Consider the following 57671-nt stretch of genomic DNA (forward strand, 5'->3'; position numbering starts at 1 on the left):
GCCGGCTTTCAGCAGCACTACTTTTCGGCCATTTACCCGCTCCTCGGCCATCTCCAAGGGCAGGTGCTTGTCAAAGGCCTTGAGTTTACGGCTGAGCGCCTCAGCCTGCTGGTGGTTGGCTGCCGTCTGGATGGTATAGGCTCCTGGCTTCGCTTCTGCTGTCGCAGCTGCCAGGTCACTCTTGTCGAGCACCTCTACCTTTACTTTAGCCACTCCTTCCGAATGCATTCCCAGTTTGCGGGCCGCTGCTTCCGACACATCAATGATGCGTTTGCCCACAAATGGGCCGCGGTCGTTGATGCGCAGGATGACAGACTTGTCGTTGGCTGGGTTGGTCACTTTGACCATGGTGCCGAAAGGAAGGGTTTTGTGCGCGGCGGTCATCTCGTTTTTGTTGTAGCGCTCGCCGCTGCTGGTTTTTCTGCCGTGGTATTTGCTGCCGTACCAGGAGGCGGCTCCCACTTGGGTTTTGTCGTTGCTTTGTGCGAAAGTTGGTTGACTAACTCCGATAAATAGAAAAATGATTACTGTTAAGAGAATGCACTTTCTATCGTTCTTCATATAGTTTTTGGTTGGTGAATCCGCAAAGATACGGAAATATTTTCAAATGAGGCCTTATACGCCATATCACGGCCTTGGTTATAGGGGGATACGCGCTGCCTCAAATAATCGCTATAAGGGCTGTAAAGTCAAAAAGCTTGATTTTAGCTTATATGAGCATATTTTCATATATTATTATAGCGATTAATTAATTTGCTATGCCCGAAAAAATATTTTGTTTTCAGTCATAGCTGGAGTTTAAACGGGAACTTTTGGTGGTATATTTTGTTTGAGCGCAAAATTCTACCCAAGCGTATACTTTATAAAAGCATAGTGCCATGGACTTTGGAAAACTCCCCGATATCAGCCGCGTCGACTTTGCCTTGCCAACCGACCACCCTGATACCTTGCCGCTGTTAAACAGGTATAGCAAGCGCTACAAAAAACCCAGGGTATACATCGGCCTGCCTGTGTGGGTGAACAAGGCCTGGGTGGGCGAGTACTATCCGGCAGGCATAAAGGAGAAAGAGTCGCTGCTCTGGTATGGCAAGCAGTTCAATACCATCGAGCTCAACAGCACGCACTACCACATCCCCGGTCCCGACACCATCGAGCGCTGGCGAAATTCCGTGCCGCAGGGCTTTACCTTCTGCCCCAAGTTTCCGCAGCTCATCAGCCACGAAGGGCCGCTTGTGAGTTCGCTCGACCTTACGGCTACCTTCTGCGAGGCCATCGCCGGGTTAGAGGATAAACTGGGCTGCTCTTTCCTGCAACTGCCACCCTATTTCGGACCGAATCAGCTTAAAGATTTGGAGAAATTTGTGCAGTACATACCTGAGAGTGTACCCTTGGCCATCGAACTCCGCCACCCCGACTGGTTCGTGGACAACGTCGCTTCACTGGAGCTGTTTGAAGTGCTGGAGAAGTTTCGGGTGAGCACGGTGCTAACGGACGTTTCAGGCCGGCGCGACGTGCTGCACATGCGCCTGACGACCCCGACGGCTATGGTGCGCTTTGTGGGCAACGGCTTGCACCCCACCGACTATACCCGCATCGACGACTGGGTATCAAGAATTAAGGTATGGCTCGAGGCCGGACTGCAGGAGCTTTATTTCTTCGTGCACGAGCCCGACAACACCACGTCGCCCGAGCTGGCCACCTACCTGATTAACCAACTCAACAAGGTATGCGGACTAGACGTAAAGCCGCCGAAAAAGTTTGTGCAGGTGGTACAGGGGGAGTTGTTCTAATATCTGACTTTATACAAGCTCGTCTTTCGCTGGTGCGGGTTTGAAACCTTAACTTGCCTAAAAATCTTTTTTGGGATTCGACTTTTTAGGATAACCAGTGCCGGCAGTAGTAGTGGATTATCCCCTTGAGGGGATTATAGGGGTGTCTACTTCGGTTGATTTACCAGCATCGGAGCGCACATGCCGCCCGCTGCGTAGCTTTACACCCCTGTGGTCCCCTCAAGGGGACAGTTCCTTAGCACTAAGGTCCATTCTAGAAGAGGCATGGGACAGGATAGGGTTTCAAGCTCGTACCTATGATCTCGAGTTAGCTACTGGACTGGACCGCAGGGGCAGGTATAGCATGTATAAACAGGTAAGTTGCTATACCTGCGCTCCTGGCATTTTATACCTTTTATACCTGACTCAAGGTATAGCTGAAACAAAAAAAGCGGCGTGTCCAGATGGGCACGCCGCTTTGCTTTGGGTTATTGGGTAAAGGGTATTAGATTTTGAAGTTGTCGTCGCTGATGCCTTTGTTAACTTCCACGCTTTGCACCTCCGCTTTGATCACCTGCGGACCAACCACAGTCTCGATCACGTGTGGGTATTTCACGCCGTCTACTTCTTTGTAGTTCTTGTAGCTCTTGGTTTGCGTGATAGCGCCCTGTGGCGTCTGCATGTTCTTCACATCTTTTAGAAGCAGGCCTGTTGCCTTGTCAAAGTAATGCAGTGTCTTCTGGCCATTTGTGGCTGTAGCTTCTACAATGTAAGCTTCAGCGCCATCTACTTTCTCCTGACCGGTCACGGCAGTCTTAATGCCAAATTTCTCGAAACGAGTCATAGAGAACATGTCAGACTCCGCTTTAGAAGAAGCAAGCTCCTCGGCGGTCATGTCTTTGTTCAGGCCTTGCATCGGAGCTTCCATCTTGCCTTTATCGCCGTTGATGATCACGCGCTGCATCGGGCTGTTGTTCATCAGGATCTGAATCAGCATTTTGTCAGCACCTTTTTGCTGCTGCTTGAAAGTAAGCGCCATACCCTGTATGCTCGCGTTCATGGTCACCGTCACATCTTTCACTTTCTCGATGTTCGCTTTGCCGCCAATGGCCTTAATGTATTTCGCGATAAGCTGATCAGCCGTCACATCTGTCGGAACCGCTTTGGCGGCCGCCATATCTACTTTCTCGCCTGTCGCGTCGAAGTAAGTAATGTTGCTGTCATCTTTATCGAACGCCACCAGCTTGTCAGCGATGTCCTTAGCATTGCCAACGGCCAGAATGTAAAGCTGGTCAGGATGTACGTACTTCTGCGCCACACGCTGCACATCAGCCGCGGTGATAGACTCAACCTTCTTCAGATAGTTGGCATAGTAGTCGGCAGGCAGGTTGTAGCGGGCAGTCGAGATGGCGTACATGGCCACAGTACCCGGATTCTCCAGGCCGCGGGCGAAGTTGCCTGTGATGTAGGCTTTGGCATAGGCCAGTTCTTTGTCCGTTACCTGCTTGGTTCTGATGTCGTTGAATTCTTTCATAAACTCTGCTGTGGCACTATCCGTTACGGCGTTGCGTACGCTGGCAGAAGCATTGAAACGACCCAGGATCTTGTCAGACGAAAGCGTAGAGTAAGCGCCGTAGGTATAGCCGTTCTTCTCACGCAGGTTCATAAACAGACGGGCTGTGCTGCCGCCACCCAGAATGGTGTTCATCACCTGGGTTGCCACATAATCTTCCGCACCTGGCTTCATTTGTACAGGGTTTGTGAACGAAAGCACACTTTGCACGGCGCTTGGGCGGTCTACAATTACTACCTGGGTTTTGCCATCGTGCTTCGGCAAGTCGTAGTTGTGGCTAGGTACATTGCCTTTTTTCCACTTGCCAAACGACTTGTTCAGCAGTTTTTTCATTTCTTTTGGCGTCACATCACCTACCACAGCCAGGTAACCGATGTTCGGACGGTAGTACGTGTTATAGTAGTTCTGCACATCAGCCAGCGTGATGTTTTCAATTGATTTCTCAGTAGTCAGCTCGCCATTCGGGTGGTTCTTGCCGAAAAGCAGTGTGTTGCGAATCTTGCCGGCAATAGCGTCCGGGTTATCCTTTTCAGAAGCCAGGTTGGCCAGCATCTGCTTTTTCACCTTGTCGAGTTCTTCTTGTGTGAAGTTCGGGTTCAACAGAGCGTCAGCTGTCAGGTCAAGCAGGGTAGGTAGGTTCTTCTTAAGCGAAGAAGCGCTGAAACCGGTGGAGTTGAACGAAAGGTTCGCGCCGATAAAGTCAACCTGCTCGTCGAACTGGTCTTTGCTGCGGGTTTTGGTGCCTGTGCGCATCATCTGGCCCGCCATGTTCACATAGCCCGCCTTGTCACTTTCCAGAATCGGGTCGCGGTCCAGCACCAGCGACATATTCACGACTGGCAGTTTGTGGTTTTCCACCACGTATACCTTCAAGCCGTTTTTCAGGGTGAAGTGCTCGTACTTGCCCAGCTCGATTTTAGGGGCCGGACCAGCCGGAGGAGGCGTTTGTTTTGTCTGTGCTGTGGCCACCGTGGTGAGCGCCAGCATCAGCAGGAGTATGTTGTATATTCTCTTCATGATAATCTAAATTAATTGCTTTGTTGAGCTGACTTTGGCAGGTAGTGCAACACCACGCGGTTGTTCTTGGTGAGGTACTTATTGGCCACGCGCTGAATGTCTTCTTTCGTCACCTTCATGTAGCGGTCAATCTCGTTGTTGATCAGGTTAGCGTCGCCGTAGTACACGTGGTAGTTGGCCAGGTTCTCGGCACGGCCGGCCACGGTGCTGTTTTGCTGCACAAACTGGCTCTCCATCTGGTTGCGCAGTTTCTGGAACTCGCGCTCACTGATCAGCTCTTTTTTCACAAGCTCGATCTCAGCATCCACAGCGGCTTCCAGGTCCTTCACGTCCACGCCCATATTGGCAATGGCATAGGTCAGGAACAAGCCAGGGTCTTCGGTTGGGAAAGGGATAGAAAGGGCTGCAACTGCTTTCTGCTGCTTGTCCACGATAGCCTTCGGCATACGGGCACTCTTGCCGCCGGAAAGCAGGGTGGTCAGCATAGACAGGGCATAATGGTCTTCAGTGCCCTGTGCCGGGATGTGGTAGGCCTGGATTACGGCCGGCAGCTGGATGTTGTCATACACAACCTTGCGGCGCTCTTCGGTCTGAGCCGGCTCCACCACGTTTGGTCTTGGAACCTCCTTGGTGCCTTTAGGGATCTTAGCGAAATACTGCTCAATCAGCTTCTTTGTCTCGTCGATCTTGATGTCGCCGGCAATCGAAAGCGTGGCGTTGTTTGGCACGTAGAAGGTCTTATAAAAATCGCGGAACTCCTCGATTTTGGCGTTGTTCAGGTCCTCGAATGTGCCGATCGGCGTGATTTTGTAAGGGTGTTCGGTATAGGCAAGGCCGAAAGTGTTCTCCAGGATAGTACCGTACGGCTGGTTGTCCACGCGCATGCGCTTCTCTTCCTGCACCACTTTACGTTGCGTCTCCACGCCCACTTCATCTACTTTAGCGCCTACCATACGCTCAGCTTCCATCCAAAGGCCAAGGGCCAGTTGGTTAGAAGGCAACAGCTCGTAATAGTAAGTGCGGTCAAACGATGTATTAGCATTGAGGGAGCCACCGGCAGCCTGCACCATGTTCATATACTGGCCACGCTCAATGTTCTCGGTACCTTCAAACATCAAGTGTTCGAAGAAGTGTGCAAAGCCTGTACGGCCTTTCACTTCGTTTTTAGAGCCCACATGGTACAGCACCGACACCGCCACGTTCGGCGTGGAGTTGTCCTGGTGCAGAATCACGTGCAGCCCGTTAGGGAGCGTATACTCCGTGAATTCGATCTTATTGCTCTTGGTCTGGGCGTAGGCCGTGAAGCCCGACGCTACCCACACAAGGCAAAGGAGAAGCTTTCGTTTCATAAAGAATAAAGGTTTAGGAATAGTCATGCGTTATCACACAACTTGTGTTATAAAGTCTATAAAATTAGTATAAATCCTGAAAGAGTTTTGCACAAATAGCTGAATACCTATGTTTGCTCTACTAACGGGGTGGTGAGGCGGATGAACATTGGAGTTTGAGGAATGATTTTAGACACCTAATCTTATTAAGCCGCATTTAATAGCAAACTGCAGGTCTTAACCCTAATACATCCTCGGCAATTCAATCCCCTTGATCTTCCGGTACAGGCCGAGTGCGGCCTGGTCGGTGAGGCTGGTCACGTAGTCGGTGATGTGGATGATGCGCTCGTAGTCGGAGGAGCCCTCGGGTAGCTGCAGGTAGTGCGGTGGAATGAGGTCGGCTATTTTGCGGTGGTGTTTAGAGTCCCGACGGAAAGCGGCCTTCATGCAGGCATCCAGCAGGCCGCCAAGCACTTCGAAGCCGGCTGCTTCTATTTCCAGCACGGGTTTGTTGCGGTAGATCAACTCAATGGACAGGCTTTTGATCTCGTCGAGCACGGGCTTGCAGCTGAGCTCGTTGATGAGCGGTTTGTCGTACGTGCCGACCAGTATGGCTTCTTCGTGCTGCAGGAATATCTGGGTGGTCTCCTGAATGAGTTTACCGATGATGCGGGCACGCAGATAGCCAATCTCCTCACGCCAATCATAAAAAGTAAGGCTGGACACACGGTCTGGGGCGTCGTTCAGAATCTGGCGCAACAGGGCTATGCCTTGCTGGTGCGGCACCAGGCCAAGCTTCAGGCCATCTTCAAAGTCGATGATGCGGTAGCAGATGTCGTCGGCAGCCTCTACCAAAAAAGCGAGTGGGTGACGTTGGAAAAAGACCTGATCGCCGGATCCTTTATTCAATAAGCCCAGTTCCTGCGCGATGGTATTGAACCAGGCCTTCTCTGTCTGGAAAAAACCGTACTTCTTCTCGCTGGTGCTTTTAGTGCCCTTTATTTCCGGCTGCGACTCCTTTGGGTATTTGGTGAACGTAGCCAGTGTGGTGTAAGTCAGGCTCAGGCCACCTGGCAGGTTGCAGTGCGCCGGATAGGTATAGGTGAGTACCCGGAAGCCAGCTGCATTGCCTTCGAAGCGCTGCAGATCAGATTTTTGTGCCTCTGTCAGGGTGGTCAGGAAAGGCTGGGCCTCCTCGCTCAGAAAGTAAGCCGAGATGGCGTCTTCGCCGGAGTGCCCAAACGGCGGGTTGCCGATGTCGTGCGCCAGGCAGGCAGCCGCTACAATATCGCCAAAGTCAGCTTCCTGTATATTTTTGTCGCCAGTCAGTTCCGGGTAACGCTCCAGTATGCTTTTGCCCACGATGCGGCCCAGGGAGCGACCCACCACTGAAGCTTCGAGGCTGTGCGTGAGGCGGGTGTGCACGAAGTCGCTCTCGGGCATCGGCATCACCTGCGTCTTGTTCTGCAGGCGGCGGAAGGCCGAGGAGAACACGATGCGGTCGTAGTCACGCTGAAACTCGCCGCGGACTGATTCGTCTGAGCTATACTTATGGTCGGTTGTTTCGAAGCGTTTCTTAGAAATTAAGCGTTCCCAGGAGGTAGAAAGGTTCATGTCGTAATAGGGTATAAATTAACTGAACAGGACGCTGACACCAACGGTGGCCACAAACAGAATGGCCAGCGAGGCCAGGTAAGTCAGGAAAATGGGGAGCAGTTTAACTGCCGTACGCAGGTACGATTCCTTGTATACATAGCGCAACGCGAAAAACAAATAGGCCATGCTAATTAGAAATACCCATCCATTGGTGTCAAAGCTGCTGAAAACCACCTCAACAAGTATGGCAAACATGATCAGCAGGAACACAAAGGTATGGAAATGAACAGAGAACATCAGGTGCTCCACGTAATTACGCCGCTGGGACCAATAAAACAGGTATAGGATGAACCCGAAAAAGGGCATCAGCACAAACATCATGAACGAGATGTTCTTCAGTAGCTTCTGCCGGGCCTGTTCTTCGTTGTTGAGAAAGTTTCTGAACTTGTTATCTACCTCCTTATTGATAATGACAGATGCGGTGTCGTTGCGAGCGAGACCGACCTGTGACCTGGCCAACGAGTCAGCCTGCATTACCCGGGCGGCGGCGTCCGGGTTAGTCGCCTCCAACTGTGCTTTTGCTCCATCAACATCACTGACTACAAGACTCTCCGAGGCAAACAAAGCGATCGTGGTAAAGAAAAAGATGCTTACAAACACGTAAAGCCTGAATGGAGGAACGTAAGAAGCCCGCTGGCCCAGGTTGAATTTTTCGGTCAGGTAACCAGGGCGGGTGATCAGGTACTTGAACGTGCGCCAGAATTTAGTGTCATAGTGCAAGGTGCTTTCAAACGCCTCCTCTACCAGGTGCTTTACCGGTACGTTCAGGTCATGGTTTTCCTGTCCGCAGTTGGGGCAGTAGTTGTTCACCTCCTCAAAGGTATAGCCGCAGTTAGGGCATTGTACAAACTTTCGTCTTCTCTTCGCCATAGGCTTGCTCGGGCAGTACGCTTAACTTGTCAAATATAGTATACTCACTATAATAAAACTACCATTGGCTTCTTGGCAAAAATCCATGGTTACCGCAATAATTCATTGTTGCAACAAAGTAAACGTGATTTATGATGTTACCTTTTACGTTTTTAAAGTCAGGGCAATGGTGTATGTTAGCTTCTGAGCTGTGTTTTTAAGTAAAAATCAATCAGGCTGGGTGTTTTGTGCTAGTTACCTTTTGTGGTAAAGTCTCCTTTTCGTGCAGCTAATGTTTTACAACATTTGTACAGTTACTCGAGCCTATTCCGAGCGATGGAAAACAGACTGTCCCTTTCCAAGCAATGAAAACTACACGCGAGCTACTGACAAAACCCTGCGTCGGGTATACGCTTACGCTCCTGGAGCATATGCCCTGACATCTGAAAACAAACCTTAATCCTGAAAAGCAACCAGAAACATTCATTTGTTCCTGGTTGCTTTTTTTATTTTTATTCAAGGTTAAACTATAAAAAAATCAAGGCGTAGAGATTAGTGGAGTTCTCCCATCCGGACAAGGATGTTCGCACATTATGTTTAACCAAAACCAAAAGGAGGTACCACTATGAAACCAATGAAGAAAGAACGCACAGGAGGTGAGAGTCTCGCCCCCAGATCGTTCTTCACAGATTTTTTCAGCGACGTAGATCGCTTTTTTGAGAACGACCTGCTACGCATGCCGGCACAGATCGGGCGGCAGATCATGCGGAACATGCCCGCTACCAATATCCGAGAAAACGACAGAGAGTATACCATAGAATTGGCGGCCCCAGGTATGGCGAAAGATGATTTTGCAGTAGACATAGACGAGGGCATGCTGACGATCAGCAGTCAGAAAGAGCAGGACAGCACGACTGAAGAAGATAACTATACCCGCCGTGAGTATAACTACAGCTCGTTCAGCCGCTCGTTCAAGCTGCCAGATGCCGTGAAGGCAGAAGAAATAAAGGCGCGCTACGAAGAGGGCGTGCTGAAAATAACTGTACCAAAGCAGGAGCAGGCAAATGCCGGCAACCGCAAGCGCGTCAGCATCGAGTAAGGTGCCAGGCGAAACAGAAAAGGGAGGCCGTCGGCCTCCCTTTTCTGTTTATTGCACTTTGACCACTTTCGTGACGCCGCTGTTTGAGCCTTCGCTCCAGCGCAGCACATAAGTGCCCGATGCCAGGTCAGCGACATTGATCACGACAACGTCCGTTCCGTCAGTCACTGTGGCTGTCACGTCGCGCACAAGCCTGCCCTGCAGATCGTACAGCTGCATGCTCAGGTCGGAGGAGCTGCGCACCAGGTACTCGATGCGTATGGTTTCGCCAGGGGTGCCATCGGCATTGCTGGTGAGGCCGATCGGGTTCGGGTATACCTTGAAAACACGCAGATCGCTTGGATTAAGCACCTGCACCCGTGCCGAGAAAGCTTCCGTGTTGTCTGTGTAAACTACGCGCAGACGGTAATAGCTGCGGCGAGGCAACGGATCACTGTCTGTAAAGGTATAGTCGCGGGCCTGGCCGGAGGCGGGAACTTCGCCTACGTCTTCCCACTGCTGTCCATCCTGGCTGCGCTGTACCACAAAGCGCGCTATGCCTTGCTCCGTGCTGGTTGTCCAGATCACATTCACGGCGCCGGCACTCGAAAAGGAAGCGTCAAAGGTAAAGATCTCGGAAGCCAGGTTACAGTCGCCGTCCAGCTTCGGTGTCATAGGAGAGCGGCCGCCACAGGCCAGCGGGCCCAGGCTACGGCTCAGCACTAGGTTGGCCCCGGCTATATCAGGCGGCGTCAGGTCACGGATCTGCTTTTGGCGGCCAATATTGTAGTGCATCAGGGTGTTCGGCAAAATAACGTGGCCAAGCTGGTGCGCATGCCCTAACTCGTGCAGGATCACGGTTTCAAAGTCGAACTGATTGGCGGTTGGGCCTCCCGGGCCATACTGCCAGGTGATGTTGCTGTTGATCTCCATGTCGAACTCGGTGAGCCAGAAGACCGTGTCGCGGCGGGTGCCGTTGATGGATACGCAGCCTCTGTACTTGCTGATGGTGCGGGCCAGCACACTCTGGCCTGTCACAGAGGAAGGCGCGAAGCGGATAACGCTGCGGCCGTCGTCGGCTGCGCTCTCCGTTGTGGTAGTCGCTCCCACCACCCAGTTTACGTTCGTGGTGCACACCCAATTGTTTACGGCGCGTCTGAAGCCCTCCTGAGCGGCGGCTCTGCTTTGCAGGCTGGGAGCGAACTGAATGGTATAGCCGCCTTTCTGGTTGGCATCGATCAGGGCAGGCTGAAAAGGCGTGTTGCCACCCTCGGCCACTACGTTCGAGTAGGCGAACTCAATGATGAGGGTTCCGTCGCTCATACCTGAAGTCCCGTCATTGGCGGTTACTTTCACGCGGCCTGTTCCGGCTGTGCCACCCGTCTCGGTATAGGAAGGTACCATTACTTTGATCTGGGTATTGCTCCAGGACACATAGTCAGAGGCGTAGGGGCGCACCAGGGTCGTGCCGCCATCGTCGGCGTTGGGGAACTCCACAAATCCTTTTCCGCGGGTGCTGCCGAAGCCGGTACCGGTAATGGTCAGTACCGCTCCGGTGCCGGCGCTGGTGCGCGTCGGGCTAATGCCGGTGACGGTCGGCGCCTGCGTAGCTTGCGTGCTCTCCTGCTTCAGCTGGGCCTTTATACCTGACTCCAGCCTGTCGTTGGCTACCACTGTTTTGTATTGCTGCCCCATGCGCGCCGTCACGGTCTGGTATACCTCCTGCACCGATTTGTATTGGTTAAACGGATCGGCCGCGATGCCCCGCTCCACATCGTAGCGTACGAAACCCTGCCGGCTGGCGTATGGCCTGGTGATGACGGAAGCCGCACTGGCTACTATACCTGCAGGCGCGCCCTTGGTCAGGAAAAACAGGCCCTGCTGCCCTTTTCTCAACTGCAAAGCAGACGAGACCGTGTGCATTGCCAGTCCTACCGTGCCACCATCCGTGATCACCTCTACCTGGCGCTCCTTCAACTCCCCCTTGAAAACCTTGAAAAGCCGGACAGTGTGCGCGGTATAGATAAGCTCCTTTCGGGCATCCCAGAACGAACGCTGGGCCACCACTTCGCCTTCTACAATTATATCGGCTGCTTTGATGCGCTCCTCAAGCGAAACAGGTACCATGTGCAAGTCTTCGGAGGCACGTGCTGCAAAGGAAATCACCGAAAGAAGGAGTGCCAACAACATGGCAGCGCTTCGCGACCCCAGGCGGTCAGGTGTTAGGAGTATGGTGGTCATAGACTGGTGCGGATTGTCAGTTTAACTGTCGGTAAAATTAGAATGTCGCATTGCAAAGCGGCCATAACGTACTATTACGGAAAAGGATGCGCCGTGGTATGCCCGGTTTACTGCCAAATATAATAAAATTGTGTGTCGGGTGAAGTAAGTCAGGTATAGCTTTTGTCTGGGAGCAGCAGTTTTGAGTACTAATGCGCCAGCGCGGACTTTATCAGGATGAACTCGTTGATGTTGTCGGAGTTGATGACGCCTGCCAGCCGCCCGTTTTCGAGCACCGGGAAAAGGGGCGCCTTGGTCTTCTGCAGTTCGGTATAGGCCTCGGCGAGCTTGTCCTGCACGTTAAAAGCCTTTACTTCCTGCGTCATGATGTCCGACACGGGGCTTTCGGTCTTCTCTTCTTTCACCGCCTGAATCAGTTGCATGCGCGTGAGCGTGCCCATGACCTCTCCGTCCAGCTCTACTACAAAGTCGTGTTCAGAGCCTTTGAGGAGTTTGGCGAGGGCATCACGTACCGTTTCGGAAGGGGCCAGGGTCACGAAATTGGTCATCATGCCTTCGCGCACCTGGTGGCCGCGCAAAAACTCGATGTGCTGCACCACGATGTTCTCGGACCAGGCGCCAAAAAACACGAAGATACCGATCAGGATTAGGAAAGGGTTGTAGAAAAAGCCGATGAACATGAAGAAGATGGCCAGCATCTGGCCCAGGTTGGCCGCTATCTGAGTTGCCCGCACTCTGCCCAGTTTGAAGGCCAGGAGCGCCCGGAGCACGCGGCCGCCATCCATCGGGAAGGCAGGTATAGCGTTGAAGACGACGAGCATCATGTTGACGAAAAACAACAGGTATAGGAAGTTAGCCGGCGTAATGCGACTGAAAAAAGACTCGTCCGGCAGCTCGCGCAGCGGCGGGAGGATCAGCCAGAGCACGAAGGCGATCACCACGTTTACGGCGGGGCCGGCAATGGCAATCAACAGCTCCTGCTTCGGGTTTTCAGGTATGCGCTCCAGGCTGGCCACACCGCCGATCGGCAAAAGCGTGATCATTTTGGTGCCCACGCCATAGCGTTTCGCCATAAGCGCATGGCCCAGTTCGTGCAGCACCACGCACAAAAAGATGGTCAGCACAAAGGCGACCGAGAGCAGGGTGGTAGCCAGGTCGGAGCCGCGCTGCATTTCCGAAAACACGATCCAGCCGATCAGGATCAGGAATGTCCAGTGCATCAGAATCTTGATACCCGCTATTCTGCCAAGGTTAAGGGACCATTTCATAGGGCGTCTCTACAAGTCGTGTTATACCTGTAACGTGCTTATAAAGTATAGGTTAGCAGCCTGGGGAGCTTTGTTTCAGCGCTATGCCTTAGCCCAAAAGCTGGGGCACCACCTTGTCACCGAACACCTCGATAAAGCGCTCCTGCTCCAGGTTGACGTTGTGCAGAATCAGCTGGCTGAAGCCCAGGTCGAGGTCCTGCTGCAGCCACTCCACGTGCTGGTTTGGGTCGGAGGAGATGCGCACATGCTCGCGCAGGTCTTCTTCGCGCACAAACATAGCCGCCTGCTCCAGCTGCTTGGCGGTACGCAGGTCGGAGAGCACCGCGCTCGGGAAGATGTTGGAACGCCACTGTTCATGGGCTCCCTGCAGCGCCCTTTTATCATCCTTGTCGTAAGACAGCTGCACTTTCAGGTACATGGGTTTTCCCTCGCCGCCCTTACGGAAAGCATCCACCATTTTCTTAAGCTCCTTGGGCGGCTTCGAAACCGTGATCATGCCGTCGGCCCAGCCGCCCACCCATTCGGCGGTTTCCTCAGTGATGGCCGCCCCGATGATCTTGGGGGCTACCTTGGCGCGGGTCCAGAGTTTGGCCTCTTCCACCGTCACCAAGCCGTGGTGGGTGACGGTTTCGCCGTTCCAGAGCGCCCGGATGATGTCGACGCACTCCTTCAGGCGATCGTTACGGTCCTGTTTCACGGGCCAGTGCTCACCCGTGATCTGTTCGTTGATGTACTGCCCACTGCCCATGGCGACCCAAAATCTTTCCGGAAACATCTCGGCCAGCGTGGCCGCAGCCTGCGCGATGATGGCCGGATGGTAGCGCTGCCCGGGCGCGTTGACGATACCGAAGGGCAGTTTGGTGGCCTGCATAGCCGCTCCGAGCCAGGACCACGCAAAACCGCTCTCGCCCTGGTCGAGGCTCCAGGGCGCGAAGTGATCTGACGACATGGAGGCGTTGAAGCCTGCCTGCTCGGCCTGTTGCACAAACCGGAGGAGTTCGCTTGGCTTAAACTGTTCGTGCGAGGCGTGGTAGCCGATGCGGAGTGTGCTGTCTTGTTGCTTCATAGGTATAGCCGCTTGGGTTTTGGGTAGTAAGGCATACGGCTACACTTTGCGCTTTGGTTTCGAAAGGAGCAACAGGCACAAAAAAAGAGCAGACCTTCGGGTAGGCCAGCTCCTTTTCTGGTTAAGCAGCTCGTTTACTTTACCTTCGCCAGAAAGTCCTTGACATGTTGGTGGAAGAGCGCCGTTTGCTCCTGATAAGGGCAGTGGCCGGTGTCCATGGGGCGGTAGGTGGCATTCCTGAACTTGAACAGTTTGTAGTGCTCTGGGCCTACTGACAGGTCGTTGTTGCCCGAAATAACAAGTACCGGCATTTTGAGTGAGGCACTTTTTACGGTGAAGTCCTGCACATATTCAGGGAAGTCCCATACCTTGCTGCCGAAATCCCAGTTGATGGTGGTGTCCATCACGGCGTTCATCTGGTCGAACATCTCCTTTTTGGGGTACATCATTTTGTACATCACTCCCTGTTGGTTAAGTTGCGAGGCCACGCCGTTGAGCGCTTCGCCAATGGAGCCGCCCGTTTTGCGGAATTCTGACTCCGGCTTGCCCAGCAGGCGTGCACCATTTTTGACATAACTCTCCAGCGCATCGTTCAGGTATAGCGTGGAGTTGACGAAGATGGCTGCGCTGACACGCTTCGGGTGCTGGTAGGCATACTCAGTGGCGATGGTGCCGCCAAAAGAGTGCGGCATGAGCATCCATTTGTCGTAGCCCAGGTGCTGGCGCAGTTCCTCAAAGTCCTGCACCACGCGGGCCAGCGAGTAATCCTTGGTTTCGGAACTGGAAGAGCGACCGCAGCCGCGCTGGTCTACGTAGATCATGGTCATGTCCTGCTCCACCACGTCGCCGCCCAGGGCGTAGAAATACTTGGTCCAGGAGCCGGGCCCACCGTGGATGAAGAGGCAGGGCTTGCCTTCTCCGGCCATGCGCACATACAGTTGCACGCCGTCGGAGGTGGTGAAGTAAAAGGATTTGTTGACGGCCTGCGAGAGTTGCGGAAGCGCAAAAAGTATGAGCAGCAGACAGGCAAAGCGTAACTTTTTCATAGAAAAGGTATAGGATTGTCAAAAATTTCACAAAAGACGCATAAAAACATGAAAAGACGCGTACTGGCCTGAAATTATTAGTAAACCGGAATAAAAAGGCGGTTACAAGTTTGTTTCGGAAGGTATAGCAACGATATGGCAGATATAAGAGAACGTGATTTTGAGCGGGAGTTGAGTTTTCAGGCTTCGCGGAGCGGCGGGGCAGGTGGGCAGAACGTGAACAAAGTGGCCAGCAAGGTCGAGCTGCGTTTCCATGTGGCAGATTCGCAACTGCTGACAGACGAAGAGAAAGCGCTGGTGCAGGAAAAGCTGGGAAACCGCATCAACAGCGAAGGTTTCCTGCAGGTGGTTTGCCAGGCGGAGCGCAGCCAGCTGCAAAACAAGGAGCAGTGCATCGAGCGCTTTTACGAGTTGCTCCGGCAGGCGCTTACCCGCCAGAAAAAACGCAAAGCCACCAAACCCACCCGCGCCTCGGTGCGCAAACGCCTCGAAGGCAAGCGCCGCCAATCCGACAAAAAAGCCAGCCGCGGCGGTTTCAAAAGCGATTACTAAGGTATAGGAGGGGCAGTTGGGCTCCGCGTTTTGATTCGCAGACCGTTTAAAGTTTCAAAAACGACTACTGGGTATAGAGTCGACTGCTCATTTCACAGGCTAGTCTTTCAGTAAATCTTTTGAGGCAGCTCTTCAGGTATAGCGCCTTTCTTTTAGCACAGGTATACCAAGCCGCTCTCACCATACGTTCCGATAAGACTGTCCGCTATACCTTGCTGCATCATCTCTCAAAAAAGATAGCGCTAAGGCTGGGCAGCTTGGTTCTTTTCTGCAGAATAGGTAAGATATTTGCAGCGGCAGGAGGCAGACTCCGAAGACAACACATGAAGAAGATTTTTATTACGATGCTATTGGTGGCGGGGGCGGCTACGGCCAGCCAGGCGCAGAAATACAGAACAGCGGCAGGTATACGCCTGGGTGGCGACCAGTTTGGGGCTACCCTGCAACAGCGGGTCGCGGAGAAAAGCACCCTCGAAGGTATAGCCCTGGTCGGCTCGCGGGAGTACAGTGGCACGGTTCTCTACCAGCGGCACTGGCCCATGCTGGGCAAGCGCTTCAACTACTACCTGGGCGGCGGCGGGCACATCGGCAACCTCAAAGACCAGGGCGTGTTTACGGGTTTGGATGCGATTGTGGGGGTGGAGTATAAAGTTAACGGACTGCCTTTTCTGCTCTCCGCTGACGTGAAGCCAGCCCTGCACTTCAACCACGAGGACTGGGTGAACCTGGCCACAGGCATCTCGATACGCTACGTAATTGTGCCGGAGAAGAAAGAGAAGAAGAGCATCTGGCCTTTTGGCAAGCAAGAAGTTGAGGAAGAAAAATCGGGCTGGCCGTTTGGCAAAAAGAAAGAACCGGAGCCACCGAAGAAGAAGGTATGGCCATTCGGCAAAAAGGAGGAGCCCGTTCCGGAGCCAGAGCCTGAGAAGCGCATCGACCTCAACAAGATATTCAAGAAAAAAGAAAACTAGCAACAATCGCCCGGCCCCATGCAGGCCGGGCGATTGTTGTTATAAGGGCAGTGTCTTTGTGGTCGCTCAGCTTAGCAGTGAGCGTGATATTGGTGGGTAGATAGAACCTGGAGAAGTGTTGGGCCGGGGTATAGGTCATGTTACAGCTAGCATTTGGCCCTTGGTAAGGCGGCTTGCTACAGCATGGCCACAGGCTGGGATGCAGGGTTTTGGGTGCTGTACAGCAAGGTAACGCGCTCCTGCTGCAGGTGCTCCGCCAACAACACACGCTCGTCAATGGTTTTTTTCAAGGCAAAGCCAAACGAGGCTACCAACGCTAATAAAAGAATGATGATTTTCATGGTTTTATTTGGTACTAATGGCGGGGTTAAAGAATCGGTAAAATCAGGTATGCTACTTCATCAGGGAGTCACGCGAGATGGTAATGACTACTTCAGGGAGAAGGTTGGGGTAGCGCTCCAGCTCTCTCATTTCCTGGCGGTGCTTGATCTCTTTTACATCGCTAGCGGTTTTCTTGCCTGCAGTGCCAAGAGCTGCTGTTAGTCCGAACAATAGAATCAGGATTTTCATAGTGATTTAGTTTTAGGATGATGTGTAAAAGGGTTGTACGTGCTCAGGGTGTCAGGCCTTTGGTGCTACGATCAGCACTTCTGGCAACAGGTTAGGGTAGCTGCGGAGTTCTCTTTGCTCCAGGTGCAGTTTGTGCTTGGCGGCGGCTACTTTAATGTCGTCTGCTGTCTTTTTGCAGGTGGCTCCGAAGCCAAGTACCAGGGCGATTAATAAGATGATGATTTTCATAATTGTAAGGATTTAAAAGTTTTTGAGTTTTAGGTTCTAAGTACTTAATAGATAGTAGAGTAGGGTAAAAGGTTGCTTGGTGCTTCTAAAATTTTTTTTATTTATGATGAGCATATTACATTTTATGTGCCACTAGTGTAAGTTGCTGTAAATCACCAAGCTACGAATTTAAACCGCTGTTCCGTCTACTAAAGTCGTCCAATAGCGTACAGGTGTTTGTTCGAAAATGAACATAGCAAAAGCGGATTTACGCGCTGTTTTAAATCTTTTCGGATACTTAATTGTAAAGTATACAGCCGCTTACTGTATGGTGAGCGCAACTTTCTACCTAATCTGTAATACCCATGTACAAAGGAACCTTAATAGCGCTCGGAGGAGGGTATGATGATGATCTGATCAAACTGATCAGGTCTGAGATATGCCCGGTGCATGCCAATATAGAAGTGATCGCCACGGCGGCTACCGAGCCGCAGGAATCCGGCTTGGCTTACAAGGAGGCTTTTGAAGAACTGGGCTGCAACAAAGTGCAGTTCATGCTGATCGATGAAAACCATGCGGCGGACCAGGCTGAGTACATTAGCCGCATTCAGCAGGCCGATGTGATTTTCTTTACGGGAGGCGATCAGGTTCGCCTTACTGAGTTTCTGAACGGCACGCAGCTTCTGGAGATCATGCGCCGCCGCTACCACGAGGAACCCATCATCATTGCGGGCACCAGCGCAGGCGCCGCCATCATGTCAGACCGTATGATCTACGACGGCTACGGCCACTACTCGCTTATCAAAGGGGAGATGAAAACCACCATCGGCTTTGGGTTTGTCAGCCATCTGTACATCGACACGCACTTTGTGGAGCGCGGCCGCTTCGGGCGACTGGCCCACGCCGTGGCGCACGACCCGGCCTATGTCGGTGTTGGCCTGAGCGAGGAAACCGGCATCATCATCAAAGAGGGAAATAAAATAGAGGTGTTCGGGACAGGAGTCGTGACGATCATCGATGCCAGCAAGATCCGGTTCACCAACACCAGGCAGGTATCCGAGAACCAGCCCATTGCCGTGGAGCACCTCATCATGCACATGCTCGTGGAGGGCTACCGTTACTGCCTGGAGGAGCACCTGTTCCAGCCAGTGGAGCAGCATCTGCCCAGCCCCGCTCAGGAGGCCAGCGATGCTACTGCCAGCTTGGTCTAAGGATTCTCCCTGTCTTCCTGCTGCAACTCCATGTTGATGGCCACCCCGGCCTTGGCGCCTTCTGCCGCCGCCACAATCACGAGCTGCATGTCGCGGGCCGCGTCACCGGCCACATAGAGGCCCGGGATGTTGGCCTGCTGCAGGCGCCGCGTCTTGATCACCCCTTTGCCGGTAAACTCACAGCCCAGCTGCCTGCCGATATCCGACTGCTGCTTGGTTTCTCCTGAGAAGAAAAGGGCCTCCTGTGGTCTTAATTCCCCGTTTCGCAAAATGATATGCTGCAGCATGCCATCCTCTCCCTGCACACGGGCGATGGCATCGGTGCATACCTTCACCCCGTTCAGATCTAGCAGCTCCATGTCCTTGTTGTTAAGCTTCCGGGTGCCGTCCGTATAGAGGGTCACGTCGTCGCTCCAGTTTTTCATGGCCAGGGCCTGTCCTATACCTGAACGATCCTTGCCGTACACGGCAATGGCTTTGTCGCGACTCTCCCAGCCGTCGCAGTAAGGGCAGTGGTGCACGCTTTTGCCATAGAGCTCTTCTATACCTTCCACCTCCGGCAGCGTGTCCTTCAGGCCTGTCGCCAGAAGCAGCTTGCGGGAGTGGTATACGTGCCCTTCGCTGGATTCTACCACATAGGTGCCTTTGCTGTATGTGGCGTCGGTCACTGGGTGGTCTATTACCTGTATGCTGTATTTTTTAAGTTCCTCACGTCCTTTCCGGATAAAATCGCCAGGGTTTACGCCGTCGCTCGACAGGAAGCCGTTCATGCTCCTGGACCAGCGGTTGCGGGGTTCGCCACTGTCAAATAAAAGTACCTTGCGTCGGGACCTGCCCAGTATCATGGCGGCGTTAAGCCCCGCAGGGCCGCCTCCGATGATGATCACGTCATATATTTCCTTCATGGGTTTATTCTGTTGAGAGTATGTAAACGTAGATTGCCTGCGGGAGGTGGGGCGGCTGAGGGAAAAATGCCATGATAGCCCATTAAAGGCACAGTATAGGGTATGGGCGGGCGTTTTTCGACTAAAGTCAGATATTATTTGAAAAAAGGAGCGGCAAGCGCTTTTTAAGTATGAATGTTTTATATATTTGTTTAACCTTATTAACACCCTTCATTTAAACAAGTCGCATTTTATGAAAAGCAAAATCTTAGCCTTATTAGGTAGCGCCCTGATTTCGGGTACAGCTATGGCCGGAGGATACCAGGTGAACCTGGCTGGCCAGCGCCAGATCGGTATGGGCCATACGGGTACGGGTCTAGTGACAGGCACGTCCAGCATTTTCTTCAACCCGGGTGCCATGAGCCATTTAGGCTACAGTGGCGTGACGATAGGCGGTAGTGCGCTTGTCTCCAAAATTGCCCATTCTGCTCCTGAGTCCGGAGGTGTTACGGCTCGTACGGATAACCCACTGGGCACTCCTTTCCAGGTATATGGTGTGTACAACATAAACGAGAAATTCTCTGCCGGCCTAGGGGTGTACACTCCGTTTGGTAGCACCGTGGACTGGGGCAACGAGTGGAGCGGCCGCTATGGACTGAACCAGCTGAAACTGCAGGCTATTTACGTGCAGCCTACCGTTAGCTACGCCATTACCGACAAGCTGGGTATAGGTATAGGTCTTTCTTATGTAGTCGGAAGTGTAAACCTGCAGCGCTCAGTGCCTGTACAGAACCAGGACGGCACTGAAGGCGGTCTGGAACTGGACGGCAGCGCTGAATCGGCGTTTGGCTTTAACGCAGGTATCTTCTTCCAGGCAACAGAAAAACTCTCTATCGGTGTGAACTACCGTTCTAAAGTAGACCTGAAAGTAGAAGGCGGTGACGTGATGTTCAGCAACATCCCTGCAGCTGCCCGCGGCAACTTCCCGGATGGCACGACTTTCAACGCGGAACTGCCAATGCCTTCCACCCTTTCGGTAGGTATAGGCTTTAAGCCAAACGAGCGCCTGACGCTGGCTGCTGACGTGAGCCATGTAGGTTGGGATGCTTACGAGAAACTGCGTTTCGACTTCAGCCAGAACGTAGCCGGTAGCCCTTTCTCTGAGGCCAGCCGTAATTACGAGAATGCTTTCATCTACCGCATTGGTGGTGAGTACATGGCAACAGACGCCCTCGCCCTCCGTGCCGGCGCTTACCTTGACAAAACGCCTGTGCAGGACGGCTACCTGACGCCAGAGACGCCGGATTCAGACTCACGCGGTCTTTCTGCAGGTATAGGCTACTCCGTTTCTGAGAACTTCAGCATCGACGCTTCTTTCCTGTACATTAACAAAAAAGAGAGAACGGATGCAGCTAACCTGTCAAACGGTGTTCCGGGTACTTTTAAATCTGTCGCCTATATCCCTGGTATCGGCCTGAACTTCAAATTCTAATTTTCTTTAGCAAAGTATATGAAAAAGTTTTTCTATAAATCGAGTGTACTGGCCCTGATGGCCGGTATGTTCCTGACAAGCTGCGATCCGGAGATTGATGCCCCTGCGGCTAGCTCGGGCGAGGCAGATTTTAGTACTTATGTGGCGCTAGGAAACTCCCTGACAGCAGGTTTTGCCGACGGGGCGCTTTACCGTGAAGGACAGCAGGCGTCTTATCCAGCTATCCTTGCCAAGCAATTCGAGCAAGTAGGAGGTAATTCTGATTTCAGACAGCCTTTAATGCCGGAAGGTGTGAGTGCTGGAAGTCCTAGATCAAATCCATCAAACCCTAGCATTGTGGAGGTGCCACAAAAAAGGGTGTTGCGTATACAGCCTGATTGCAGAGGAGACGTTGGTTTGGCGCCAGTTGAAGCGGGAAATGCGGCTGCGCTTACTCCGGCTTTTTTAGGTCAGTTAGCACCAACCGTTCAGGGGCCCTATAACAACTTAGGTGTACCAGGTGCAAAGTCATTCCACTTATTAGCGCCTGGATACGGCAATCCAGCAGGGTTAATGACGCAGCCAGCAACAGCTAACCCATTCTTCGCCCGCTTTGCATCATCTCCTAACACAAGCGTGGTAGCTGATGCGATGGCTCAGAATCCAACCTTTTTCACTTTGTGGATTGGCAATAATGACGTGCTTGGGTATGCACTTGCTGGCGGTACTCCATCACCAACTAGCTCTGACTATCCAACAAACAAGGATATGTTTACGGCTTACATAGCCGGTATAGTAAATCAGCTTACCAGCAAAGGTGCCAAAGGTGCTTTAGGGAATATTCCTGATGTGACAAAAATTCCTTTCTTTACAACTATTCCTTATAACGCGCTTGTTTTATCAGCAGAGCAGGCAGCGCAACTTACTGCTGGATATGCAGCAAAAGGTCTTGGCCATCTTACTTTCCAAGCTGGTGCAAATGCCTTGGTAGTACTCGAGGATGGCATTCCACGTAAGGCAACACCTAATGAGTTGATTCTGCTGCCTGCGTCAGACTTTATTAAATGTCAAGGTGGTGGCTCTAGCACTCCGCTTCCTGATCAGTTGGTGCTGTCTGAGGCTGAGCTGGCAATTATCAAAGACCATACGAACAGCTACAATGCGTCAATCAAAGCAGTTGCAGATGCTAAAGGCCTAGCACACGGCGACTTCAACGCATATCTATCTAGACTGTCTACTGGCTTCGCTCAGAATGGTGTAGCTTATAACTCAGCTTTCGTGACAGGTAATATTTTCAGCCTCGATGGTATTCACTTCACTCCTAGAGGAGCCGCGCTCGTAGCCAATGAGTTCATTAATGTGATTAATACAAAATACGGTGCTAGAATTCCTAAAGTAGACGAGACACAGTATAAGACTGTAGCACTACCTTAATTTCCTGAGGTTTCCGTGCACTCAAACCAAGAAAGGCGCCCTCCGCATCGGAAGGCGCCTTTCTGTTTTTATAAGGTATAGCAACAGGTATAAGCCAGCTATACCTTAGTGCGCTTCCAGCCAGTTTTTGCCTACGCCTAAGCCAACTTCCATCGGCACGCTCAGCGGCAGGGCGTTGGTCATGAGCTCCACGATCTTTGGCGTCACAATGTCTATTTCTTCTTTCGGAGCGTCGAAGAGAAGTTCGTCATGTACCTGGAGGATCATGCGGGTGTTCAGGTTCTCATGGCGCAGGTACTCGTGTATGTTGATCATCGCGATCTTGATGATGTCGGCGGCAGTGCCCTGGATCGGGGCGTTGACGGCATTTCGCTCGGCAAAGCCGCGCACGGTAGCGTTGCGCGAGTTGATGTCGCGGAGGTAGCGGCGGCGGCCCAGCAGGGTCTCCACATACTCCTGCTCGCGCGCTTTCTCAATGGCGCTGTCCATGTACTCCTTCACGGCCGGGAACTCCTGGAAGTAAGCCTCGATGATGTCGGCGGCTTCGCGGCGCGGTATACCTAGTCGCTCGGAAAGGCCGAAAGCAGAAATGCCGTAAATGATACCGAAGTTGATCGTCTTGGCTTTGCGGCGCATCTCGCTATCCACCTGGTCGAGCGGTACGTGGAACACCTTGCTGGCTGTGGAGGCGTGAATATCGAGTCCGTTTCGGAAGGCTTCTTTCATGGTCGGGTCTCCGCTGAAGTCGGCCATGATGCGCAGTTCGATCTGGGAGTAGTCCGCCGAGATGATCAGGTGCTTGCTGTCGCGTGGCACAAAGGCCTTGCGGATCTCACGACCCCGCTCCGTGCGGATCGGAATGTTCTGCAGATTCGGGTTGGTAGAGCTCAGGCGGCCCGTAGCCGTCACGGCCTGGTTAAAGGAGGTATGCACGCGGTTGTCGAGCGCGCAAACCAGCTGCGGCAGCGCATCCACGTAGGTCGACTTGAGTTTGGAAAGTTCGCGGTGGTCCAGGATCAGGCGCACAATTTCGTGCTCGCCAGATAGCTTAGAGAGAATCTCCTCCCCGGTGGCGTACTGGCCGGTCTTGGTTTTTTTGATCTTGGCTTTGCCGTGCAGCCCCATTCTGTCGAAGAGCACTTCGCCAAGCTGCTTCGGCGAACCGATGTTGAACTCCGTGTCGGCCAGTTCGAAAATGCGGGTCTCTATCCCTTTGATTTCCTGTTCGAGCAGAAGCGAAATGTCGGCCAGCGCATTGGCGTCGATCGAGATGCCTTCTTTCTCTATACCTGCCAGCACCTGCACCAGCGGGTTTTCCACTTCGTTGAACAGCTTCATCAAACCCTGTTCCTGCAGCAGCGGCTCAAAGTAGTGCTTCAGGCGCAGCGTCACGTCGGCGTCTTCACAGGCATAGTCCTTTACCTCTTCCGGCTTCAGGTCGGCCATCGTGATCTGGTTCTTGCCTTTCGGGCCGATCAGGTCGGTGATAGGGATAGGACTGTAGTTGAGGTAGGTCTCGGCCAGCACATCCATGTTGTGGCGCATCTCGGGCTCCAGCAGATAGTGCGCCAGCATGGTGTCAAACAGCGGGCCGCTCACCTCGATGCCGTAGTTCTTCAGCACCAGGATATCGTACTTGATGTTCTGGCCGATCTTGGCAATGTTCGGGTTCTCGAGCACATCCTTAAACTCGGCGGTGATGCGAAGGGCCTCTTCTTCATTGTCGGGTGGCACGGGCACATAATAGGCCTCGCCCGGCAGGTAGCTGAACGACATGCCCACCAGCTTGGCGGTGATCGGGTCGATGCTGCTCGTCTCGGTATCGAAGGAGATCTCCTGCTGCTTCTGTAGGTAGCGGATCAGGCTTTGGCGCAGGGCCGGCGTGTCGATGAGGTGGTAGTCCTGCACCGTATTGTTGAAACGCGCAAACGGCACATGCTCCGTAGCTATACCTGCTTCATCTTCAACTTCGGCAATGGCGGTAGCGGCAGCTGTATCGAAAAGGGAGGTCTGCTGCTGGTTACTTGGCTTGGCGCGTCTGGCAGTGGTTTTTGCTACCGGTGCATCGGCCATCGCAATGCCCAGCACACGCTGCATCAGCTGGCGGAATTCCAGCTCGGCAAACAGTTCAGCCAGTTGTTCTTCGTTGGGTCCGTCGTAGTGCAAAGCCTCGGCACTGAAGGGCACCGGCACGTCGCAATGTATGGTGGCCAGCTCTTTGGACATGATGCCCTGGTCAGCAAAGTTCACGATGTTTTCTTTCTGCTTGCCTTTCAGTTGGTCGGCATTGGCGATCAGGTTCTCGACAGAGCCGAAGCGCTGAATCAGGGCCTTGGCGGTTTTCTCGCCGATGCCCGGTATACCGGGTATGTTATCCACGGCATCGCCCTGCAGGCCGAGTATGTCGATCACCTGCTCTACGCGCTCGATCTCAAACTTCTCCAGCACCCGCGCTACGTCCCATACCTCCACGGCATTGCCCAGGAAGGCAGGCTTGTACAGGAACACGTGCTCGGTCACCAGCTGGCAGTAGTCCTTGTCGGGCGTCATCATGTACACGTCAAAGTTATCCTTCTCGGCGCGGCAGGCCAGTGTGCCGATGATGTCATCAGCCTCGTAGCCGTCCATGATGAGCACCGGTATGTTAAAGGCCTCTACAATCTTCTTGCAGTAAGGTATAGCCAGCGAAATATCCTCGGGCATGGCCTGTCGGTTGGCCTTGTAGGCGGCAAAATTGTCGTGGCGGAAGGTCTTGGCCGCTGAGTCGAAGGCGACGCCGATGTGCGTGGGCCGCTCTTTCTGAAGCACCTCCACCAAGGTATTGGTAAAGCCGAGCACAGCGCCGGTGTTCATGCCTTTGGAGTTGATGCGCGGGTTTTTGCTGAAGGCAAAATGTGCCCGGTAGATCAGGGCCATGGCATCAAGCAGAAATAATTTTTTACGTGGTTCGCTCATAGTATAAAGGTATAGGCTGCCGGCTTCCTTTGCAAGTTTCCGGAAGTGCACAGCTGACAAGATCATGCCATTCCGGCTTTATACGCCAGTTAACTATACCTTGTCGGGAAATTATTTTCACAGTAAAAATAAAATATAGAGATTCCACAATAAATGGAATAGTCTTTGTATCTTCCTAATCCAAGACTGAAAATAAACAAAACTTAAATTACAAGAGCAGGATGATGCACCTTATGACATGGAAAAGAGCGGTACTTAGCGTATGTTTTGTACTGGCCGCTACGCTTGGTTACAGCCAGGATCTGATCGTTAAGAAGAGCGGTGAAGAATTAATCGGGAAGATTGTGAAAGTGGGGGAAGACACCATCCATTACCGCATGCTGAGCGAAACAGAAGGCCCTATGCGGTTTGTGCTCCGGGGCGATGTGGCTTCCATGCAGTTTGCAACCCAGCCCTCGCAACGACAGCTCAGCCAATTGCCGCAAACCAACGACGAGTACGCTTCTGCCACTACAGCCATACCCGCGGCGTCTGGCACCTCTCGCACCTATACCCAGGAAGAGCTGATGTACCAGGGGCGCCACGACGCCCTGCTGTATTACAAAGGGCAGGGACCGCTTTGGGGCACGGCCGGCGCCACTTTCCTGCTCCCGCCTGTCGGGTTGGTGGCGGGCATCGTAACGGCTGCCGTTCCGCCTAATGTCGACAATATGTTTCACCCGAACTACCAGCTGATGAAGGAGCCGGTTTACCGGGATGCCTTTAAAAAGCAGGCCCACAAACGCAAAGTGGGCAAGGCTGCGGCGGGCTTCGGCATTGGCTTCGGTTCCCTGATCGCCTTGGCACTCATGCTGGGCGCTTCTTAGGCGATACCTGCCCATTACCCAGTTTGCCCTCCCCAAACTGTGGAATTTCCGCCACACTATCCGGCGGATTCCACAGTTTGGGGAGTTTTGTTTATTTTCGTAATATTCTGTCTGTCAGCAATTTAATTCCAATATATAGTTTTGGCACAGTTTTGACTAATAGGCTTTGTGAAATATTAAATTTGAGCGACAGAATAAAACTATGAAAAAAATAACCTACCTGGCAGCCGCCATCGCATTCTTTGGCTTTGCCTCACTTGACGCTAGCGCACAGACTGACAAGAACAAAAAGAAGTCGAAGAAGAAGCAGAAAGTAGAGCAAACTACCGAAGTAGAAACTGAGACGAAGGCTGAAACTGAAAATCAGGTGAACTACGAACAGCAGGCACAGACTGAGACGCAGGTGACAACTGAAACGCAGACCACCACTCAGCAAGAAAACGTGAAGCGCGAAGCCATCACGAAGGAAGAGCTTCCGGAGCCGGTACAGCAGGCCTTGACTGCCGAAGCATTTGCTAGCTGGCAGATCGTGGAGGTGTTCCGCATAACACCGAACGCCAATGCCGCCGGCGCTAATGCCCAAGGCATGGAAAACCGTGCCGAGCAGGCCAACCAAAATGCGCAGAATGTTAACGCGCAGGCTAATGCGCCAGGCCAGAGTGCCAAAACAATGTATGAGATCTTCTTCACTAACGAGCAGCAGCAGAGCGCTAAAGTTCGCATTGATGAAAAAGGCAACATTATCCAAGACCAAAAATAAGCCACATAGATTGAATACTAGCGACCCTAGTATCATGGAACGAGCCTCCGCCCAGCGGGGGCTTTTCTGTTTTATACCCACCCGCTGCATTTATACCCAACCTTAAGCGCCGCTTTTCGGTAAACAGTCGGAATGCCCGGCCGAGCACGTTATTTCAGGGCAACATTTTCCCCCTGCCCTGCGGTTGTGTATATTGCTTATGATTATGCCCAAGATACTCTTAATCGACGACGATCCTACCTTTTGCCTGATGCTGAGCACGTTCCTGAAACGTCAGCAGTATGAGGTAAAAACCGCCTATACCGCCGGCGAAGGCCTCGGCCAGATCAAAGCCGACACCTTCGACCTGATCCTGACCGATTTCAGGCTTCCCGACAAAAACGGACTGGAGTTGCTCGAACAGATCCGCGTGCTCGACACGCAGGTGCCCGTTATCCTGATGACGCACTACGCCGACATCCGTACAGCTGTGAGAGCCATCAAGATGGGTGCCTTTGAGTATCTGGCCAAGCCAATCAATCCGGACGAAACGTTACTGACCATCCGCAAGGCCCTTTCCCTCGGGCGCGAGGGCCATGTCGCGACGAAGCCGGCTATACCTGCGCAGGGCGGCTTTACGTTTGTGAAAGGAGCCAGCCCCCAGTCCAACCAGTTAGAGGAGTACATCGCCCTGATCGCGCCCACCAACATGTCGGTGATCATAGAAGGCGAGAGCGGCACCGGCAAAGAGTATGTGGCCCGCAAGATACACCAGCGCAGCAAACGCCACGATAAGCCCTTTGTAGCCATCGACTGCGGTGCTTTATCGAAGGAACTGGCCGGAAGCGAGCTGTTCGGGCACGTGAAGGGTTCGTTTACAGGCGCCATGGGTGACAAAGAAGGACAGTTCGAGGCGGCCAATGGCGGCACGCTGTTTCTGGACGAGATCGGCAACCTCTCATATGAAATACAGGTGAAGCTGCTGCGGGCCATACAGGAGCGCAAAGTGCGCAAGATTGGTAGCAACACCGACCTTGATGTGGACGTGCGCATCATCGTGGCCACCAACGAAGACCTGGTGCAGGCCGTGAGCAAGGGGGAATTTCGGGAAGATTTGTACCACCGCCTCAACGAGTTCAAGATCAACATCTCCCCGCTCCGCGACCGCACCGCAGATATCATGCAGTTTGCCGAGCACTTTCTGCAGGTAGCCAACCACGAACTGGAACGCAACGTGACGGGCTTTGATACGGCTGTTGTCATGGCGCTGGAAAGGTATAGCTGGCCAGGAAATTTGCGCGAGTTGAAGAACGTAGTAAAACGGGCTGTACTGCTGGCCAAAGGCACTGAGATAACACTCGACGACCTGCCACCCGAGATTGCCTACCATATACCGGAGCCAACTAGTATTGTGGCGCAACCGGATGCCACCCAGGTAGCCCTGCCTGTAATGGATCTGCGCACAGCCACCGAACGCAGCGAAAAGGAGCTGATCATCGAAATGCTGGAGCGCGTGAAGTACAACAAATCCAAAGCGGCCCGACTGCTCAACATCGACCGCAAGACGCTCTACAACAAAATGCGGCAGTATAACATTGAAACTTAAGCAGCGGCTTCTTCGGCCTTTTTACGCTTGCTGAGCTCGGCTTCGAGCGCGGCGAGGACAAGCGTAGCTTCGTGTTGCAGTTGTTTGGCTGTGGCAGGCAGGTTGCCGGTTGGCAGGTCTGGTTGGTGAAGTACCTGCTCGAGCGTGTCAAGGGCGGGCAGCACGGTATGGGCCTGCAGATGGCGGAAAGCGGTCTTCATCTTGTGGGCCAGTTCGCCCGCTTGCTGCCAGTTGGCCGCTGCCGCTGCGTTTTCCAGCTGCGTTAATGAGCGTTGATTATCCGACACCAGCACCTCCACGATCTCCCACAGCGCCTCCTCATCATCTCCCACAAAAGTGCGCAGCTCATCCAGGGTATAAACAGCAGGTATAGGCTCGTTTGCCTGTTGTGTTTCGGCATCATTTTCAGGTGTGGTTATACCTTGAGTATCAGCCATACCTGATTCAACGTTACTTGCTTTTTCGGTTATATCGGAAGGTTGCTTGGCTATACCTCCAATTGTTGCTTTCTCTTCTGGCTCAATTACAGGCGCCGTCTCAGGTATAGCCTGAGCTGTCAAAGCTTTGCTGAGCTTCAGGTAGAGGTCCTGCTCTGTGAAAGGCTTGAGCAGGTGGTCTGATATACCGGTTTTAGCAAAGAAGCGCCTGTTGCTGCTCATGATGTTGGCCGTGAGCGCCATAATAGGTATAGTGGCGTTCTCTTTCCGGATCGCTCTGGCAACGGCCTTTCCGCTCATGCCCGGCAGCTGGATGTCGGTGAGCACAATGTCGAACTCTTTCTCTTTGATCAGTTGCAGCGCCTCCTGCCCGTCGTTGGCCAGTGTGACCTGCATGCCTTTGCGGCCCAGTATCAGTTGGCACAGGGTACGGCTGTAGGCATCATCGTCGATCACCAGAACGGCTTTGCCTACCAGTACGTCGGTAGCAGAGAGCGTTGGCTGAGGTATAGCTTCAATCTCCGGTGCTGCTACCTTCATCATCGGCAACACAATGCTGAAGGTGGTGCCTTCGTTCGGTACACTGCGCAAGGTGAGTGAGCCTTCCTGCATCTCCACCAGCTTCTTGCTGATCGACAGTCCCAGGCCGGTACCACCATACTTTCGGATAATAGAGTCGTCGGCCTGGTTGAACTCGCCGAACACGTGCGCGGTCTGTTCCATCGGTATACCTATACCTGTGTCAGATACCTCAATCAGCACCACGGCGCGGTTACGGCGCTGTGATTTAAGTTTGCACGACACGCGCACCTCCCCGTCGTGGGTGAACTTGATGGCATTATCCACCAGGTTGAAAAGCACTTGCCGGAGCCGCAGCGAGTCGCCTGACAGGAAGCCATCCAGCTGATCATCCATCGCGCAGCTGAAACCGATGCCTTTGGTGCTGGCCTTGAGCCGGAAAGTGCGCTCTACCTCCGCCAGGAGTTGCCGCATCTCGAAAGGTGCCATGTGCAGGTGCAGCTTGCCGGCTTCTAGTTTGGAGAGGTCCAGTACGTCGTTTACGATGTGCAACAGGTGCTGCCCGGCCCCGTGTATGGCCTGCAGGTGTTCGTGTTGCTGCTCCTGCAACTGGGTATGGCCCAGCTGTTCCGAAAAGCCTAGTACTACGTTGAGCGGTGTGCGGATCTCGTGGCTGATGTTCGCCACAAAGGCCTCCTTGGCGCGGGCCAGCTGAATGGCCTCTTTGCGGGAGCGCATTAGTTCAACTTTATACTTGCTGCTGCGGGTAAGGTCGCGCAGGATGATCAAAATAAAGGCGATGCCACTGGCCAGGCCGAATACGCCTACCAGCAAAAGCACGAGCGATGTCTCTTTGGCTACTTCCTGCGCCTGCGTCGCATTCAGACGGGCCTGTTGCAGCTCGTAGCGCTCCAGGTCATACACCATGCGGCGCACCTGATCCATGATCTGTTTGTCCTGTTGCAGAAGTGCCAGCTCTTTAGCGACAATGGCCTGCTGCTGTTGTTGCAGCTCGCGCTCCACATCTTTGAGCACAATACGTACCTTGGCAATGGAGGCCATGTTGGTTGGGGCAGCCTTGCTGGTATCGGCACTGTACTCTTGCTTTACGTTCAGTTGGGGCACCACAATAGGCTGCGGCGGTTCCTGCGATTTGGGCTCGCTGCGCCTGCCGAAGATTTTGTTTAATAAGCCCTTCTTTTGCTCGCTTTGTGGCGGTGGCGCAACTATAGTGTCTGTATTGTAGGCCAGCCTGTCCGATATGGTGGTTTTGGTGCGTTGGTTGATGGTGGTGGTAGCGGGTTGTCTGGAAGCTGCCGAGGCGATCTGCTTCAGGGCTTTGTCGGTATAGGCGCTGTTGCCGCGCTGCTCCTTTTTCTTATTCACGTGCTCCTCCAGGCTTTTTCTCTGAGCCAGGAGCAGGGCAGACACCGAGTCGATCTGAGCCAGTTCGGCGGGGTTGTCCTGCATGAGGGTACAGAGCGAGTCGAGTTGGCTGTTGATGTTGCCCAGGTTGTCGAGGTACTCCCGGAAGTGCTTGTCCTCGGTGGTGAGGGTATAGGCGCGGATGGCGCTCTCTGCCGTGGCAATGTCAGCGAGGGTGTGCTGCAGTTTGGCCAGCTTGGCATTGGGCTCTGCCAGCACATTAACGGAGCTGAGTAACTGCGTGAAGCTGTTGTAGGTTAAGTAAATGGCAAAAACCACCACCGAAAGCGCCAGCGTAAAGCCGATGACTACTTTCGATTTAATGTTTTCGTTGTTTATCTTCATACGCGCAGATGCCCCCCCATTTGCAAAGGTACGGATTTTTGGGGAGCTATACTTTCTGTAACGACAAGAAAGCCAGAATCATATGTCGGTGACAATACCTCTTGTTCGAGTTTGCAGCAGACAGCGTTGAGGCAATCTCCGGACGAAAGCGGGCAGGAATAGCGGCCTACCAGCTACTGCTGGCGCCGCCACCACCGAAGGAGCCTCCGCCAAATCCGCCGAAGCCACCTCCTCCTCCGCCAAAGCCACCGCCGCCGCCAAACATGCCACCGCCGGTACGGAAGGTGCCAAAAGAGCCCGGGCCCAGAATCGGACCTCCCAGCGTGCGTACGCCACGGCCACCTCTGCCGCCGCCCTTAAAGCGCGACATGATGAATACCAGCACAATGATAATGATGATGATTGCCATCAGCGAAGGACCTTCGCCCTCTCCCTGGCTGGCCTGCGGATCGGCCTGGTACTCGCCACTGGCCAGGCTGATGATCAGGTTAGTCGCTTCGTTCAGGCCTTTGTAGAATTCTCCCTGCTGGAAGTTCGGTTTGAGCGTACGCTCGGTAATGCGTTTGGCAATGGCGTCCGGGATGATGTGCTCCATGCCGTAGCCCGTCTGGATGGCTACCCGGCGCGGCTCCAGCGACACCAGAATGACGATGCCGTTGTCGTTCTTGCTACCGCCCACGCCCCAGCGCTCGCCCAGTTCGGCCGCGTACTGGTTGGCGTCGTAGTCGCCGATGGACTTGATGGTGACAATCGCAATCTGGGTAGAGGTGGTGTCGTTGTAGCTGACCAGTTTCTGTTCCAGTGCCTGTCTCTCTCCCTGGCTCAGGATGCCTGCCAGGTCATTTACCAGACGAGGAGGGTTAGGCCGGGGCGGGAAATCATCGCTTTGCGCAAAAGCCAGGGTGCTACACAAAACAAGGTATAGGAACAGAAAAGATCGTTTCATGGTGTGTTATTTTCCGAACGAAATATCGTCGCTCAGTTCGTTTAGATCGCCTTTGTCACTGTAAGGGAAGTGCGATTTGAGTTGCTCACCCGCCATAATCACGCCTTTGGCAAGACCTGCTGCATACTCCTGTTTCTTGAAGTGAGAAATCACCTCAGCCGTAATGTCTTCCCAAAAGTGGTCGGGCACGATGGCGTTGATGCCGGCATCCCCCAGCACAGCGAACTGATGGTCTTTGATGGCCACGTAGAACAGTACGCCGTTGCGTTGCCTGGTCAGGTGCATGTGCAGCTGGGCAAATACCTCGGTGGCACGGTCGAGTACGTCGCCTTCGCAGTTGTTTTCGATGTGCACCCGGATCTCGCCGGAAGTATTGCGCTCCGCCTGCTGTATGGCCTCCATGATGACCTTTTCGTCCGCATCGGTTATGGTATCTTTAGGCATGTTGTTGATGGCTAAATGGTTGCAGGGTTAAATTGTTAAATCATCAGCGAGCTAACCATTTAACAATTTAACCATATAGCAATTTAATTTTAAAACTGCACGGTAGGGGCGCGTTCGGCACCTGGATCGGCCTGGAAGTGGCCTTTGCGTTCGAAGCCGAAAATACCGGCCATCAGGTTATTGGGGAAGGATCGCACTGTGGTGTTATAGTCCTGCACGGCCTCGTTGAACTTGCGCCTTTCCACGGAAATGCGGTTTTCCGTACCCTCCAGCTGTGCCTGTAGCTCCAGGAAGTTCTGGTTCGCCTTCAGCTCCGGATAGCGCTCCACCGAAACAAGCAGTCGGCTCAGGGCGCCTCCCAGTTCGTTTTGGGCAGCCTGGAAGCGCTGCAGGTTTTCCGGCGTGAGGTCGTCTGCACTAAGCTGCACGCTGGTGGCTTTGGCGCGCGCGTTGATCACACTCTCAAGGGTTTCACGCTCAAAATTGGCGGCGCCCTTCACGGTGTTCACCAGGTTAGGTATGAGGTCAGCGCGGCGCTGGTAGGCGTTCTGCACGTTCGCCCATGCTGTTTCCACGGTTTCGTCTTTCTGCACCATCGTGTTGTAGCCACAAGACGACAGCGAGTTGATCATGATAAAGCCAATGAGGTAGAGGAAGATTTTTTTCATGTTTATTGAGGGGTATAGTTTGTATACGATATAACTACAAAGCTAAGCGATATGATTACGGAAAACATAGGATGACGTTGTAAAATTGGTTTTGAGGTTGTAGCAGCTGCAGGTATAGCAGGTTGGTCAGTGCAAATGTTGTTAGGTAAGAAGCGTGGTTTGCATCTGGCGTAGCACGGCTTATAGGTATAGCAGCTTATGTTGTTTTATAGTTTCGCATGTGCGGCGGGTGTAGTTCGTTGTATAGGCGGGCATAGTTCGTTGTATAGCAACTGCCTGTGCTAGGTATAGCGACCTGAATTGTGTTATAGCTTGCCCTGGCCGGGCGGGCCTCACTTTTTTCCTTGATGAAAAAAGTAAGCAAAAAAATCAAGACGCTCCAAACTCGCTGAACGCTCAGACAGTGGAGCGTCATTTGGTGCACCTGGCTAGCGCTATTTGTTTCATAGCTTCTGGGGCAAGTTAGTCTTTCAATGCGTGCCAGTGGTAGTTTGCAACAGTGCTTATACCTTGGAATTAGCAATCGCAGAAAGTCCCCCTTTGAAGGGGGCAGGGGGATGTCATTTGTCCACGAAAACTGAAGCTATGACGTCTATACCTTTGGATGGCAGTAGCAGACTCCTTCCCCTGTTTTTAGGGGAAGGCTGGGATGGGGTGAAATTCCCCCTCTCGGGAGGGGCAGGGGTGTGTCAAATCAGCGGGAGCCTAAACTGCAATAGCTACAGTGCTATACCTATAAAATGGCAACTACAGAAAAAATGGCAACTACAGAAAAATCTCCCTTTGGGGCGGGGGGATGACAATCATGCACAAGAATCCTGAAAATCCTCTAATCCTGTAAATCCTGATTCAGACAAGCCATACCTCCTTACCCCACCTACATTCTTCCCGCTTTTCTCCTCTTTAATCCACTAAGTCCTGATGAAAAATTACTATATTGCTGCAAAAGTGTAGTATATGAAAGTCGTAATTCCTGTTGCTGGTGTTGGTTCTAAACTCCGTCCGCACACGCACACCCAGCCCAAATCGCTGGTGCCGGTGGCGGACAATACGATACTGGGCCACATCGTGGAGCGGCTCATGCAGGCGGGCGTACAGGATTATGTGTTCATCATCGGCTACCTCGGCGACAAGGTCGAGAATTACGTGCGGCAGAAATACCCTCAGATAAGGGCACAGTTTGTAGTGCAGGAGCCCCGTGAAGGACTCGGACACGCCCTCTGGATTGCCCGCGAAACCTACCGCCACGAAGACAGCGTGCTCATCATGCTCGGTGATAACATTGTAGAGGCGGATCTGCCTGCCATCATTGCTTCCCCTAAATCAGTACTGGGTGTGAAAAAAGTAGCCAAGCCCTCCCTGTTTGGCGTGACCGAAGTAGGCAATGACGAGTACATTGTGAAACTGGTAGAGAAGCCAAAGATTCCGAAGTCTAACTTTGCGCTAGTAGGGCTTTACAAGATCATGCAGCCCGAAAAGCTGGTGCGGTCGCTGGAGCACATCATCACCGAAAATGTACGCACGCACAATGAGTACCACCTCACCGACGCCCTCATGCACATGATCCGGCAGGGAGAGAAAATGGTAACCTGGAATGTGGACAACTGGTTTGACTGCGGCCGCAAAGAAACCTTGCTCGAAGCCAATGCCAGACTCCTGAGTCGCCCCCGTTTCCGGGAAATGGACTACTCCAGCCAATACCCGGGCAACATTATCATTCCGCCGGTAAGCATCGGGGCAAACTGCACCATCACCCATTCCATCATCGGACCTAATGTAGCCATCGGGGAGAACGCCACTATTTCGCGCACTTCGCTGAGTAACTCTATTATTGGAGCTTACTCCGAGCTGCAAAACGCTGTGATGCACGACTCTATCATCGGCTCCGACGCCAGTTTCAGGGGCCTCAGCCACAGCCTCAACATCGGCGACAGCACCGAAATTAATTTTGCGCAGTAGTTCTTTGGCGTAGCACGATTCTAGACAATGGACTTTGTGACAAAGGACAAAAGACTAAGGATAAAAGGCACACAACAAGCGCCGTCTAATAGTCTTTTGTCAAAACGTCTTTTGTCAAAACGTCCTTTGTCGAAATGTCAAGTATTGCAGTCGTGCTACTTGATACGTGCTACGTGATACTTCTCTCCTACAAAAACGTCAGTTCATTGAGTTGGTCCAGCATCCAGCCGGTGAGGCTGTAGCGGTGGCGGTTGGCGGCAAGCACTTCGTGCGGAATGAGGTCGGCACGGAAACAGGCCAGGCGACCGGCAATGGGCAACACATCCACCTCTTCTTCCGAACCGTCTTCGTTGGGCAGGTATAGGCGCAGGTTGCCCCCGTTCTCAGGCTGCCAGTCTTCGTTCAGGTAGCAAATGAAGGACAGGCGACGGTGGTCGTCGGTCCTGAACTGGTCGAGGTGGCGCTGGTATACCGTGCCCGGCGGGTATACCGTAAAGTGGAATTCAAAGTCCTTGAGCCCCAGAAAACAGGTGCGGTTGATATAGCGCAGCAATTCGTGCATGCGATCCAGGAAAATCTGGGTGGGGGGCAATGCCTCTGATGGCTCGATCCAGCGGATAAAATCGCCGCGTACCTGTTTGTTTACCGTAACGCTTTCTGCGGGGCCAATGCCGGCTTTTTTGAAGGTGCCTTCTTCATGCTGACGCTGCAGCACCTCCAGCAAGTTGCGAACCTCGTCCGGCTGTAAAAAATTATCGATAATCGCATATCCCTTGTCAGACAACCTGTCCGCAATCTGCTCGAAATGCAGCAACTCTACTCCCTCTTCTTCTTCGTTTATCATATATAAAGGATCTGCTTTCTTAAAAAAAGCCAACAAATGTAGTGCACAGATGCATTGCTTGTATATGCTGACAGGAAAGATATTTTACGGGTAAACTTTATTGATTACTGAGAAATATCGTATGCCCATTTTGAGCGCGTAGAGGGTGTTTTTAACTTTTGTGAAGTAAAATGTTTATCTTAGTTGCGTGTTAGACCTATGTCCAAACGATAAATCTGTATGAAAAAAACAACTGTCTTTTTATTGGCAGGCGGCCTGACCGCCGTCTCGGCCTGCAAATCCACCCAAACCGAGAATACCGCCACCGGCATGAATACCGAAACTACCACCGAAGCCACCGCAACGGCTGAAGCCCAACTGAATTACCCCGAAACCAAAAAAGTAGACCACACCGACGATTACTTCGGTACCAAAGTGGCCGACCCTTACCGCTGGCTCGAAACCCACAACGAAGAAGTGGATCAGTGGGTAGAGGCGCAGAATAAAGTAACTTTCAACTACCTCGATGGCATTGAGTTCCGTGACCAGATCAAAGATCGTCTAACCAAGATCTGGAACTACGAGCGCTATGGCGCCCCGTTTGAGGAAGGCGGCAAGTATTACTTCTATAAGAACAACGGTCTGCAGAACCAGAGCGTGCTCTACGTGCAGAACACGCTGGAGAGCGAGCCGAAAGTATTCCTCGACCCGAACAAATTCTCAACTGACGGTACAGTGGCTTTGACCGCACTGGCCTTTGACAAAGACGCCAAGTATGTGGCTTACGGCACCTCCAGCGGCGGTTCTGACTGGAACACCTACGAAGTGATGGAAGTGGCCACTGGCAAGAAGCTCGACGACAAAGTGGAGTGGGTGAAGTTCTCCGGCCCAAGCTGGTACAAGGACGGCTTCTTCTACAGCCGCTACGATGCCCCGACCGAAGGCAACAAACTGGCCAATAAGAACGAGTACCACAAGGTATACTACCACAAAATTGGTACGCCGCAGAGCCAGGACCAGCTGGTGTACGAAGACAAGACCAAGCCGCTTCGTAACTTCTACGGCCAGACCACAGACGACGAGCGTTTCCTGATCCTGAACGTGTCGGAAGGTGCCAGCGGTGCCAACGCCCTGTACTACCGTGACCTGAAAGATCCTAAGTCTGCTATCAAGCCGATCATCGACAATTTCGAGTCGGAGTACAATGTGGTGGACAACATCGGCGATAAGCTTTTGGTGCGCACTAATAAGAACGCCCCGCGCTACCGCCTGGTTCTCATCGACCCGAAGAAGCCGCAGGAGCAGAACTGGAAAGTAGTAGTGCCGCAGAATGAGAATGTGATGAACAACGTGTCCTTCGTGGGCGGCCGCATCATCGCTTCTTATATGAAAGACGCAGCCAGCGAAGTGGTGGTATTTGACACTAACGGTAAGCAGCTGAACAAAGTAGAACTGCCGTCAATCGGTACGGTTGGCGGCTTTGGTGGTGAGAAAGACGACAAAGAGACTTTCTTTACGTTTACGTCCTTCACCTATCCTCCGACCATCTACCGTTATGATGTCCCGAACAACAAAGTGACGCTGTTCCGCAAGACAGAGGTAGACATCGACACGGAGGCGTTTGAAACCAAGCAGGTGTTCTATACCTCAAAAGACGGTACCAAAGTGCCCATGTTCATCGTGCACAAGAAAGGCCTGGAACTGAACGGCAACAACCCGACGTACCTGTACGCTTATGGTGGCTTCAACATTTCCCTGACACCAAGCTTTAGCATTGCCAATATGCTGTGGCTGGAGAACGGCGGCGTGTACGCGATGCCAAACCTGCGCGGTGGCGGTGAGTACGGCGAAGACTGGCACAAAGCGGGTATGACCCCGAACAAGCAGAACGTGTTCGACGACTTCATCGCAGCAGCTGAGTACCTGATTGCCAACAAGTATACCTCCAGCGAGAAACTGGCCGTGGGCGGTGGCTCGAACGGTGGTCTGCTGGTAGGTGCTTTCATGACACAGCGTCCGGAACTGGCAAAAGTCGCCCTTCCTGCGGTGGGTGTGATGGACATGCTCCGTTTCCACAAGTTCACCATCGGTTGGGCCTGGGTACCCGAGTACGGTTCTTCTGACGACGAAGCCCAGTTTAAGAACCTCTATACCTTCTCGCCGCTGCACAACATCAAGGAAGGCGTGAAATACCCTGCTACCATGGTGAAGACCGCCGATCACGACGACCGCGTGGTGCCGGCGCACTCCTTCAAGTTCATCTCTGAGCTGCAGGACAAAGGCGCTCCGGGCAACCCATACCTGATCCGCATCGACGTGCGTGCAGGCCACGGTGCCGGCAAGCCAACTTCCCTGGTGATTCAGGAGTGGGCCGATACCTGGGCGTTCATGTACAAGAATATGGGGGTGAACCCTTACGCGAAGCAACAGCCGTAACAGCTATAGCTGAGAGTTGAGATAAGAAAAGCCAGTGCTGCAGCAATGCGGTGCTGGCTTTTTGTTTTGGTACCGGGCAGTAAAGTCATTTGATTTATATTAATAAATTCTTATATTTATTTAATCAACTAAAAGCCTCAACAATATGGAAGCAGAACTTTACAACGAGCAACCCCTGGGAATGCAGCTTAGCCCAGACTCCAGATATTTTTTGAGTGCAGCAGCCAAATGGGGCAAGTTCTTGTCTATTGTCGGCTTCGTCATTTTAGGCTTTGTCGGATTGGCAGGATTATTTATGTCGGCTATTTTTTTGGGAGGTATGGGAAATGTTTCTGGTGGAAATTTCCTGAACAGTGCCACAGCAGGTATAGGTGTTGGGCTTTTCTATTTTTTGGGAGCATTGTTGTACTTCATTCTTATCCTATACCTATACAAGTTTTCTTCCCACATGCAGACAGGACTTAGCACAAATAACAAAGAGGTGATTTCGAAGTCCTTCAGGAACCTGAAGTCGCTCTTCAAATTCATGGGTATACTGACTATTATTATGTTGGTGATATATGCGCTGGGGCTTCTTTTTATGCCATTCGGCGCTTTTGTGGGTGCCTTCTTTTAGATCATATGAGTTCTGAGCATGATAGCACATTGGGCAACCAATGTGCTTTTTTTATACCTAGACCTGAAAGCCCCAAGCCCGATTCTTGCGTACCTTGCAACACCAACCACCGCACACACTATGAAATCAACGACGGGACAGAGCGCGTTTACCGTCCGCTCCACCGAAACAGACTTGAACGGACAAGCAACCTTGCCAGCCTTGGTAGGCTACATGCAGGAGGCCGCCTGGGACAACACGGCCACCATGGGCATCTCCATGTACGAGTTACTGGAGCGCGGCCTGACCTGGGTGCTGCAGCGCATGCGCGTTGAGATGTTCCGCTATCCGAGGCACCGCGAGAAGATAACCGTCGAGACCTGGGCCTCGGGACGGGAAAGGGTCTTCCTGCACCGCGACTTCAGGGTGTACGGTGCCGACCGCGAGCTTTTGGGACAGGCGACGAGCGTATGGCTGGTAATGGATGTGGTGAAGCGCCAACTGGTGTCGGTGCCCGACTTTATTACGGCCATAGAAGTGGTGCCGGGGCAGGAGCCACTGCCTTTCGCCAAAGGCAAGCTGCCGCAACTGGAGCAGGTGAGCTACGAGCAGCAAATGCCCATCCGCTGGCACGACATCGACCTGAACCGCCATGTCACCAACACCCGCTACCTGCAATGGGTGCTCGAAACGCTGCCAGTTGAAGTGCTCGAAAAGCAGCAACTACAGGAAATAGACATTATCTTTAAGGCCGAAAGCACCCTGGCCGACTCCGTAGTAGCCACTGCCGGCCCAGCCGAAGAGGCTAACGCATTCCTCCACAAACTCACCAGCATCGAATCAGGCAAAGAACTGGTGCAGGCGAAGACGAAGTTTTCTAAGTTTGAAAGTTTAGAAGTTAAAGAGTTTGGGAGTTAAAAAGTTGGGAAGTTTGAGAGTTCAGAGAATTTAGATAGCATAAAGAACCTGTAGGGACAGGTTGCGACTTGTCCGAATCGTGCACGAAAATCCCCTCTGGGGGTAGGGACCCTCTTTAAAGGGCAGGGCAGGTTAATCGTGCGCCCAACAACAATTTAACCATTTAACAATATAGCCCTCATATCAATATGATCAACATCAGAAGAGGAACCATAGACGACCTGCCACAGGTACACGACCTGATAAAAGAACTGGCTGTGTACGAGAAAGCACCGGATGAAGTGACCAACACCGTGCAGGACATGCATTGGGACGGCTTCGGGGAGAATCCCATATTTAAGTTTTTCGTGGCCGAGACCGAAGAGGGCATTGTAGGTATAGCTTTGTACTACATCGGTTATTCCACGTGGAAAGGCAAAATGCTTTTCCTGGAGGACCTGATTGTAACCGAACGTCTGCGCCGTAGCGGCATCGGCAAAATGCTGTTCAACGCCGTCGCCCACGAAGCCAAAGAAATTGGTGCCAAGCGCATGCGGTGGCAGGTGCTGGACTGGAACGAGCCGGCTATCGCCTTCTACAAAAAAATAGGCGCCGACATAAGCAGTGAGTGGCTTAACTGCACCTTCGACGAAAACCAGATCAAGGCCTACAGCGCTAACTAAAGTTTTGCGGTAGTTATACCCTGACGGCGCGTTACCCGCGGACAATTGGGTGATGCCATACCTTGGATAAGCTTTCTGGCCAGGCGCAGCCAAATAAAAACAGGCCCGTGCTATTCCTGAGCACGGGCCTGTTTTTATATCAGCAGCGTTAGATTACTAACCTCTTTCCACATCTCTGCCAACGATTTCCAGCAAAGAGCGGAAAGCGACGTACTTCTCCGGGTAGCGCTCCTGTACCTTTGCCTGCAGGGCGGGCGCGTGGTCGCGCTGGTATTCCTCGAGGTCTTCGAGGTTGCGGCAGGTATACTGCACGGCATAAGTGGTGCCACCGTTGTCCTCTTCGTGCAGCAGGCGGGCTATCTGGTTATTCAGGAAATAGCCTGTGGCCATCACCTCCGGTATGTGTGTGCTCTTCATCCAGTTCAGCCACTCTTCGGCCACACTGTTGTCGATATTGATAGTTACGTTGTATATGATCATACTCAAAATTACGATTTTTCTGTTAGTTTAGAGCTCCAATAGGTATACGATGATGCAGGACATAGCCAAAAAGTTAAATTTAAAATCAGGGTGGCAGGTGCTGGTGCTCAATGCGCAGGCAGGTATAGCGGAGGCTTTACAGACCCAGGGGATGGAAGTGCATACCACGCCCGCTGCAGGTATAGCATACGATGCCGTGCAGATTTTTGCCACCGATAGCCGTGAACTGAACTATTATGTGCCCCTGGCCGAGCCTGCCCTCAAGCGCAAGGGGCTGTTGTGGGTGGCTTATCCCAAGAAGTCGTCAGGTATAAAATCGGACCTGAACCGCGACGTCGGTTGGGAGGCGGTAACAGGTTTGGGTTACGCACCGGTCAGACAGGTGGCGGTGGATGACACGTGGTCTTCGCTGCGGTTCAAACACGAATCCGAGAGAAGCGCGCCATCTAAGTTTGGGGTCGATGCGCCAGGTATAGACCGCAAGAACAGGACAGTGGAGATACCGCAGGACCTGCGCGAAGCACTGGAATCGGCTGGGTTGCTGGAGACATTCGAAAAGCTGGCCTTTACACACCGCAAAGAGCACGTGCTGGCGGTACAGGAGGCTAAGCGACCCGAAACCCGGGCTAACCGCATCGGCAAAACAATTCAGATGCTAATGGGGCAGCAGCTGCTTGGTCGCTAAGGCAGGTATAACGTTGATTTAGAGGGTGTTTAATTCAGTTTGATAGAGTTTGCCGACTAGTCCTGGCAGATAGGTATAAACCAACTAACCTCAAACAAGTATAGCGCTGTTAACAACAGATAAAGATCGCATTCTATACCTGACACCACAAACAAAAGACCGCAGCGGGCTATACCTGCTGCGGTCTTTTTTATGATTTCTGAGAGCGCGCTTAGTTCGTCACGATCACATTGAAGCTCACGTCGACGTCTGTTTCGCCGGCAGTTGTGTTCGTTCCTGTTTTAAGGCCGCCTGGCTGGTGCTTCAATACGACTCTCAGCTTGCCGTTGCCTATACCTGCACCGGTTGTCACAGTAGACTCCAGGCCGACAGGGCGGTTGTTCTGGTCCAGGTCGGTGATGGCCACATTGACCGTCGCATTACTGCCAGCATCCGGTGTAAAGGTATACACGAGCAGGTGCTCGTCACGCTCGTTTTTAATCTCTGCCGTCACGTCGGCAACCGGGTTTTTGCTTTCGTCGGTCATGGTCACCACGGCCGTGTATTCAGTGCCGGGCCGAAGCGTGAGCGGCGCGTTCTGTACCGGCGTGCCGGTTAAGGTGCTGATGGTAGCTTCTGCATCCTGGCCTTTGCCGGTCGGGGTCAGCGAAATGGTGACAGCCGTAATCACCTCCTGCTCATCCTCCGGACCTGGCTCGTCATCGTCTTTGCAGGAAGAGAAAGTGAGCAGGCTGCCCATCAGCAGGAAAGCGAGGTATGGTCTGAATCGTTTGTTCATGCTTTTTAGTTTTGTGAGGATATTCCCGTCAATCAGGATCTAAATATAGTGTTTTATTCAGAAGATGGAGTGCTGTAAGTACGAGCGCATCTCTGGGCTGCTGATTAAGCGGATTTACGCCAAATACAACGTTGTAGTTATAAAGGCCCGCCGTTGACTAAGCAGCTGCTCTTTTCACAACTCAATCTGTTAAGATCGTTTGTTTGATTAAAAAAGGGGACACCAACTGGCGCCCCCTTTTATATTGTTCAGCTAGCAAAGTATTACTGAACGCTGGTGTCGAATGTGATGTCCACGTCCGTCTCGCCGGTGTTCTCGTTGCTGGTGCTGCTCTTGGTACCCGGCTGGTGCTTCAGCAGGATGCGTACCTTGCCTGTTCCGGTAGCAGTGGTAGTAGCCGTTGTTTCCAGGCCGATCGGACGGCCGTTGGCATCTTTATCAGTTTTGGTGAAGGTTACCAGACCCTGCGGGTTCGCAAAATAGAAGATCTCATGGGCAGTTCCCTCCTCACGGATGTCCGCTGTCAAGTCGTGCGTGTCGTGGTGATCGCCGTGCGCTTCCTCAGAGGCAAAGGCGATGGAACCGGTATACGTGGTGTTGGCACTGAGCACTAACTGATCTATCTCGGGAGCTTTGCCGCCCGGGCCGTCCAGGTCTTCCCAGGTAGCTGTAATTGGCTGTCCGCCATTGGCAGGTGTAAGTGTCAGGGTCACAGTCGTCACTACATCATGCTCGTGGTCCGGCTCCGGATCTTTCTCGTCTTTACAAGCCGAAAAAGTAAGTGCGCTGCCCATTAGGAGAAAAGCGAGGTATGGTCTGAATGATTTTTTCATGATAAATAAACTGTTTTAGGTTTAATTAATTGAATCTCTAAAAATAAAGGTGACTACAGCGGGACCTTGATGCGGAACATGATCATGCGGCCCATCTCATCGGCAAAATACCGGAGACGGTTCTGATAATCGCGGTAGCTGGTGTTGAGCAGGTTGCTGCCCACTATACCTAACTCCACCTGTTGCTTCCCGAACTGCAGGTTGGTGCCCGCCTCGGCGTGTAGTAGAAAGTAAGCATCAGGTGCCGCTAAAACAGGGTCCGACTGCGCATCAGAACGGCTCTGGCGACTCACATACAGCCCTCCCAGCGCCAGGTAGCTATCAGAGAGCCTGGAGGCACTCTTGTTCTCGAAGCTGTAGCGGAGGGTGTTGTCGGTGCGGCCAGGCGTAATGAAGGGCAGGTAACTGTCCGTTTCCCGGTTCTTGGCATATACCAGCGACGTTTTGTTGTTCAGCGTCAGCCGGTTGGTCAGAGCATAGTCGAAACTAAGGTCTGCTCCCCAGAACCGGGCATTGGCCTGCATGTACTCGGCCTGCAGGTAGGCGCCCCCTATACCCAAGGCGTAGTCTGGCAGTATCTGCAGGTATATGTAATTGTTGATGGTATTGTAATATAGACTAAGCTCCCCGTTCAGGCGGAGGTTAGAATGGTAGTTGATCGTGGCCATCGTATTCACAGCGTCTTCCGACACCAGTTCCGGGTTGCCGCGCTCAAAAGAGGCCGCGCTGTTGTGCAGGCCGTTGGCGAATAACTCATACGAGTGCGGTGCACGGGAAGCGTAGCCCACGTTGGCACTCAGCGTGACGTGGTAGCCTAAATCGTAGAGTGCGCCGAGGCTGCCGGAAAAGTTGTGGAAGGTATAAGACGGGCGCAACACGCCCTCCGCAGTATCCCACCGCTTGATGTCGAGGGATTTGTTGTCGTAGCGGATGCCCGCCTCTAGCTGCAGGTTGTCCTTGCGCCATTTCTCCGCAACAAAGGCACCGATGGTGGTATTGAGGAAGTAAGGCAGCAGGGGCCTGGTGCCACCGGCGTAGGAGTTGTTCTGCCAGATAGTAGAGGCTCCCACGCTTCCGGAGATATTGGCAAACGGCTTGTGCTCCCATACCAGCTCGGTGGTGTGCGTCTGCAAGTCTAAATCCAGTTGCGGACGGTCTCCGGTATTACGGTGGCGGTCGTACTCCTGCCGGACGTTCTGCTGCAGTCCGTAGGTGAACTGCAGCTCACCTAACTCGCCTGTCTGGTAGGAGGCTTTTGCCTTGAGCAGGTGGTGCGTCACATCCTGGTAAGGGCGGGCGATGGAATAAGTAAAGCTGCCCGTCTCCTCCGGCCGCTCCCGCCCGATGGCGTTGCCCAGATCTGTCAGGTTGCCGATGTGGGCCGAGGACAGAAAGCCCAGCTTAGTGTGGAAATAGCTGTAGTACAGTTCCGCCCCGAAGCGCTGCCGCTTATACCCCAGCATGGCTGCCAAGTTCTGCTCCTCAAAGCCAGTGTTGTCCAGGTTATACCTGGGAGCCTGCGCACTTCCCGCTTTCTTGACAGAGGTATGGAGGCGCCAGCTTAGCGGCAACTGCCGCAGCTTGCCCTCAGCCATGCCGGCCACTGTGCCCATGCGGTTGTTGGTGCTTCCTATCAGGGTAACCTCGCCCCTTATACCTGCAGAGTCTGGCAGTGCGCTGGGCTCTACCAGCACAATGCCCCCGATAGCGTCGGAGCCGTAGCGAACCCCAGCCGCGCCCTTGATCACCCGCATCTGCTGGGCGTTCAGCGGGTCAATTTCCGGGGCATGCTCGTTCCCCCACTGCTGCGACTCGTGCCGCACCCCGTTGTTCATGATCACGACGCGGTTACCAAACAGGCCGTGTATGACAGGCTTTGAAACAGTAGGGCCCGTTTGCACAGAGCTTACGCCCGTCAGCTTTTTGAGCGACTCGCCCAGCGAAAGACCGCGGGTTTCTTCCAGTTCGCGGCCCTGCAGCGTTTCGGTTGCCTGCGCCTGCTCCTGCAGACGCTCACCCGTAATCACAACCTGCCTGAGCTGACGCGCATCGATGTGAAGCGATAGGTTACGCACGGTAGAGGCACTTAGCCTGAAGGACTGGCGCTCTTCCTCGTACCCGATGTAGGTTACTTTCAGGGTATAGCTGCCGCGGCACAGGTGATGAAAGTGGTAGTTGCCGTACTCATCCGACAAAGTGCCCCGCTGCAGCTCTTCTATGTAAATAGTAGCGCCAATCAGCGGCTCACGGGTGTCGTGGTCCAGCACCTTGCCCGAAAGGGTCAGGCCGCAGTCCTGCTCCGGATCTTCTCCGTCCAGGTATACCTGCTCCTGCGCCATTGCCACAGAAACTACCAACAGTAGCTGCCACAAAAGCGCTATAATGAATTTAAATCGGAACACAGTCTGTGCAAAGTTTAGGTATAAGGTATAGGCTACAGCCTAACGTTCACCCGCCAGTTGCAAAGCAACCACAGGTATAGGTATAGCCATCATGCCAGAAAAATAAACAGGAAACCAGCAAGCACTGCCCATTGCCGCATCCGGGCAGTAGGTATGCAAAACTGATAGGCCAGTCCGTAAACAGGTGCCGGGAGAGGCGACACGCCGTAAGACTGGAAAAAGAACGGAAGGTTTAGCCGATTGTGGGCGGGCCGCGAAGTGTGAGGCGGGCAAAGGAGTTAAAAGCCGCATACTGGGTATACCGGGCGGTATACTCGGCGAGTGTAACAGGCGCCGTAAAGGTATAGACTGCGGTGGCGCTCTGGTAAGGCGCTCCGAACAAATCCTCTACCGGACAGTGGCTGTGCTTCTTCTCGACATGCGCGTTTTTCTGGTCGCCTGGGTGGCTGTGCGCCGTGTGGGCATGGCTGTGCAGGCTCAGCAGCAACTGGTCCGGCACCATGGCGCGCGTGAACAGCAGCAGCAGAAAAAGGGCGATATATGTCGTGAACCGGTACACCTATAAGCAAGGCTTTAAAACAAAGATAGGATTTTTTTTGCCAATGTTACATGTACGCACACAAGTATTGTGGGTTAAGCTGGGCAGAAGCCCGCACAGGAAATATGCCAAAACAGCCCGTGGCTATACCTGAAATTTTTCTGTAAGGCTGTTTTCCTGACATCATGTCACAATTAGGCAGCGAAGTTTCCTGTGGAACAGGATTTGAAAGCGCTTGGACAGAAAGACCGCCGTCCTTTTCAAAGGCATCGTTTTCGAAGACATCACTTATTAAAATATAGATTTTAAAAGTACAGCACATGGAAGAAAGAGGTAATATTTCGATTCACACCGAAAACATTTTCCCGATCATCAAGAAGTTCCTTTACTCCGACCACGAGATATTTCTGCGTGAGCTGGTGAGTAATGCCGTGGACGCCACCCAGAAAATGAAGCGCCTGTCCGCCATCGGCGAGTACAAGGGCGATCTGGGCGAGCTGAAAGTGACGGTGAAAGTGGACAAAGACGCCAAGATCATCACCATTTCCGACAACGGTATCGGTATGACGGCCGAGGAGATCAAGAAGTACATCAACCAGATCGCCTTTTCAGGCGCCACTGAGTTTGTGGAGCGCTACAAAGACGCCGGTGAGCAGAACCAGATCATCGGTCAGTTCGGTCTGGGCTTCTACTCGGCCTTTATGGTGGCCGACCGTGTGGAGATCATCACCAAATCTTATAAAGAAGGTTCGGAAGCCGCTCACTGGACCTGCGACGGCAGCACCGAGTTTGCGATTGCCCCGGCGCACAAAGAAGACCAGGGAACGAACGTGATTCTCAACGTGGCTGCTGACTCGGAGGAGTTCCTGGAAACGGCCCGCATCCGCACCATCCTGGACAAATACTGCAAGTTCCTGCCAGTGCCGGTGGAGTTTGAGGGCGAGATCATCAACAACCCGAACCCGATCTGGACCAAGCAGCCTTCGGAGCTGACGGACGAGGATTACAAGAACTTCTACAAGGAGCTATACCCATTCTCGGAGGCGCCGCTGTTCTGGATTCACCTGAACGTGGACTATCCGTTCAACCTGACCGGTATCCTTTACTTCCCGAAACTAAAGAATGACTTCGAGATACAGCGTAACAAGATCCAGCTCTACTCAAAGCAGGTGTTCATTACCGACGAGGTGAAGGACGTGGTGCCGGAGTTCCTGATGCTGCTGCACGGGGTGATCGACTCGCCGGACATTCCGCTGAACGTGAGCCGCTCCTTCCTGCAGGCTGACTCCAACGTGAAGAAAATCAACACCTACATCACCAAAAAGGTAGCCGACAAGCTGAACGATATTTTCAAGAAGGACAGAGCCACCTTCGAGACCAACTGGGACGACATCAACGTGTTCATCAAGTACGGCATGCTGAGCGACGACAAGTTCTATGAAAAGGCCAAGGACTTTGTGCTGCTGCAGAACACCGAGGCCAAGTACTATACCTTAGAGGAGTACAAGGCGCTGACGCAAGCCAACCAGACCGACAAGAACGGTCAGCTGGTGATGCTCTATACTACCGACGCCGACAAGCAGCATGCCTTTGTGGAAGCCGCTCAGAACCGAAGCTACGATGTGCTCAAGTTGGACTCCATCATCGACAGCCACTTCATCGGTATGCTGGAGCAGAAGCTCGAGAAAACCTCGCTGAAGCGCGTTGACTCTGAAACGATCGGCAAGCTGATCGAGAAAGACGAAACCAAGGACAGTGTGCTGAACGATACGGAGAAGGAAGACCTGAAGAAGATCTACGAGACGGCGATCAATAACCAGAACATGCAGGTGGAAGTAGCGCCGCTGGCTCCGGATGATGCTCCGGTCATCATTACGTTGCCGGAATTCATGCGCCGCATGAAGGACATGAGCAAGAGCGGCGGTGGCGGTATGATGTTCATGGGCAACATGCCGGACACCTACAACGTGACCATCAACGCGAACCACAGCATCAACCAGCGCATCCTTAAGGCAAAAGACGACAACAAGGAGCGCATCGCCCGTCAGGCCTTTGACTTGGCCCTGCTGTCGCAGAACATGCTCTCCGGCTCGGCCCTGACGGCTTTTGTGAAGCGCAGCGTGGATTTGATCGACAAAGAATAACAGTAACTTTTCATAATTACACGTAACAGCACAAAAGCGGCACCTGACTGGGTGTCGCTTTCGTTTTGAGGGGCTTTTGGTGAACTAAGGCGCCGGGCTTAAAGTTATAGGGACTATACCTGCCAGGTCGGTTGTTGGCAGGTATATGATTTATCTGCATATTTACGTTACCTTAAACAAGGTATAGCTTTTTGGAAACAACAGAAGTGCATTTATCTGAACGAAAACACATGAGGCACACGCTTTATCTTGTCGGGTTTGTTTTATCTGTGATGCTGGGAGTTGCGGCTTGCAAACCCCGGGCCTACAACAGCGACTACAACCTGAGCCGGGCTGCCGAAAAGCAGAGTGCCAAAGCCGAAACCATCGCTTTAGCCGACACGGCCAAGCCAACGGTGCAGATAGGCGACTCCCTGGACAAAGTAGAGGAAAAACAACCGAAGAAGCGCAAGAAGAAAGCCGATAAACGTTACTTCATGGGCGACCGAGTAGCCCGTGGCTTCGTGAAGACGGGCGGCCGCGGCCCCCGGGAGGTGATCGAATCCTTCAGCTATCTGGTGGATTTTCAGCAGCCTGACCCTTATGCCCCTGACAAGTACTATTACGATACCAAGCGGCGCAAACTCTACAAAACACGTGGCGAACTGAACCCGGAGCAGCACAAAGTACTGCACGGCCCTTACAAGAAAGAACAGGCCGGTGAGGTGATCGAAGAAGGCTACTTTTATGTCGGCACCAAACACCTGCGGTGGGAGCGTTACAACCGCGATGGGATTTTATTGGCAAAGGAGCATTTTGAGAAGGGCTATTTGCGCGATGCCGTGGTGAAGTATTACCCAGGCACTAAAAAGATAAAAGAAGTGATTCCTTATGCCTATGGAGAGGTGCAGGGTACCTACTACCGCTTCTATGAAAACGGGCAGCTCGAGTGGATGGGGCAATACCAGAAGGGCCGTAAAGTAGGCCTCTGGGTGAAGCACTTCGATTTCAGGGCCCGTCGCCAGTACGAGTACCAGTACCCCAAAACCCCTTACGAACCAAAGGCAGAGCCAGTCTTGGTGAAGCAGTACGACCGCCACGGCACCCTCATTTACGAGAAAGACAAGCTAGACAAGCGGGCCTCGAGTCGTTAATGAAAAGCGTCTTCGATGTGGAACAGCTCCGGCGGGTTGCTCATCGTGACGGCGATGATATCGAAGCGGATGTCTTCCTGCCAGCCTATCTTTGAAATGTATGAGTCCGCTGCGTTCAGAATCATGCGTTGTTTACGGCGGTTCACAAACTCCTCCGGGTATCCAAAGCTGTCGTTGGTTCGGGTTTTCACTTCTACAAACACCAATACCTCGTTTTGGTGGGCAATGATGTCGAGTTCGGCTTTGCCCATGCGCAGGTTGCGCTGCAGAATGCGGTAGCCTTTCTGGTGCAACAGTTCGCAGGCCAGGTCTTCGCCGTTGGCGCCGGTAGAGAGGTGGGGTGCTTGCGGTGTCATCATAAGTGACTTAAACTTATAATGGCGGCAGGCGGTTTTATCCATAACAGCCTGAGTTGCCGTTTGCGTATGCCCTTGGGCGGCCGTATCTTTGTTGAAAATTAAGGGTAAAGTGGCCTGGCCGGCCTAAAAGCCAGCTGAAAGCTATACCTGGCAAGAAGGGAGAAAAGACGTGTCACAGAACAAAACCATACAATTTGAGCACCTGGGGCTGATCGATTACAAAGAGGCCTGGGATTATCAGGACAAGCTCTTTACAGGTATACTGGATATGAAAGCCCGTAACCGAACGGCGGCTCCCGAAGCACAGGAGGTGACGCCCAACTACCTGCTTTTCTGCTCGCATCCGCACGTCTATACCCTGGGCAAGAGCGGGCACGAGTCCAATTTGCTGATCAACGAAGAGGGGCTCAAGGCCAAAGGCGCCACCTTCTACAAGATCAACCGCGGCGGCGACATCACCTACCATGGCCCGGGGCAGATCGTAGGCTACCCGATTCTGGACCTGGACCACTTCTTTACCGACATCCACAAGTACCTGCGTTTTCTGGAAGAGGCGATCATCCTGACCCTGAAAGACTACGGTATAGAAGCCGGCCGTATATCGGGTCTCACCGGCGTATGGCTGGACCACGTGGAGCAAAAGAACCCGCGCAAGATCTGCGCCATGGGCGTGAAGTGCAGCCGCTGGGTGACCATGCACGGTTTCGCCTTCAACATCAACACCGATTTAGATTATTTTAATAACATCGTACCCTGCGGCATTACCGACAAGCAGGTAACGTCGCTGGCAAAAGAGCTGGGCCGCGAATTGCCGATGGCAGAAGTAGAGGAAAAACTCCTGGGCCACCTGGCTACCCTATTCGAGGCAAGCATTACAAAAGATTAAATGAAGAAGGACATAGATTTCACCCCGGTGCAGGGTGTGGCCGTGGCCATCGCTTTCACAGGCGAGACGCCGGAGGAACGCACCTGGAACGTATACCTGATCAACAACAACAGCGTGGCCCTCGACAGCGTGTTTGTCACCTCCAAAGGCTACGGCATCATAAAGGACGAAGAGGTGAAAACCTCCGTGCTGCGGCACATGTTTGAGCGTGTGGAGGCCAAAAGCTTTGTGCAGGTGGAAGTAATTGATCCGTCGGTCTTCAAGCTCAACAACGAGTACTGGGTGAGCTACTACATCGATGGCAAGATCTATGACAAGCGCTTTGTTTTCGTGCCCGACTCGATCACCGATGAGCACCTCATCGACATCAGCATGCTGCAAATGCAGGGTGTATTGCATTCTTAAGGTATAGCCTCCTAAATTTTCACCCTGACCGTGTATATCACCAACCGCATAAGGTATAGCTTCGGGCTGTTGCTGCTGCTTTTCGTGCTGACCGGGCCGCTACAGGCCCAGGTGCTGCCGCTGGAGCAGAAGAACACCCTCAATGGCAACTGGCAGGTATACGATGCCGGCTCCAGTGACCTGGTGCCCTACGCGACGAACCTGCACGGCGGCTACAGCGCTGTGCACCAGTGGGTGACCATGGCACCTGCCAAGCCTTTTGTGATCGAGTTTACGGCCCAGAAGGACCTCTGCCTTTTTCTGAACAACCAACTGATCTTCACGGCAGACTCCACTTCCAACTATACCTTCGACCTGGCCACGTGGAACAAACGGGTGAAGCCGGTGAACGGGCGCTACCTGTTGTCCGTGTGGCATCCGTCGCAGCACCCCAATGTGGGCTCTTTTCGCAACCGGGTGCAGACAGAGCGAGCCGACAGCGAAACCATGCAGGGGAGTTTCTCGGTACGGCTGCGGGAGTACGTCAACCAGAATGCGTTCATCATTTTCACGCTGCTGATTGGGCTGCTTTACGGCGGGCTTAAGACCACCTTTCCCTCCGACTTTCAGGCGGTGTTTGGGGTGCAGTCCTTCTGGCGCACCCGGTCGCTGGACGAAGGCATCCTGGCCAAACCGCTCAGTACCTGGTCCGGCATGCTCTTTATCATCGCCTTTTCCATGTCGATGGCGCTGCTGATTGCGGCCATCCATACCAATGTGCAGCATGTGCGCATCTTCAACCGCCTGTTTCCTGTGTCAGAGGCCGATATCACGACCAAGGTGCTGTTCTATACCTTCCTGATCTTTGCGGTTGTCCTGCTAAAGTACTTTTTCTTGAAAGTGATGGGCTATATCTTCGGATTAGAGCAGATTGTGCAGGTCCAATTCAGTGAGTTTCTGCGCTCTCTGTTGTTTCTGGGCCTCTTTCTGCCGGTGGTCATGCTGCTATACCTGTCGCTTAACCACGTGGCCCCCGATGCCGTACTCACAGTTTCGAGCATGGCGGTGCTTTTGCTGCTGGTAATCACGGTTATTCGTGTGTTTGTGACAGTAAATAAGCAGACATCTGTGATAAATTTGCATTTATTTTCTTACCTTTGCGCCACAGAAGTGATTCCGTTGACCATCATGCTGAAGTTTATCGTGTTTAACTTTTAAAAACACAAAATCGACGGTTTCGGCAGGCGGCTAATATTATAATAAACAGACTTCCATACTCTATGGCTGAAAGCAAAGAAAAGGCTTGGGCAAATCCTGAAAGACACAAAATTCCGATCAGGAGCATTCTCGTGACGCAACCACAGCCTACTACCGATAACTCTCCCTACCTCTCTATAGCGGACAAGTACGGGATAAAGGTGGATTTCAGGGCGTTTATCGAGGTAGAACCTGTTTCCTTCAAAGAGTTCCGCAAAGACAAGGTGGACATCCTCTCGCACACGGCCGTGATCTTCACCAGCCGCAACGCCGTGGACCACTTTTTCAGAATCTGCCAGGAAAGTAAAATCGAGATGCCGGCTGACATGAAGTACTTCTGTATTTCGGACCAGACGGCTTATTACCTGCAGAAGTACATCACCCTGCGCAAGCGCAAGTTGTTTGTAGGCGAGAAGACGGCCAAAGATCTGTTTGAGGTGATCAAGAAGCACAAGAACGAGAATTTCCTGTACCCTTGCTCTAATATCCGCAAAGACGACATTCCAGGGTTCCTGAAAGCGAACAAGATCAAGCACACAGAGGCCATCATCTACAAAACAGTGGAAGCCGACCTGTCGGACCTGGACGATGTGACCTATGACTGCATTGCTTTCTTCAGCCCTTCAGGCATCAGCTCGCTGTTCATCAACTTCCCGAACTTCAAGCAGAACAACACCCGCATAGCGGCTTTTGGGCCTACCACGGCCAAGGCGGTGCGCGATGCCGGCCTGGAGCTCGACATAGAGGCGCCGATGCCAAACGCCCCTTCCATGACGGGCGCCATTGAGGTATACATCCAGAACCAGAAGAAATAAGCGAACCTACTTAAAGGTCGGGTAAAACAGTAAAACGCAAAAGCAAGTAGAATCAACCATCTGCTTGCTTTTGCGTTTTACTGTTTAATATATATATTTGGTTCAACTCTGGCTGTTTAACGTCCAGTTAACGTTTGCTTGGCTGCAACATTTATGAAAAAGATTATACCTGTCGTTTTGTTGTTGTTAATCTGCCACCTGAACTCCTGGGCGCAGCAACAGCCTCAATTTACCCATTACGGATTCAACGGCATGTATATCAGCCCGGCTTACGCAGGTATAACCAACCGCCCGGAAATACAATCGATCTACCGCTACCAGTGGCTGAACTACGACGCCTCGTTCGACGATGGCGGCTCGCCGCGCACCTTGCTCCTGACGGCCCACACGCCAGTGCGCCTTTTGAAAGGTGGTCTGGGTATAACGCTGATGCAGGACCAGATCGCTAATACCCGCATACAGCAGGCGGCCGTCTCCTACTCTTTCCACCTGAACGTGGGCGAGGGCAAACTGGGCATCGGTCTGCAGGGCAATATAAATAATATAAGAAAGGGCAGCTACCGCTTTATCGACGAGGGCGACCCGAACATCCCCTTCAACAGCTCCGATTCTAAATTCGACATGGGGGCCGGGGTATGGTACGAGTCAGAGCAGTTCTATGCCGGTGCCGGCGTGACCAATTTGCTGCGCTCCAGTTACCAATTTATGGATGTGGATAACACAGGAGGTGGCCGTGTAGTTGGCGAGAACCACCTGTACCTGACCGGCGGCTACCATTTGCCCCTGACCAACCAGTTGGTGCTTACTCCGACGGCCCTCTTAAAGCATGATACAGAGACATTTTCGTTTGATGCTGGCGCCCGTATAACATTTGATGAAAAATATTGGGGCGGATTGAATTTTCGGCATCAGGAAGCTGTTAGTGCGCTTGTGGGTATAGCGATGTTGCAGGACAACGCGCTGCGGGTAGGATATGCATTAGATCTCACGACATTTAATAAAGAGGCCAAGGCCCCAACATCACACGAAGTGATGGTATCCTACCGATTACCTGAGCCAGTCGTTCGGTTCAGGCCTCCAGTGCGAACCCCTCGCTATAATTTCACAAAATAAATATTCAGGATATTGTATTTATCGCTGAAAAGCTGTATTCTTGAAAAAATACAGTTAAAATAAATTGTATATGGTATAATATTCTTGATATTGTACCGTTTGAAAATTATTAATAAGTGAGAATTTCAATTGTTTTTGTTTTATTTCTAATTCTCAATATATTTGCTACACCAGAAATAGTGTGCATTAATAATTGCTAAAAAATTTACTTTTTCCAAAGTCATCATGAACAAACTATTAAAGCTGTCTTCCTTCGCTTTGGCGGTGGTACTGCTTGCGAGTTGTGGGTTAAGAAGAGGACCGCAAGGCGACCTGGTGGGCGCAGAGGATCGACCAGACTACAATCCACAGGCTGTACCCTACGGTATGATCGCCGCCCCGGGCGGAACTTTCCATATGGGTCAGGCGGATCAGGATATAGCGGCAACTATGGCGAACCTGAACAAGCAGGTGACAATTGGTGGCTTCTATATGGACGAAACCGAGATCACCAACAACGAATACCGTCAGTTTATCGAAGTAATGGTCAATGACTCGATCGATGTGCTGGGCGAAGACTTCGTGATGACAAGCCTATACCCTGACACAACCGTTTGGGTGCGCGACTTCACTTACCACATGGGCGATCCCTTGATGGAATACTATTTCTCTCACCCTGCATTTGATGAATATCCGGTGGTGGGTGTAAACTGGTTTGCAGCCAAGTACTTCTCTGACTGGAGAACGAAGCATAAGAACCAGGCCAATGCTGATAACGGCATGGCGCCAATGCCGCAATTCCGTCTGCCTTCTGAGGCAGAGTGGGAGTACGCAGCGAGAGGCGGCCGCGATATGTCAACCTACCCTTGGGGTGGTCCATACCTGCGCAACGCCAAAGGCTGTCTGCTGGCTAACTTCAAGCCGGGCCGTGGTGACTACTACAGCGATGGCTTTACCTACACGGCTCCTGTAGCCCAGTTCTTCCCGAACGACTTTGGCCTGTACGACATGGCCGGCAACGTAGCCGAGTGGTGCGAAGATGCCTACGCCGACGCTACTGTTCCGATTACCTGGGACTTGAACCCCGTTTACTATGATGACAACGAGCCTCGCAAAGTAGTGAGAGGCGGCTCCTGGAAAGATATTGCATACTTCCTCGAAACTGGTACCCGTAACTTCGAATATCAGGACTCAGCCAGGTCATACATCGGTTTCCGCAACGCGATGATCTACCTGGGACGCTCTTCAGGAAGAGAGTTCAGATAATCCGCCGAAGTGTTCTTGCAGTTAAAAACTTAACAATTTAATACCCAATCGTTCACATTTAATTTTTGAAAACAAAATGAGCAAAGCTAGAGGTCGCAGTTTCTTGTACGACGTGTTGATGCCCAAAATCTATGGTCTTGGTGCCGCAGTCGTAATTATCGGAGCATTGTTTAAAATTCAGCACTGGGCAGGTGCCGATATCATGCTGATCGTAGGTCTTGGTACAGAGGCCGTTATCTTCGCGCTGAGTGCGTTCCAGCCACAGCCACACGATCCGGATTGGGCAAGAGTTTACCCACAACTGGCCGATGACTACACAGGCGAGGCGCTTATCCCTACAACAGCGTCTAATAACAACACTTCCGTTACAAAGGAGCTAGACAAAATGATGCGTGACGCTGACATTACGCCGGCTACCATCAACACACTGGGCCTGGGCCTGAACAGACTGAGCGAAACTGCAGCACAAATGGCTGATTTGAGCCAGGCTACAGCTGCTACGAATGAGTACGGTGTACGTGTGAAAGCTGCCGGTGACGAGCTGGGCCGCATTACACAGGCTTACGCCACAACAGCAGATGCACTGTCTAAAATGGCAGTTGCCGCCAACGATACACAAGAGTATCATACCCAAGTACAGAGCATGACAAGAAACTTAGGTGCTTTAAATGCTGTTTACGAAATGGAGCTTCAGGATGCTAACAACCACCTGAAAGCAATGAACAAGTTCTACGGAAACCTGAGCATGGCCATGGAAAACCTGACTGACGCCAGCAAAGACACGGAGCAGTTCAAGCAAGAGGTTTCTAAACTGACGCATAACCTACACTCACTGAACACAGTGTACGGTAACATGCTGACAGCCATGAAAGGTTAATTGCGCACATTTCCTAAATCAACAAGAAAACAACAGTAACTAAGTAGAAAATGGCTGGAGGAAAAGAGACACCACGGCAGAAGATGATCGGTATGATGTACCTTGTACTGACCGCACTTCTTGCCCTGCAAGTGAACTCTGCTATCCTGTTAAAGTTTCAGTTTATTGATGAAAGTCTTAAGGACGTCAACAATAAAACGCAAGCTGACAATAGCGGAGTTGTAACGAATATTAAATCCAAGGTCAGCGAAGGCGGTAACCGAGACAAAGACAAAAATGTTTTGGCAAGCGCGAACGCTGTTAGAAAGGAAACCGGCGAACTGGTTGAGTATATCCGCGGTCTTCGCGAAACCCTGATTCAGAAAACGGGTGGTGAGAACGAAGAGAAAACCGGATATGCTAACCCTAGTGCCGAGGATCTGGTGGCTATTACCATGATTGGACCTGCAAGTGCTAAAAACGGGGCAGCTTACGAGCTGGAGCAGCGTTTGAACAACTATGCAAAGTTCATGAAGCAGTACAACCCAAACATGCCGGACATCCTGGCACGTGACGGCAAGACCGACCCAATGGCTTCCAAGGACCGCGCTCAACGCAACAAAGACTTCGCCCAGCTCAACTTCGAAGCTACCCCATTGGTGGCAGCACTGGCAACCCTTTCTCAGAAAGAAGCCGAAGTACTGAAGTACGAAGCAGATGCGCTGCAGAACCTGGCGCAGAAAGTTGGTGCTGACATCATCAAGTTCGAGAAGATCTTCGCGATGGCACGTGCTGAGTCTAAGACAGTAGCTGCCGGTACCAAGTACAAAGCTGATATGTTTATCGCTGCTTCATCTGACGCGATCACGCCAAAGATGACATTCCAGGGTAAGCCAATCAACGTAGTAGACGGCAAAGGCCAGATTGAATTCACGGCTGCTGCCAACAACTACGACGCTGACGGTAACTCTAAGCAGACCTGGAAAGGTCAGGTGATCATCGACAAAAATGGTGAGCAGGAAGTACTGGACGTAACAGAAGAGTACATCGTAGCGAAGCCAGTTATACAGGTACAGTCAGCAGCAGTTCAGGCCCTATACCTGGGTTGCGCAAACGAACTGAACGTACAGGTTCCTGCATTGGGTGCCGTATACGATCCTAGCTTCTCTGCTTCTGGTGGTTCGGCCATCAAAGGTGCTAAGAAAGGTCAGGTTACGATCATCCCAACT

51 protein-coding genes (2 of these 51 running past the window's edge) are annotated in these 57671 nt (G+C 52.5%); 26 read left to right on the top strand and 25 right to left on the bottom strand.

The annotated features are described in order from the left end of the window. Positions 1 to 561, bottom strand: the 5' portion of a protein-coding gene (locus IEV97_RS07580) for a septal ring lytic transglycosylase RlpA family protein (RefSeq protein WP_188500891.1). It extends 84 nt beyond the left edge of the window; only the first 561 of its 645 coding nucleotides appear in the window; it begins with the start codon at positions 559 to 561; its stop codon lies beyond the left edge, outside the window. A 317-nt stretch (positions 562 to 878) separates the two neighbouring features. On the opposite strand from IEV97_RS07580, the gene IEV97_RS07585 reads away from it, so the two are divergent. Then, positions 879 to 1790, top strand: a complete 912-nt coding sequence (locus tag IEV97_RS07585; protein ID WP_188500892.1) for a DUF72 domain-containing protein — start codon at positions 879 to 881, stop codon at positions 1788 to 1790. 484 nt (positions 1791 to 2274) lie between these two features. On the opposite strand, the gene IEV97_RS07590 is transcribed toward IEV97_RS07585, so the two are convergent. The 4 genes from IEV97_RS07590 to IEV97_RS07605 all read right to left on the bottom strand — a co-directional run bounded on the left by IEV97_RS07590 (position 2275) and on the right by IEV97_RS07605 (position 8213). After that, positions 2275 to 4359 (bottom strand): insulinase family protein, encoded by a 2085-nt coding sequence (locus IEV97_RS07590; protein WP_188500893.1) that lies wholly within the window; start codon positions 4357 to 4359, stop codon positions 2275 to 2277. Positions 4360 to 4370: 11 nt separating this feature from the next. Next, complete coding sequence (locus IEV97_RS07595; protein WP_188500894.1) at positions 4371 to 5708, bottom strand: M16 family metallopeptidase; 1338 nt, start codon at positions 5706 to 5708, stop codon at positions 4371 to 4373. Positions 5709 to 5930: 222 nt separating this feature from the next. Then, positions 5931 to 7301, bottom strand: a complete 1371-nt coding sequence (gene dgt, locus IEV97_RS07600; RefSeq protein ID WP_188500895.1) for a dGTP triphosphohydrolase — start codon at positions 7299 to 7301, stop codon at positions 5931 to 5933. Positions 7302 to 7319: 18 nt separating this feature from the next. After that, positions 7320 to 8213, bottom strand: coding sequence for a DUF3667 domain-containing protein (locus IEV97_RS07605; protein ID WP_229733839.1), 894 nt, complete (start codon positions 8211 to 8213; stop codon positions 7320 to 7322). Positions 8214 to 8817: 604 nt separating this feature from the next. Between IEV97_RS07605 and IEV97_RS07610 the strand changes: the two genes are divergently transcribed. Continuing rightward, a complete protein-coding gene (locus tag IEV97_RS07610) occupies positions 8818 to 9291 on the top strand; it encodes an Hsp20/alpha crystallin family protein (protein ID WP_229733840.1) in 474 nt (157 codons plus the stop codon). Between the two features lie 48 nt (positions 9292 to 9339). On the opposite strand, the gene IEV97_RS07615 is transcribed toward IEV97_RS07610, so the two are convergent. From IEV97_RS07615 to IEV97_RS07630, 4 genes are all read right to left on the bottom strand, one after another. Continuing rightward, positions 9340 to 11511, bottom strand: coding sequence for an IPT/TIG domain-containing protein (locus IEV97_RS07615; protein ID WP_188500896.1), 2172 nt, complete (start codon positions 11509 to 11511; stop codon positions 9340 to 9342). 188 nt (positions 11512 to 11699) lie between these two features. After that, a complete protein-coding gene (locus IEV97_RS07620) occupies positions 11700 to 12779 on the bottom strand; it encodes a site-2 protease family protein (protein WP_188500897.1) in 1080 nt (359 codons plus the stop codon). Positions 12780 to 12867: 88 nt separating this feature from the next. Beyond that, on the bottom strand, positions 12868 to 13845 hold the full coding sequence (locus IEV97_RS07625) for a TIGR03885 family FMN-dependent LLM class oxidoreductase (protein ID WP_188500898.1): 978 nt from the start codon (positions 13843 to 13845) through the stop codon (positions 12868 to 12870). Between the two features lie 134 nt (positions 13846 to 13979). Then, positions 13980 to 14891 (bottom strand): alpha/beta fold hydrolase, encoded by a 912-nt coding sequence (locus tag IEV97_RS07630; RefSeq protein WP_188500899.1) that lies wholly within the window; start codon positions 14889 to 14891, stop codon positions 13980 to 13982. 135 nt (positions 14892 to 15026) lie between these two features. Here IEV97_RS07630 and arfB point away from each other — a divergent pair, with 135 nt between their 5' ends. Continuing rightward, complete coding sequence (arfB, locus tag IEV97_RS07635) at positions 15027 to 15443, top strand: alternative ribosome rescue aminoacyl-tRNA hydrolase ArfB (RefSeq protein WP_188500900.1); 417 nt, start codon at positions 15027 to 15029, stop codon at positions 15441 to 15443. A gap of 323 nt (positions 15444 to 15766) precedes the next feature. Beyond that, positions 15767 to 16414 (top strand): hypothetical protein, encoded by a 648-nt coding sequence (locus IEV97_RS07640; RefSeq protein WP_188500901.1) that lies wholly within the window; start codon positions 15767 to 15769, stop codon positions 16412 to 16414. A gap of 176 nt (positions 16415 to 16590) precedes the next feature. Here the strand turns inward: IEV97_RS07640 and IEV97_RS07645 are convergent, their stop codons facing one another. The 3 genes from IEV97_RS07645 to IEV97_RS07655 are packed head-to-tail and all read right to left on the bottom strand — an operon-like array spanning position 16591 to position 17212. Then, a complete protein-coding gene (locus IEV97_RS07645; RefSeq protein ID WP_188500902.1) occupies positions 16591 to 16755 on the bottom strand; it encodes a hypothetical protein in 165 nt (54 codons plus the stop codon). A 52-nt stretch (positions 16756 to 16807) separates the two neighbouring features. Next, positions 16808 to 16984: a hypothetical protein gene (locus tag IEV97_RS07650; RefSeq protein ID WP_188500903.1), complete on the bottom strand. Its 177-nt coding sequence runs from the start codon at positions 16982 to 16984 to the stop codon at positions 16808 to 16810. A gap of 51 nt (positions 16985 to 17035) precedes the next feature. Continuing rightward, on the bottom strand, positions 17036 to 17212 hold the full coding sequence (locus tag IEV97_RS07655) for a hypothetical protein (RefSeq protein WP_188500904.1): 177 nt from the start codon (positions 17210 to 17212) through the stop codon (positions 17036 to 17038). 344 nt (positions 17213 to 17556) lie between these two features. Between IEV97_RS07655 and IEV97_RS07660 the strand changes: the two genes are divergently transcribed. Continuing rightward, the gene (locus IEV97_RS07660) at positions 17557 to 18402 is read left to right on the top strand and encodes a cyanophycinase (protein WP_188500905.1); all 846 of its coding nucleotides are present in this window, start codon (positions 17557 to 17559) and stop codon (positions 18400 to 18402) included. Here IEV97_RS07660 and IEV97_RS07665 read toward each other — a convergent pair. Continuing rightward, positions 18399 to 19307, bottom strand: coding sequence for an NAD(P)/FAD-dependent oxidoreductase (locus tag IEV97_RS07665; protein WP_188500906.1), 909 nt, complete (start codon positions 19305 to 19307; stop codon positions 18399 to 18401). The genes IEV97_RS07660 and IEV97_RS07665 overlap by 4 nt on opposite strands. A gap of 232 nt (positions 19308 to 19539) precedes the next feature. Between IEV97_RS07665 and IEV97_RS07670 the strand changes: the two genes are divergently transcribed. Continuing rightward, positions 19540 to 20778 (top strand): OmpP1/FadL family transporter, encoded by a 1239-nt coding sequence (locus tag IEV97_RS07670; RefSeq protein ID WP_188500907.1) that lies wholly within the window; start codon positions 19540 to 19542, stop codon positions 20776 to 20778. Positions 20779 to 20796: 18 nt separating this feature from the next. Then, complete coding sequence (locus IEV97_RS07675) at positions 20797 to 22191, top strand: SGNH/GDSL hydrolase family protein (RefSeq protein WP_188500908.1); 1395 nt, start codon at positions 20797 to 20799, stop codon at positions 22189 to 22191. Positions 22192 to 22296: 105 nt separating this feature from the next. Here the strand turns inward: IEV97_RS07675 and polA are convergent, their stop codons facing one another. After that, positions 22297 to 25146: a DNA polymerase I gene (gene polA, locus IEV97_RS07680; RefSeq protein WP_188500909.1), complete on the bottom strand. Its 2850-nt coding sequence runs from the start codon at positions 25144 to 25146 to the stop codon at positions 22297 to 22299. 233 nt (positions 25147 to 25379) lie between these two features. On the opposite strand from polA, the gene IEV97_RS07685 reads away from it, so the two are divergent. The 3 genes from IEV97_RS07685 to IEV97_RS07695 all read left to right on the top strand — a co-directional run bounded on the left by IEV97_RS07685 (position 25380) and on the right by IEV97_RS07695 (position 28357). Then, a complete protein-coding gene (locus IEV97_RS07685) occupies positions 25380 to 26012 on the top strand; it encodes a hypothetical protein (protein WP_229733842.1) in 633 nt (210 codons plus the stop codon). 202 nt (positions 26013 to 26214) lie between these two features. After that, positions 26215 to 26772, top strand: coding sequence for a hypothetical protein (locus tag IEV97_RS07690; RefSeq protein ID WP_188500911.1), 558 nt, complete (start codon positions 26215 to 26217; stop codon positions 26770 to 26772). A gap of 205 nt (positions 26773 to 26977) precedes the next feature. Then, on the top strand, positions 26978 to 28357 hold the full coding sequence (locus IEV97_RS07695; protein ID WP_188500912.1) for a sigma-54-dependent transcriptional regulator: 1380 nt from the start codon (positions 26978 to 26980) through the stop codon (positions 28355 to 28357). Here IEV97_RS07695 and IEV97_RS07700 read toward each other — a convergent pair. The 4 genes from IEV97_RS07700 to IEV97_RS07715 form a co-directional block, all read right to left on the bottom strand. Further along, positions 28354 to 31083 (bottom strand): ATP-binding protein, encoded by a 2730-nt coding sequence (locus tag IEV97_RS07700; RefSeq protein ID WP_188500913.1) that lies wholly within the window; start codon positions 31081 to 31083, stop codon positions 28354 to 28356. The genes IEV97_RS07695 and IEV97_RS07700 overlap by 4 nt on opposite strands. Before the next feature lie 166 nt (positions 31084 to 31249). Then, entirely contained in the window at positions 31250 to 32029 is a 780-nt protein-coding gene (locus IEV97_RS07705; RefSeq protein ID WP_188500914.1) for a TPM domain-containing protein, read from the bottom strand. A gap of 6 nt (positions 32030 to 32035) precedes the next feature. Continuing rightward, complete coding sequence (locus IEV97_RS07710) at positions 32036 to 32473, bottom strand: TPM domain-containing protein (protein ID WP_188500915.1); 438 nt, start codon at positions 32471 to 32473, stop codon at positions 32036 to 32038. 89 nt (positions 32474 to 32562) lie between these two features. After that, positions 32563 to 33141, bottom strand: a complete 579-nt coding sequence (locus IEV97_RS07715) for a LemA family protein (RefSeq protein ID WP_188500916.1) — start codon at positions 33139 to 33141, stop codon at positions 32563 to 32565. Between the two features lie 957 nt (positions 33142 to 34098). Here IEV97_RS07715 and IEV97_RS07720 point away from each other — a divergent pair. Beyond that, complete coding sequence (locus IEV97_RS07720; RefSeq protein ID WP_188500917.1) at positions 34099 to 35100, top strand: sugar phosphate nucleotidyltransferase; 1002 nt, start codon at positions 34099 to 34101, stop codon at positions 35098 to 35100. Between the two features lie 187 nt (positions 35101 to 35287). On the opposite strand, the gene IEV97_RS07725 is transcribed toward IEV97_RS07720, so the two are convergent. Continuing rightward, entirely contained in the window at positions 35288 to 35944 is a 657-nt protein-coding gene (locus tag IEV97_RS07725; protein ID WP_188500918.1) for a 2OG-Fe(II) oxygenase, read from the bottom strand. 219 nt (positions 35945 to 36163) lie between these two features. Here IEV97_RS07725 and IEV97_RS07730 point away from each other — a divergent pair, with 219 nt between their 5' ends. The 4 genes from IEV97_RS07730 (at position 36164) to IEV97_RS07745 (ending at position 40534) form a co-directional block, all read left to right on the top strand. Next, positions 36164 to 38359 carry a prolyl oligopeptidase family serine peptidase gene (locus IEV97_RS07730; RefSeq protein ID WP_188500919.1) on the top strand — a complete coding sequence of 732 codons (2196 nt, stop codon included), beginning with the start codon at positions 36164 to 36166 and terminating at the stop codon, positions 38357 to 38359. Between the two features lie 145 nt (positions 38360 to 38504). After that, on the top strand, positions 38505 to 38975 hold the full coding sequence (locus IEV97_RS07735) for a DUF5362 family protein (RefSeq protein ID WP_188500920.1): 471 nt from the start codon (positions 38505 to 38507) through the stop codon (positions 38973 to 38975). 120 nt (positions 38976 to 39095) lie between these two features. Then, the gene (locus IEV97_RS07740; RefSeq protein ID WP_188500921.1) at positions 39096 to 39872 is read left to right on the top strand and encodes an acyl-[acyl-carrier-protein] thioesterase; all 777 of its coding nucleotides are present in this window, start codon (positions 39096 to 39098) and stop codon (positions 39870 to 39872) included. A 188-nt stretch (positions 39873 to 40060) separates the two neighbouring features. Continuing rightward, entirely contained in the window at positions 40061 to 40534 is a 474-nt protein-coding gene (locus IEV97_RS07745) for a GNAT family N-acetyltransferase (protein ID WP_188500922.1), read from the top strand. Positions 40535 to 40690: 156 nt separating this feature from the next. On the opposite strand, the gene IEV97_RS07750 is transcribed toward IEV97_RS07745, so the two are convergent. After that, on the bottom strand, positions 40691 to 41014 hold the full coding sequence (locus tag IEV97_RS07750) for a DUF4286 family protein (protein WP_188500923.1): 324 nt from the start codon (positions 41012 to 41014) through the stop codon (positions 40691 to 40693). A 49-nt stretch (positions 41015 to 41063) separates the two neighbouring features. Between IEV97_RS07750 and IEV97_RS07755 the strand changes: the two genes are divergently transcribed. Beyond that, positions 41064 to 41699 carry a YdeI/OmpD-associated family protein gene (locus tag IEV97_RS07755; RefSeq protein ID WP_229733843.1) on the top strand — a complete coding sequence of 212 codons (636 nt, stop codon included), beginning with the start codon at positions 41064 to 41066 and terminating at the stop codon, positions 41697 to 41699. Positions 41700 to 41910: 211 nt separating this feature from the next. Here the strand turns inward: IEV97_RS07755 and IEV97_RS07760 are convergent, their stop codons facing one another. From IEV97_RS07760 to IEV97_RS07775, 4 genes are all read right to left on the bottom strand, one after another. After that, entirely contained in the window at positions 41911 to 42477 is a 567-nt protein-coding gene (locus tag IEV97_RS07760; RefSeq protein ID WP_188500924.1) for a hypothetical protein, read from the bottom strand. A 263-nt stretch (positions 42478 to 42740) separates the two neighbouring features. Next, entirely contained in the window at positions 42741 to 43310 is a 570-nt protein-coding gene (locus tag IEV97_RS07765; protein WP_188500925.1) for a hypothetical protein, read from the bottom strand. A 53-nt stretch (positions 43311 to 43363) separates the two neighbouring features. Further along, positions 43364 to 45712 (bottom strand): TonB-dependent receptor, encoded by a 2349-nt coding sequence (locus tag IEV97_RS07770; RefSeq protein ID WP_188500926.1) that lies wholly within the window; start codon positions 45710 to 45712, stop codon positions 43364 to 43366. 232 nt (positions 45713 to 45944) lie between these two features. Then, positions 45945 to 46271 (bottom strand): hypothetical protein, encoded by a 327-nt coding sequence (locus IEV97_RS07775; RefSeq protein WP_188500927.1) that lies wholly within the window; start codon positions 46269 to 46271, stop codon positions 45945 to 45947. 299 nt (positions 46272 to 46570) lie between these two features. Between IEV97_RS07775 and htpG the strand changes: the two genes are divergently transcribed. Then, on the top strand, positions 46571 to 48394 hold the full coding sequence (gene htpG, locus IEV97_RS07780; protein WP_188500928.1) for a molecular chaperone HtpG: 1824 nt from the start codon (positions 46571 to 46573) through the stop codon (positions 48392 to 48394). A gap of 230 nt (positions 48395 to 48624) precedes the next feature. After that, positions 48625 to 49527: a toxin-antitoxin system YwqK family antitoxin gene (locus IEV97_RS07785; protein ID WP_188500929.1), complete on the top strand. Its 903-nt coding sequence runs from the start codon at positions 48625 to 48627 to the stop codon at positions 49525 to 49527. Here the strand turns inward: IEV97_RS07785 and IEV97_RS07790 are convergent. Then, on the bottom strand, positions 49524 to 49886 hold the full coding sequence (locus IEV97_RS07790; protein ID WP_188500930.1) for a YraN family protein: 363 nt from the start codon (positions 49884 to 49886) through the stop codon (positions 49524 to 49526). The two genes, IEV97_RS07785 and IEV97_RS07790, sit on opposite strands and share 4 nt — an antisense overlap. Before the next feature lie 169 nt (positions 49887 to 50055). On the opposite strand from IEV97_RS07790, the gene lipB reads away from it, so the two are divergent. The 8 genes from lipB to porM all read left to right on the top strand — a co-directional run. Further along, a complete protein-coding gene (gene lipB, locus IEV97_RS07795) occupies positions 50056 to 50772 on the top strand; it encodes a lipoyl(octanoyl) transferase LipB (protein ID WP_188500931.1) in 717 nt (238 codons plus the stop codon). Further along, a complete protein-coding gene (locus IEV97_RS07800) occupies positions 50773 to 51177 on the top strand; it encodes a hypothetical protein (RefSeq protein WP_188500932.1) in 405 nt (134 codons plus the stop codon). A 30-nt stretch (positions 51178 to 51207) separates the two neighbouring features. Beyond that, positions 51208 to 52374, top strand: coding sequence for a DUF4271 domain-containing protein (locus IEV97_RS07805; protein ID WP_229733844.1), 1167 nt, complete (start codon positions 51208 to 51210; stop codon positions 52372 to 52374). 62 nt (positions 52375 to 52436) lie between these two features. After that, complete coding sequence (locus IEV97_RS07810) at positions 52437 to 53228, top strand: uroporphyrinogen-III synthase (protein ID WP_188500933.1); 792 nt, start codon at positions 52437 to 52439, stop codon at positions 53226 to 53228. Between the two features lie 153 nt (positions 53229 to 53381). Further along, the gene (locus tag IEV97_RS07815) at positions 53382 to 54341 is read left to right on the top strand and encodes a PorP/SprF family type IX secretion system membrane protein (RefSeq protein ID WP_188500934.1); all 960 of its coding nucleotides are present in this window, start codon (positions 53382 to 53384) and stop codon (positions 54339 to 54341) included. A gap of 225 nt (positions 54342 to 54566) precedes the next feature. Further along, entirely contained in the window at positions 54567 to 55586 is a 1020-nt protein-coding gene (porK, locus tag IEV97_RS07820; protein ID WP_188500935.1) for a T9SS ring complex lipoprotein PorK/GldK, read from the top strand. Between the two features lie 76 nt (positions 55587 to 55662). Next, the gene (porL, locus tag IEV97_RS07825) at positions 55663 to 56463 is read left to right on the top strand and encodes a type IX secretion system motor protein PorL/GldL (protein WP_188500936.1); all 801 of its coding nucleotides are present in this window, start codon (positions 55663 to 55665) and stop codon (positions 56461 to 56463) included. A gap of 50 nt (positions 56464 to 56513) precedes the next feature. Further along, positions 56514 to 57671 carry the 5' portion of a type IX secretion system motor protein PorM/GldM gene (gene porM, locus IEV97_RS07830; protein ID WP_188500937.1) on the top strand. It continues 441 nt past the right edge of the window, so 1158 of the gene's 1599 nt are visible here — the first part of the coding sequence; it begins with the start codon at positions 56514 to 56516; its stop codon lies beyond the right edge, outside the window.

The sequence above is a fragment of the Pontibacter amylolyticus genome, assembly GCF_014638845.1.
Taxonomy (GTDB): Bacteria; Bacteroidota; Bacteroidia; order Cytophagales; family Hymenobacteraceae; genus Pontibacter; species Pontibacter amylolyticus.

Excerpts from the sequence above, each read along its gene's own strand:
- IEV97_RS07605 (WP_229733839.1), bottom strand. The coding sequence starts at position 8,213 with ATGGCGAAGAGAAGACGAAAGTTTGTACAATGCCCTAACTGCGGCTAT.
- IEV97_RS07730 (WP_188500919.1), top strand. The coding sequence starts at position 36,164 with ATGAAAAAAACAACTGTCTTTTTATTGGCAGGCGGCCTGACCGCCGTC.
- IEV97_RS07765 (WP_188500925.1), bottom strand. The coding sequence starts at position 43,310 with ATGAAAAAATCATTCAGACCATACCTCGCTTTTCTCCTAATGGGCAGC.
- IEV97_RS07625 (WP_188500898.1), bottom strand. The coding sequence starts at position 13,845 with ATGAAGCAACAAGACAGCACACTCCGCATCGGCTACCACGCCTCGCAC.
- IEV97_RS07720 (WP_188500917.1), top strand. The coding sequence starts at position 34,099 with ATGAAAGTCGTAATTCCTGTTGCTGGTGTTGGTTCTAAACTCCGTCCG.
- IEV97_RS07610 (WP_229733840.1), top strand. The coding sequence starts at position 8,818 with ATGAAACCAATGAAGAAAGAACGCACAGGAGGTGAGAGTCTCGCCCCC.
- IEV97_RS07740 (WP_188500921.1), top strand. The coding sequence starts at position 39,096 with ATGAAATCAACGACGGGACAGAGCGCGTTTACCGTCCGCTCCACCGAA.
- IEV97_RS07695 (WP_188500912.1), top strand. The coding sequence starts at position 26,978 with ATGCCCAAGATACTCTTAATCGACGACGATCCTACCTTTTGCCTGATG.
- IEV97_RS07660 (WP_188500905.1), top strand. The coding sequence starts at position 17,557 with ATGTACAAAGGAACCTTAATAGCGCTCGGAGGAGGGTATGATGATGAT.
- IEV97_RS07690 (WP_188500911.1), top strand. The coding sequence starts at position 26,215 with ATGAAAAAAATAACCTACCTGGCAGCCGCCATCGCATTCTTTGGCTTT.
- IEV97_RS07650 (WP_188500903.1), bottom strand. The coding sequence starts at position 16,984 with ATGAAAATCCTGATTCTATTGTTCGGACTAACAGCAGCTCTTGGCACT.
- IEV97_RS07640 (WP_188500901.1), top strand. The coding sequence starts at position 15,767 with ATGAAGAAGATTTTTATTACGATGCTATTGGTGGCGGGGGCGGCTACG.
- IEV97_RS07685 (WP_229733842.1), top strand. The coding sequence starts at position 25,380 with ATGACATGGAAAAGAGCGGTACTTAGCGTATGTTTTGTACTGGCCGCT.
- IEV97_RS07670 (WP_188500907.1), top strand. The coding sequence starts at position 19,540 with ATGAAAAGCAAAATCTTAGCCTTATTAGGTAGCGCCCTGATTTCGGGT.
- IEV97_RS07630 (WP_188500899.1), bottom strand. The coding sequence starts at position 14,891 with ATGAAAAAGTTACGCTTTGCCTGTCTGCTGCTCATACTTTTTGCGCTT.
- IEV97_RS07745 (WP_188500922.1), top strand. The coding sequence starts at position 40,061 with ATGATCAACATCAGAAGAGGAACCATAGACGACCTGCCACAGGTACAC.
- dgt (WP_188500895.1), bottom strand. The coding sequence starts at position 7,301 with ATGAACCTTTCTACCTCCTGGGAACGCTTAATTTCTAAGAAACGCTTC.
- IEV97_RS07785 (WP_188500929.1), top strand. The coding sequence starts at position 48,625 with ATGAGGCACACGCTTTATCTTGTCGGGTTTGTTTTATCTGTGATGCTG.
- IEV97_RS07615 (WP_188500896.1), bottom strand. The coding sequence starts at position 11,511 with ATGACCACCATACTCCTAACACCTGACCGCCTGGGGTCGCGAAGCGCT.
- IEV97_RS07750 (WP_188500923.1), bottom strand. The coding sequence starts at position 41,014 with ATGATCATATACAACGTAACTATCAATATCGACAACAGTGTGGCCGAA.
- IEV97_RS07585 (WP_188500892.1), top strand. The coding sequence starts at position 879 with ATGGACTTTGGAAAACTCCCCGATATCAGCCGCGTCGACTTTGCCTTG.
- IEV97_RS07735 (WP_188500920.1), top strand. The coding sequence starts at position 38,505 with ATGGAAGCAGAACTTTACAACGAGCAACCCCTGGGAATGCAGCTTAGC.
- porL (WP_188500936.1), top strand. The coding sequence starts at position 55,663 with ATGAGCAAAGCTAGAGGTCGCAGTTTCTTGTACGACGTGTTGATGCCC.
- arfB (WP_188500900.1), top strand. The coding sequence starts at position 15,027 with ATGGCAGATATAAGAGAACGTGATTTTGAGCGGGAGTTGAGTTTTCAG.
- polA (WP_188500909.1), bottom strand. The coding sequence starts at position 25,146 with ATGAGCGAACCACGTAAAAAATTATTTCTGCTTGATGCCATGGCCCTG.
- htpG (WP_188500928.1), top strand. The coding sequence starts at position 46,571 with ATGGAAGAAAGAGGTAATATTTCGATTCACACCGAAAACATTTTCCCG.
- IEV97_RS07725 (WP_188500918.1), bottom strand. The coding sequence starts at position 35,944 with ATGATAAACGAAGAAGAAGAGGGAGTAGAGTTGCTGCATTTCGAGCAG.
- IEV97_RS07710 (WP_188500915.1), bottom strand. The coding sequence starts at position 32,473 with ATGCCTAAAGATACCATAACCGATGCGGACGAAAAGGTCATCATGGAG.
- IEV97_RS07760 (WP_188500924.1), bottom strand. The coding sequence starts at position 42,477 with ATGAACAAACGATTCAGACCATACCTCGCTTTCCTGCTGATGGGCAGC.
- IEV97_RS07645 (WP_188500902.1), bottom strand. The coding sequence starts at position 16,755 with ATGAAAATCATCATTCTTTTATTAGCGTTGGTAGCCTCGTTTGGCTTT.
- IEV97_RS07655 (WP_188500904.1), bottom strand. The coding sequence starts at position 17,212 with ATGAAAATCATCATCTTATTAATCGCCCTGGTACTTGGCTTCGGAGCC.
- IEV97_RS07665 (WP_188500906.1), bottom strand. The coding sequence starts at position 19,307 with ATGAAGGAAATATATGACGTGATCATCATCGGAGGCGGCCCTGCGGGG.
- IEV97_RS07810 (WP_188500933.1), top strand. The coding sequence starts at position 52,437 with ATGGCTGAAAGCAAAGAAAAGGCTTGGGCAAATCCTGAAAGACACAAA.
- IEV97_RS07715 (WP_188500916.1), bottom strand. The coding sequence starts at position 33,141 with ATGAAAAAAATCTTCCTCTACCTCATTGGCTTTATCATGATCAACTCG.
- porK (WP_188500935.1), top strand. The coding sequence starts at position 54,567 with ATGAACAAACTATTAAAGCTGTCTTCCTTCGCTTTGGCGGTGGTACTG.
- IEV97_RS07815 (WP_188500934.1), top strand. The coding sequence starts at position 53,382 with ATGAAAAAGATTATACCTGTCGTTTTGTTGTTGTTAATCTGCCACCTG.
- IEV97_RS07700 (WP_188500913.1), bottom strand. The coding sequence starts at position 31,083 with ATGAAGATAAACAACGAAAACATTAAATCGAAAGTAGTCATCGGCTTT.
- IEV97_RS07620 (WP_188500897.1), bottom strand. The coding sequence starts at position 12,779 with ATGAAATGGTCCCTTAACCTTGGCAGAATAGCGGGTATCAAGATTCTG.
- IEV97_RS07705 (WP_188500914.1), bottom strand. The coding sequence starts at position 32,029 with ATGAAACGATCTTTTCTGTTCCTATACCTTGTTTTGTGTAGCACCCTG.
- IEV97_RS07790 (WP_188500930.1), bottom strand. The coding sequence starts at position 49,886 with ATGATGACACCGCAAGCACCCCACCTCTCTACCGGCGCCAACGGCGAA.
- IEV97_RS07800 (WP_188500932.1), top strand. The coding sequence starts at position 50,773 with ATGAAGAAGGACATAGATTTCACCCCGGTGCAGGGTGTGGCCGTGGCC.
- IEV97_RS07755 (WP_229733843.1), top strand. The coding sequence starts at position 41,064 with ATGATGCAGGACATAGCCAAAAAGTTAAATTTAAAATCAGGGTGGCAG.
- IEV97_RS07595 (WP_188500894.1), bottom strand. The coding sequence starts at position 5,708 with ATGAAACGAAAGCTTCTCCTTTGCCTTGTGTGGGTAGCGTCGGGCTTC.
- IEV97_RS07590 (WP_188500893.1), bottom strand. The coding sequence starts at position 4,359 with ATGAAGAGAATATACAACATACTCCTGCTGATGCTGGCGCTCACCACG.
- IEV97_RS07675 (WP_188500908.1), top strand. The coding sequence starts at position 20,797 with ATGAAAAAGTTTTTCTATAAATCGAGTGTACTGGCCCTGATGGCCGGT.